The organism is Streptomyces sp. NPDC004647 (assembly GCF_040609575.1).
GTDB lineage: Bacteria > Actinomycetota > Actinomycetes > Streptomycetales > Streptomycetaceae > Streptomyces.
This window is the reverse complement of record NZ_JBEXKU010000021.1, coordinates 57672-98659: the sequence shown is the minus strand read 5'-3', so window position 1 is coordinate 98659 and position 40988 is coordinate 57672. Positions and strand designations below refer to the sequence as shown.

Annotated in this window: 33 protein-coding genes, 3 tRNA genes and 1 pseudogene; 26 read left to right on the top strand and 11 right to left on the bottom strand. The window is 71.7% G+C overall.

The features are described 5' to 3' along the window. Positions 1 to 425 precede the first annotated feature (425 nt). The 14 genes from ABZW18_RS12345 (at position 426) to ABZW18_RS12280 (ending at position 16185) form a co-directional block, all read left to right on the top strand. The gene (locus ABZW18_RS12345) at positions 426 to 983 is read left to right on the top strand and encodes a DUF2617 family protein (RefSeq protein ID WP_356185824.1); all 558 of its coding nucleotides are present in this window, start codon (positions 426 to 428) and stop codon (positions 981 to 983) included. Between the two features lie 78 nt (positions 984 to 1061). Continuing rightward, complete coding sequence (locus tag ABZW18_RS12340) at positions 1062 to 2795, top strand: spermidine synthase (RefSeq protein WP_356185822.1); 1734 nt, start codon at positions 1062 to 1064, stop codon at positions 2793 to 2795. A gap of 127 nt (positions 2796 to 2922) precedes the next feature. After that, positions 2923 to 3858, top strand: coding sequence for an SRPBCC domain-containing protein (locus ABZW18_RS12335; RefSeq protein ID WP_356185819.1), 936 nt, complete (start codon positions 2923 to 2925; stop codon positions 3856 to 3858). Between the two features lie 91 nt (positions 3859 to 3949). Further along, the gene (locus tag ABZW18_RS12330) at positions 3950 to 4780 is read left to right on the top strand and encodes an aldose 1-epimerase (protein WP_356185816.1); all 831 of its coding nucleotides are present in this window, start codon (positions 3950 to 3952) and stop codon (positions 4778 to 4780) included. Positions 4781 to 4924: 144 nt separating this feature from the next. Continuing rightward, positions 4925 to 5497, top strand: coding sequence for an orotate phosphoribosyltransferase (gene pyrE, locus ABZW18_RS12325; RefSeq protein WP_356185813.1), 573 nt, complete (start codon positions 4925 to 4927; stop codon positions 5495 to 5497). 207 nt (positions 5498 to 5704) lie between these two features. Beyond that, entirely contained in the window at positions 5705 to 6727 is a 1023-nt protein-coding gene (gene fbaA, locus ABZW18_RS12320) for a class II fructose-bisphosphate aldolase (RefSeq protein ID WP_356185811.1), read from the top strand. A gap of 212 nt (positions 6728 to 6939) precedes the next feature. Next, positions 6940 to 8547, top strand: a complete 1608-nt coding sequence (locus ABZW18_RS12315; RefSeq protein ID WP_356185808.1) for an MFS transporter — start codon at positions 6940 to 6942, stop codon at positions 8545 to 8547. A 37-nt stretch (positions 8548 to 8584) separates the two neighbouring features. Continuing rightward, positions 8585 to 8998 carry a DUF3151 domain-containing protein gene (locus tag ABZW18_RS12310; protein ID WP_356185805.1) on the top strand — a complete coding sequence of 138 codons (414 nt, stop codon included), beginning with the start codon at positions 8585 to 8587 and terminating at the stop codon, positions 8996 to 8998. 235 nt (positions 8999 to 9233) lie between these two features. Further along, positions 9234 to 10094, top strand: a complete 861-nt coding sequence (locus ABZW18_RS12305) for a tryptophan 2,3-dioxygenase family protein (RefSeq protein ID WP_356185802.1) — start codon at positions 9234 to 9236, stop codon at positions 10092 to 10094. A gap of 142 nt (positions 10095 to 10236) precedes the next feature. Beyond that, positions 10237 to 11571 carry an aminotransferase class V-fold PLP-dependent enzyme gene (locus tag ABZW18_RS12300; RefSeq protein ID WP_356185847.1) on the top strand — a complete coding sequence of 445 codons (1335 nt, stop codon included), beginning with the start codon at positions 10237 to 10239 and terminating at the stop codon, positions 11569 to 11571. Positions 11572 to 11820: 249 nt separating this feature from the next. Further along, entirely contained in the window at positions 11821 to 12705 is an 885-nt protein-coding gene (locus tag ABZW18_RS12295) for an alpha/beta hydrolase (protein WP_356185800.1), read from the top strand. A gap of 190 nt (positions 12706 to 12895) precedes the next feature. After that, the gene (locus ABZW18_RS12290) at positions 12896 to 14296 is read left to right on the top strand and encodes a histidine kinase (protein ID WP_356185797.1); all 1401 of its coding nucleotides are present in this window, start codon (positions 12896 to 12898) and stop codon (positions 14294 to 14296) included. After that, the gene (locus ABZW18_RS12285) at positions 14293 to 14961 is read left to right on the top strand and encodes a response regulator transcription factor (RefSeq protein ID WP_356185795.1); all 669 of its coding nucleotides are present in this window, start codon (positions 14293 to 14295) and stop codon (positions 14959 to 14961) included. Before ABZW18_RS12290 ends, ABZW18_RS12285 begins: the two co-directional genes overlap by 4 nt. Positions 14962 to 14970: 9 nt before the next feature. Continuing rightward, positions 14971 to 16185, top strand: a complete 1215-nt coding sequence (locus ABZW18_RS12280; protein WP_356185792.1) for a cytochrome P450 — start codon at positions 14971 to 14973, stop codon at positions 16183 to 16185. 337 nt (positions 16186 to 16522) lie between these two features. On the opposite strand, the pseudogene ABZW18_RS12275 reads toward ABZW18_RS12280, so the two are convergent. Beyond that, positions 16523 to 16876 (bottom strand): annotated as a pseudogene (locus tag ABZW18_RS12275) (ABC transporter permease); the annotation flags it as partial. A gap of 191 nt (positions 16877 to 17067) precedes the next feature. Then, complete coding sequence (locus ABZW18_RS12270; RefSeq protein ID WP_356185790.1) at positions 17068 to 18060, bottom strand: diacylglycerol kinase; 993 nt, start codon at positions 18058 to 18060, stop codon at positions 17068 to 17070. Between the two features lie 175 nt (positions 18061 to 18235). On the opposite strand from ABZW18_RS12270, the gene ABZW18_RS12265 reads away from it, so the two are divergent. Next, positions 18236 to 19519 (top strand): adenylosuccinate synthase, encoded by a 1284-nt coding sequence (locus ABZW18_RS12265; RefSeq protein ID WP_356185788.1) that lies wholly within the window; start codon positions 18236 to 18238, stop codon positions 19517 to 19519. A gap of 529 nt (positions 19520 to 20048) precedes the next feature. Here the strand turns inward: ABZW18_RS12265 and ABZW18_RS12260 are convergent. Genes ABZW18_RS12260 through ABZW18_RS12250 form a run of 3 tightly spaced genes read right to left on the bottom strand, consistent with a single transcriptional unit; the run spans position 20049 to position 22225 of the window. Continuing rightward, positions 20049 to 21254 (bottom strand): DUF6545 domain-containing protein, encoded by a 1206-nt coding sequence (locus ABZW18_RS12260; protein WP_356185786.1) that lies wholly within the window; start codon positions 21252 to 21254, stop codon positions 20049 to 20051. After that, positions 21247 to 21777: a hypothetical protein gene (locus ABZW18_RS12255; protein WP_356185783.1), complete on the bottom strand. Its 531-nt coding sequence runs from the start codon at positions 21775 to 21777 to the stop codon at positions 21247 to 21249. Before ABZW18_RS12255 ends, ABZW18_RS12260 begins: the two co-directional genes overlap by 8 nt. Before the next feature lie 40 nt (positions 21778 to 21817). Beyond that, complete coding sequence (locus ABZW18_RS12250) at positions 21818 to 22225, bottom strand: hypothetical protein (RefSeq protein WP_356185781.1); 408 nt, start codon at positions 22223 to 22225, stop codon at positions 21818 to 21820. A 231-nt stretch (positions 22226 to 22456) separates the two neighbouring features. On the opposite strand from ABZW18_RS12250, the gene ABZW18_RS12245 reads away from it, so the two are divergent. Together ABZW18_RS12245 and ABZW18_RS12240 are read left to right on the top strand one after the other, a co-directional pair. Next, positions 22457 to 23290 carry a PIG-L family deacetylase gene (locus tag ABZW18_RS12245; protein WP_356185780.1) on the top strand — a complete coding sequence of 278 codons (834 nt, stop codon included), beginning with the start codon at positions 22457 to 22459 and terminating at the stop codon, positions 23288 to 23290. 43 nt (positions 23291 to 23333) lie between these two features. Then, complete coding sequence (locus ABZW18_RS12240) at positions 23334 to 24536, top strand: amidohydrolase family protein (protein WP_356185779.1); 1203 nt, start codon at positions 23334 to 23336, stop codon at positions 24534 to 24536. A gap of 89 nt (positions 24537 to 24625) precedes the next feature. Here ABZW18_RS12240 and ABZW18_RS12235 read toward each other — a convergent pair whose 3' ends face one another. Further along, entirely contained in the window at positions 24626 to 25066 is a 441-nt protein-coding gene (locus tag ABZW18_RS12235; protein ID WP_356185845.1) for a MarR family winged helix-turn-helix transcriptional regulator, read from the bottom strand. A gap of 56 nt (positions 25067 to 25122) precedes the next feature. Further along, positions 25123 to 25758: a DJ-1/PfpI family protein gene (locus ABZW18_RS12230; RefSeq protein WP_356185777.1), complete on the bottom strand. Its 636-nt coding sequence runs from the start codon at positions 25756 to 25758 to the stop codon at positions 25123 to 25125. A gap of 193 nt (positions 25759 to 25951) precedes the next feature. Between ABZW18_RS12230 and ABZW18_RS12225 the strand changes: the two genes are divergently transcribed. From ABZW18_RS12225 to ABZW18_RS12205, 5 genes are all read left to right on the top strand, one after another. After that, the gene (locus ABZW18_RS12225) at positions 25952 to 27307 is read left to right on the top strand and encodes an aspartate aminotransferase family protein (RefSeq protein ID WP_356185775.1); all 1356 of its coding nucleotides are present in this window, start codon (positions 25952 to 25954) and stop codon (positions 27305 to 27307) included. A gap of 209 nt (positions 27308 to 27516) precedes the next feature. After that, the gene (locus tag ABZW18_RS12220) at positions 27517 to 28332 is read left to right on the top strand and encodes a GntR family transcriptional regulator (protein ID WP_356185773.1); all 816 of its coding nucleotides are present in this window, start codon (positions 27517 to 27519) and stop codon (positions 28330 to 28332) included. Between the two features lie 186 nt (positions 28333 to 28518). Next, positions 28519 to 29346 carry a dolichyl-phosphate beta-glucosyltransferase gene (locus ABZW18_RS12215; RefSeq protein ID WP_356185770.1) on the top strand — a complete coding sequence of 276 codons (828 nt, stop codon included), beginning with the start codon at positions 28519 to 28521 and terminating at the stop codon, positions 29344 to 29346. Next, a complete protein-coding gene (locus ABZW18_RS12210) occupies positions 29343 to 31304 on the top strand; it encodes a glycosyltransferase family 2 protein (RefSeq protein WP_356185767.1) in 1962 nt (653 codons plus the stop codon). The genes ABZW18_RS12215 and ABZW18_RS12210 overlap by 4 nt, the downstream gene beginning before the upstream one ends. A gap of 101 nt (positions 31305 to 31405) precedes the next feature. Beyond that, positions 31406 to 32056, top strand: a complete 651-nt coding sequence (locus ABZW18_RS12205) for a hypothetical protein (protein ID WP_356185764.1) — start codon at positions 31406 to 31408, stop codon at positions 32054 to 32056. A gap of 249 nt (positions 32057 to 32305) precedes the next feature. Here the strand turns inward: ABZW18_RS12205 and ABZW18_RS12200 are convergent, their stop codons facing one another. Next, positions 32306 to 33040, bottom strand: a complete 735-nt coding sequence (locus ABZW18_RS12200) for an SLATT domain-containing protein (protein ID WP_356185762.1) — start codon at positions 33038 to 33040, stop codon at positions 32306 to 32308. A 478-nt stretch (positions 33041 to 33518) separates the two neighbouring features. Here ABZW18_RS12200 and purD point away from each other — a divergent pair, with 478 nt between their 5' ends. From purD to ABZW18_RS12180, 4 genes are all read left to right on the top strand, one after another. Continuing rightward, positions 33519 to 34769: a phosphoribosylamine--glycine ligase gene (gene purD / locus ABZW18_RS12195; protein WP_356185759.1), complete on the top strand. Its 1251-nt coding sequence runs from the start codon at positions 33519 to 33521 to the stop codon at positions 34767 to 34769. A 604-nt stretch (positions 34770 to 35373) separates the two neighbouring features. Continuing rightward, entirely contained in the window at positions 35374 to 37125 is a 1752-nt protein-coding gene (locus tag ABZW18_RS12190) for a hypothetical protein (protein ID WP_356185842.1), read from the top strand. Positions 37126 to 37293: 168 nt separating this feature from the next. After that, the gene (locus ABZW18_RS12185; RefSeq protein ID WP_356185756.1) at positions 37294 to 38787 is read left to right on the top strand and encodes a N,N-dimethylformamidase beta subunit family domain-containing protein; all 1494 of its coding nucleotides are present in this window, start codon (positions 37294 to 37296) and stop codon (positions 38785 to 38787) included. Positions 38788 to 38961: 174 nt separating this feature from the next. Beyond that, on the top strand, positions 38962 to 39861 hold the full coding sequence (locus ABZW18_RS12180; RefSeq protein ID WP_356185753.1) for a phosphoribosylaminoimidazolesuccinocarboxamide synthase: 900 nt from the start codon (positions 38962 to 38964) through the stop codon (positions 39859 to 39861). 102 nt (positions 39862 to 39963) lie between these two features. Here the strand turns inward: ABZW18_RS12180 and ABZW18_RS12175 are convergent. From ABZW18_RS12175 to ABZW18_RS12165, 3 genes are all read right to left on the bottom strand, one after another. Continuing rightward, positions 39964 to 40039 (bottom strand) — tRNA-Gly (locus ABZW18_RS12175). A 636-nt stretch (positions 40040 to 40675) separates the two neighbouring features. Continuing rightward, positions 40676 to 40748: transfer RNA gene (locus ABZW18_RS12170), tRNA-Gly, on the bottom strand. A gap of 94 nt (positions 40749 to 40842) precedes the next feature. After that, positions 40843 to 40914, bottom strand: a tRNA-Gly gene (locus ABZW18_RS12165). Between the last annotated feature and the right edge of the window lie 74 nt (positions 40915 to 40988).

Below are 40988 nucleotides of genomic sequence, written 5' to 3'. Positions count from 1 at the left end.
CTCGCCACCCTCTTCCCCCACCCCCCCCTCTCCCTATCCCTCCCCCCCCGGCGCCCGGCCCCCCGCCCCCCCCCCCCCCGGCGCCCCCGCCCCCGGCGGCAGCGGGCCGAACGCCCGCTGCCGCCGAGCCAGCCGATCGCATCTGACCAGCGGTTGTGCATCTGTCCCATGCTTGAGTGCATATGCGCCCGGCGGGCTCCGACGCCCGCCGGGCGTTTCGTCATTGAACAGTTGAACCGTGAGGCCCTCTACGGGATGGAAACCCGGCGAAGTTGGGTAAAAAGGCTGTGAGCCCCGCTCATTTCATGATTCCGTATCCCCGGACCGACCCACGTGGGCACGAGCCGGCGAGCGTAACTCTTCCCTGGTCCTCCTCCGGGGCGGGCCGGCCCACCAATCCACTCGCGTGTTTGCGGAGCCGACCCATGCTCAAATCTCTCAAGACGGCGTATACCGATACCCGTGCGACCGACCTCGCCTGGGCCCTGGGCAGGGAGCCGCAGCCGGCCCTCGCGGTGATGGACCTCCGACTCGGTGGCGCCGAGGTGCAGTTGAGGCTGCTCGGCGCCTCGCACCAAGTGCTCGTCGAGGACGAGCGGGGCAACTGCTCGGAAACGGTGGCCTGTATGCCCGGGAGCAGCACTCCCCTCCCGCTGGGGGTGGCCAAGAGCATAGGGAACTGGGACTACGAGTTCGGCGCGCGCGTCGAGGTGCTCTCGCAGAGCTCCTTCGCCCGACGTGCCCAGGAGTTGCTCGAGCTGGTGTCCGACCACCCGCACGGTCTGGCCGGGACCTTTCCGGGCAGCCCGCATGCCTTCACCGCGATGCTCGCGCAGCGCCACGAAGGGCAGTTGCGGTGGCGGACCTGGCACGCGTACCCGCAGGAGGGCCGACTCGTGGCGACCCGTACGCAGGTCGGCCTGCGCCGGCCCCCCGCAGGTTTCGGGGGCGGCGGCGCGAGGCCCCCGCTGGCCCGAACGTGAACCGAACGCCCACCGAAATCCCTGTGCGTTCAGGTGTGCTGACGAAACCGCAGATATGTCTGACGTAGCGTGCCCAGCATGATCGAGCCTCCGGTGTCCAGCGTCTCGCGTGCGGCTCCGCCGCGAGAGCCGCACGGCCCGGCGCTGCTGCCGGTACCGGCCGGCATCGGCCGCTTCCTCGTCCTCGGCGCCGTTTTCGTCTGCGCCGCCTGCGGGCTGGTCTATGAGCTGGAACTGGTCGCTCTCGCCTCGTACTTGGTCGGTGACTCGGTCACCCAGGCGTCCGTCGTGCTGTCCGTGATGGTCTTCGCGATGGGCATCGGATCGCTCCTCGCCAAGCGGCTGCGCCGGCGCCCCGTGGTCGGCTTCGGGTTCATCGAGGCGGCGCTCGCGATAGTGGGCGGCTCCTCGGCGATGGGGCTGTACGCGGGCTTCGCCTGGTTCGGGCAGTCGCGCACCGTGCTGGTCGCCTTCTCGCTGGCGATCGGTGTGCTGATCGGCGCCGAAGTGCCGCTGCTGATGACGCTGATCCAGCGCATCCGGCAGCAGGACGCGGGCGGCGCGGTGGCCGATCTCTTCGCCGCGGACTATGTGGGCGCACTCGTCGGCGGGCTGGCCTTCCCCTTCCTTCTGCTGCCGGCGCTCGGGCAGTTGAGGGGTGCGCTGCTGACCGGTGCGGTGAACGTGGTGGCGGGCGGGGCGATGGTGCTGTGGCTGTTCCGCCGCGATCTGACCCGTCGGGCGAGGTGGCTGCTGCTCGGGGTGAACGTTTTGGTGCTGGCCCTCCTCGCGGCCGGCACGGTCCTCGTCGATCCGTTCGAGCGTGCGGCGCGGCGGGCGGTGTACGGGGCGGACGTGCGGGTGGCGGAGAAGACGGAGGTGCAGGAGATCGTCCTGACGGGCGGGACCGAGGAAAACGGTGACAGGGAGGGCGGAGCCGGTGGGGACGGCGGGGACAGGGGGAATGCCGGCGACGACCGGAACGCCGACAGCCTGCCCGGCCGGGGCCCCAGCTCGCTGTCCCTCTTCCTCGACGGGCGGTTGCGGGTCAGTGGCCGCGACGAATTCCGCTACCACGAAGCCCTCGTCCACCCCGCCATGGCCGGACCGCACCGCCGCGTCCTGGTGCTTGGCGGTGGCGACGGTCTCGCCCTCCGCGAAGTGCTGCGCCACCGCGACGTGGAGTCGGTGACGCTGGTCGAACTCGACCCGGGAGTGGTGCGGTTGGCCCGTACGGACCCGGGGCTGTCCCGGCTGAACCGGGACGCCTTCGGCGACCGCCGGGCGCACGTGGTCTCCGCCGACGCCTTCGACTGGCTGCGGACCGCGGCCCGCGAGCGTCACCGTCCGTACGACGTCGTGCTCGCCGATCTGCCCGACCCGGGGATCACTCCGAGCACGAAGCTCTATTCGCAGGAGTTCTACGGGCTCGCGCGGCGCGTCCTGGCGCCGGGAGGCCGCCTCGCCGTTCACGCGGGCTCGCTGTCCGTGCGGCCGAAGGGCTTCTGGACGGTGGACGCGACGATCCGTTCGGTGGGTCTGCGGACGGCGCCGTACCGGGTGGGCGGCCGGCTCTCGGGCTTTTCCGGCGGCCCGGACCGCTCCTCGGACGCGGCGGTCGCTCCGCGGGACTGGGGGTTCGTCCTCGCCGCCCGCCAGCGGCAGCCGCTGCCGCTGGTTCTGCCGGCGGACACGCCGCGGCTGCGCTCGCTGACCCCGTCGTCGCTGCGCACGGCGGGGCGTGCGGCCGAGCGCCGGCGGATCAGGGACCTGCCCCCGTCGACCCTGATGCATCCGCGCTATCTGAACTGACGGCCCCCGGCGCGAGGAGCGGCAGGGGCGAGGGCGCGAGGAGCGGCAGGGGCGAGGAGCGTCGGATGTCGGGATTCACGTGCTGGAACGGAATGGCTGGGTAGGCTCGGTACCCATGGAGCATGAGGTGTTCGTTCCGTTTTCCGCCGACACCGTGCGGCAGGCTCTCGCCGACCCCGTGCGCATCGCCCGCTGCGTCCCGGGGTTCCAGAGGGACGCCGACGCGGCGCCGGATGCGCTCGTCGGCCGGATGCGGCTGCGCATCGGCCACTCGACCATCACGTACCGCGGTCGTCTGCGCATCACCGAGCAGGACGGCGGCGACCTCGCCGTCGAAGGGGAGGGGACGGAGGCACGCGGCAGCGGCTGGGTGAAGCTCACGCTGAACGTGCGGCTGTCCGCCGCGGACGGCGGGTCGGTGCTGTCGTGCACCGGGACCGTACGCAGCGAGGGCCGGCTTCCCGAGGCGGGGGAGGCGGCGTCCGCCGCGGCGGGCCGCCGCCTGCTGGACCGGTTCGCCGCGGAGCTGACCACGGGCCTGGAGTCCTCCCCCATCGGTACGGACGACGGGGACGACAACCAGCGCGTCATTCCCGGCATCCCGTCGCCGGAGAGCGGGGACCGCAAACGGCCCGCGGAGGCATCCGGGAAAGCCGAGACCCCGAAGAACGGCGAGGCCCCGTCAGCCGGGTCCGAGGAGGAAGCGGCCTCCGCCCCGGGGGCCGAGCAACCGCAACCGCCGCCCGCGCCGGGCGAGCGCGCCGAGGCCGACCACTCGGAGGCCGATCTGTCCGAAGCCGATCTGTCCGAAGCCGACCTCGCCGCCGGCGACGAGGAGGAGCTCGAGTCCGAGCCGCCCGCCGAAGCCGCGCACGCGCGCCGCACGATGATCGGCCGCAGCGCCGAGGAGGTGGACCACGCGCCGCCGCGCGGCCGGTACGCCCCCTTCCCCGCACCCGATACGGCGTCCACCACCGCCACCCTCCGCTGGGCCGCCCCCGCCGCGGCAGCGGTCGTCGCCTCGGCCGTGGTCATCGGCCGCATGCTGCGCCGCCGCCGGTGAAGCCGTCCGGCGGGCCTGGCCTCGGCCGGGCCCGTACGGCACCAGTGCGGCCGGCGCGGCGCCCGGCCGGAGCCAGGGCTAGGGTCGAGGGGTGAGTACCCCTGACACCCCTGAGGTCACGGAACCGGAGCGCGGCGACATCGTGCGACTCGGCGCCGGAGACGCCGAGTTGACTGTCCTGCCCGCCCTCGGCTGTCGCATCGGTTCGCTGCGGATCGGCGGTACGGAGCTGCTGCGGCAGGGCGCGAAGTACGGTGCTTTCCCGATGGTTCCCTGGTGCGGCCGGGTCGAGAACGGTAAGTTCCGCAACGGCGGCGTACGGCACCAGCTGCCGCGGAACAACCCGCCGCACGCGATCCACGGCACCGGACGCGACACACCGTGGCGCACGGTCCGTACCGAGAAGACCTCCGCCGTCTTCACCTACGACCTCGCCGAGCCGTGGCCGTACCCCGGTCGCGTCACTCAGCTCGTCGAGCTCACCGAGGACTCCCTCACCCTCACCATGGGCGTCGAGACGATCGACGACTCCTTCCCCGCGCAGGCGGGCTGGCACCCCTGGTTCCTGCGGAACCTCGGCACCGGCGGCGCCGACGCCGAGATCGGCTTCGCGCCCGCGTGGCAGGAGGAGCGCGGGGAGAACCATCTGCCGACGGGCCGCCGCATCGAGCCGCGGCCCGGCCCGTGGGACGACTGCTTCGGTATGCCGGACGGTGTGGACGTCACGCTCACCTGGCCGGATCAGCTGGAGCTGAAGGTCACCAGCCGTGCCGAATGGGTCGTCGTCTACGACGAGCAGGCCGAGGCGGTCTGCGTCGAGCCGCAGTCCGGGCCGCCGAACGGCCTCAATACGCTCCCCCGGCTGGTCACCCCCGTCGAGCCGCTGGAGATGGCCACGACCTGGACGTGGCGTCGGCTCTAGAGCAGAACAGCCGCAGAGCCGGGCCGTCTGCCGGCGGCGGGCTGGACGGGCTGCGCGGCCCGGACAGGGGCAGGACAGGGCGTAGAGCCGGGCCGGCTGTGGGGCCGGACAGTCTGCGGGGCCGACCCGGTTAGTCTCATCCGTATGAGTGCAGCATTCTCCCGGGGCACGACCCCCGTAAACCCCGATGTCCGTGGCGCCCTGCTGCAGCAGATCAAGGACAAGGCCGTGGTCCACGGCAAGGTGACCCTGTCCTCCGGCAAGGAGGCCGACTACTACGTCGACCTGCGCCGCATCACCCTCGACGGGGAGGCTGCACCGCTGGTCGGCCAGGTCATGCTCGATCTGACCGCCGACCTCGACTACGACGCCGTCGGCGGGCTGACGCTGGGCGCCGACCCCGTTGCCGCCTCGATGCTGCACGCCGCCGCCGCGCGGGGCCGCAACCTCGACGCCTTCGTCGTACGGAAGGCGGGCAAGGCGCACGGCCTGCAGCGCCGCATCGAGGGTCCGGACGTCAAGGGCCGCCGGGTGCTCGCGGTCGAGGACACCTCCACCACCGGCGGGTCCGTGCTGACCGCGGTCGAGGCGCTGCGCGAGGAGGGCGCCGAGGTCGTCGGTGTCGCCGTGATCGTCGAGCGGGGCGCGGCGCCCCGGATCGCGGAGGCCGGACTTCCGTACCACCAGGCCTACAGCGCGGCTGATCTAGGCCTCTGACCTGCGAATTCAACAAGGGGCGGGCGGTTTCACGTGAAACCGCCCGCCCCTTCTTCACGTATGGGGTATAGGCCGGGTGGACCAAACGTCCGCGTCTGGGAAGATGGGGGCGACGATGACGTCGCCCCCTAGGTCAGGGCCACTGCGTTTCACCGGGGGATCCCCCGGAACTCCAGCCCACACCCGCACATCACAAGGAGCGGACAGATGCCCATCGCAACCCCCGAGGTCTACGGCGAGATGCTCGACCGGGCGAAGGCCGGCAAGTTCGCCTACCCGGCCATCAACGTGACCTCGACCCAGACGCTCCACGCGGCCCTCCGTGGATTCGCCGAGGCGGAGAGCGACGGCATCGTCCAGATCTCCACCGGCGGCGCGGAGTTCCTGGGCGGCCAGTACAGCAAGGACATGGTCTCCGGCGCGGTCGCGCTGGCCGAGTTCGCGCACATCGTCGCCAAGAAGTACCCGGTCAATATCGCGCTGCACACCGACCACTGCCCGAAGGACAAGCTCGACGGGTACGTACGGCCGCTGCTCGCGATCTCGCAGGAGCGCGTGGCCGCCGGCCAGAACCCGCTCTTCCAGTCCCACATGTGGGACGGATCGGCCGAGAAGCTCGACGAGAATCTGGCCATCGCGCAGGAGCTGCTCGCCGAGGCCGTGAAGGCGAAGATCATCCTCGAGGTCGAGATCACCCCGACCGGCGGCGAGGAGGACGGCGTCACCCACGAGATCAACGACGAGCTCTACACCACGGTCGCGGACGTCGAGCGGACCGCCGAGGCGCTCGGCCTGGGAGAGAAGGGCCGCTACCTGCTGGCCGCGTCCTTCGGCAACGTCCACGGCGTCTACAAGCCGGGCAATGTCGTCCTCCGCCCCGACCTGCTGCGCGACCTCCAGGACGGCATCGCCGCCAAGGCCGGTCGGAAGGACCCGTTCGACTTCGTCTTCCACGGCGGCTCGGGCTCCACGGAGGAGGAGATCCTCACCGCGCTGGAGAACGGCGTCGTGAAGATGAACCTCGACACCGACACCCAGTACGCCTTCACCCGCCCGGTCGCGGACCACATGTTCCGTAACTACGACGGCGTGCTGAAGGTCGACGGCGATGTCGGCAACAAGAAGACCTACGACCCGCGCAGCTGGGGCAAGCTGGCCGAGGCGGGCATGGCCGAGCGCGTCACGCAGGCCTGCGCGAACCTGCGCGCGACGGGCACGAAGCTGAAGTAGGCGGATCGCGCGCTCCGTACCCTCCGGGCCTCGAGGTCCGGCCGTACGGACCGCACCGGTACCGCGGCGGGACCGCACCAGGACCGCACCGGGCCCGGCACCTCACCCGAGGTGCCGGGCCCGGTCGCTGTTCTTGGCGGTCGCCGGCCCGCTGCGTCCGACGTCGTCGCCGGACTGGCCGCGGCCGGCCGACGCGAGGATGATTTTCGGGTATGAGCGATTCCTCGCGCAGGCCTGCCGCAGGGCAGGCCCCCGCGGCCGGGACGCCACCGCCGACGGACGGGCGGGCCGCGGGCACGATCCGGGTGTCGGAGGCCACCGGGCGGTGGATTCTGCTGACCACCGTGCTCGGGTCGGGGATGGCTCTGCTCGACGGAACCGTCGTCAATGTCGCCCTGCCCCGTATCGGCGCCGATCTCAACGCGGACCTGGCCGTTCTGCAGTGGACCATCAACGCCTACATGCTGACGCTCGCCTCGCTCATCCTGATGGGAGGGGCGCTCGGGGACCGGTTCGGGCGGAGGCGGGTCTTCCTGATCGGCATCGTGTGGTTCGCGGTGGCGTCGGCGGCCTGCGGACTCGCACCCAACGCGGGGGTGCTGATCGTGGCGCGGGCCCTGCAGGGCATCGGCGGGGCGCTTCTCACACCCGGCTCACTCGCGCTCATCCAGGCCAGTTTCCATCCGGACGAACGGGCGCGGGCCGTGGGTGCCTGGTCCGGGCTGGGCGGGGTCGCCGCGGCCGTCGGACCGTTTCTCGGCGGCTGGCTGGTCGACGGGCCGGGCTGGCGCTGGGTATTCCTGATCAACGTGCCGCTGGCGGCCCTGTGCGTGCCGGTGGCCCTGCGGCACGTACCGGAGACCCGGGACCCCGGCGCGCACGGGCGCTTCGATGTCGCGGGCGCGGCACTGGGCGCGCTGTCGCTCGGCGCGGTGACGTACGCACTCATCGGTGCACCCGAACAGGGCGCATCCCCGGCCGTGGTGATCGCGGGCCTCGGCGGCGTGCTGCTCGGGGTCGCTTTCGTCCACCTGGAGCGGCGGCGCGACAACCCGATGCTGCCACCGCGGATCTTCGCCTCCCGCCAGTTCACCGCCGTCAACGCCGTGACCCTGTGCGTGTACGCGGCATTCAGCGGTTTCTTCTTCCTGACCGTGCTGCAGCTCCAGGTCGTCCTCGGCTACTCGGCGCTCGCCGCCGGGACCGCTTTGCTGCCCACCACCCTGATGATGCTGCTGCTGTCCGCGCGCTCCGGTGAGCTGGGACAGCGCATCGGGCCGCGCATCCCGCTCACCGTGGGGCCGCTGTTCTGCGCGACAGCGATGTTGCTGATGACGCGGGTGGGGCCAGGGGCGTCGTACTGGGCGGATGTGCTCCCAGCGCTGCTTGTCATGGGTGCGGGCATGGTGCTGCTGGTCGCTCCGCTCACGGCGACCGTGCTCGCGTCGGTCGAGGTGGGGCGCGCGGGCCTGGCCAGCGGGGTCAACAACGCGGTGGCGCGTGCGGCCGGACTGCTCGCGGTGGCCGCGCTCCCGCTGCTCGCCGGGCTGGGGCCGGAGGCCTACCGGCAGGCGGGGGAGTTCGCGGAGAGCTTCCGCCGGGCCATGCCGATGTGCGCGGGCGTGCTGGTGCTGGGCGCGCTCATCGCCTTGTCGACCGTACGGTCCAACGTGCTGGCCCCCCCGCGGCCGGCCGAGGGGGAAGAGGAGAGAGAGGCGGAGGCCGAGGCCCCCGGACCTTGCCGTGCGGAGTGCCATATGTACTGCGCGGTCAATTCACCCCCGCTCGACCCCGGCACGCCCGCTTCGAAGGCATCCTGATCGACCCATCCGGTCCGGTGCAGGCAGACTGGAACCCATGGCCATTCACGAGAACCTTTTCGGGGGACCGCCCCCGACCCATCTGCCCGACGATCCGGAACCGCTGGAGTTGCTCGCCGCAGGCGCGCCTCCGGCCGAGGTCGCCGCCAAGTACCCGTCCTCCTCCCTGGCCTGGGCGCAGCTCGCCGATGATGCCTTCGAGGGTGGGCGGGTCGTCGAGTCGTACGCGTACGCCCGTACCGGCTATCACCGCGGGCTCGACGCGTTGCGCCGCGCCGGCTGGAAGGGGCACGGACCGGTGCCGTTCGAGCACGAGCCGAACCGCGGCTTCCTGCGCGCACTGCACGCCCTGGCGCGTGCGGCGCAGGCCATCGGCGAGCAGGAGGAGTACGAGCGCTGCTCGACCTTCCTGCGCGAGTCGTCCCCGACGGCCGCGGACACCCTCACCTGATCAGTACGGAACGCACCCGGGCCGGCCGGTTCACCGCCGCCGGCCCGCCGGGCCCGCCCGCGGCTTGTCGCCCGGGCGGGCCCTTGCAGTACGGCGCGCGCAGCACGGATGATGCGCTGAGGGCCCACTATCCCGATCGCGGGAGAGGATGGGCCCCACGAGGGGACCGGGGCTCCGATGCCGAGAGGAAGGGGCGGACCGCTACCCGGTAGCACGTAGTACCGAGGAGACAGTGATGTCGCAACAGCCCGACGCGTCCGTATCCGGACCGGGGACCCCGGAGCTCGCCCCGAATTTCAACATCGGCGACGGGGGCACGACGCCGTACGAGGACTACGTCCAGGCGGACGTCCTCACCCACCTCCAGCACCCGCTCTCCGACGACCCCGGAGAGATGGTCTTCCTGGTCACCACCCAGGTCATGGAGTTGTGGTTCACCGTGATCGTGCACGAGTGGCAGACCGCCGCCGAGGGCCTGCGCCAGGACGACCTTCCCGTCGCGATGGCCGCTCTCCAGCGCTCCACCTACGAGCTGGAGTCGCTCAACGCCTCCTGGAAGCCGCTCGCGCATCTCACCCCGGGGCAGTTCAACTCCTACCGGAGCGCGCTCGGTGAGGGGTCGGGGTTCCAGTCCGCGATGTACCGGCGGATGGAGTTCCTGCTCGGCGAGAAGTCCGCCTCGATGCTCGTACCGCACCGGGGCGCGCCACGGGTGCACTCGGAGCTGGAGAAGGCGCTCACGGAACCCAGCCTGTACGACGAGGTGGTGCGGCTGCTCGCCCGCCGGGGGCATGCCATCCCGGCCGAGGTGCTGGACCGCGACCCGGCCGAGCGGTACGAGCCCGCCCCGGCCGTCGAGAGGGCCTGGCAGGAGATCTACTCCGGCCCGCAGGACAGCGAACTGGTCCGGCTGGGCGAGGCGCTGACCGAGGTCGCCGAGCTGGTGTGGCGCTGGCGCAACGACCATCTCGTCGCGACCCGGCGGGCGATGGGCGCCAAGACGGGTACGGCCGGCTCGGCGGGTGTGGCCTGGCTGGAGAAGCGGGCGCAGAAGAACGTCTTCCCCGAGCTGTGGACGGCGCGCAGCCATGTCTGAGGTGCGCACCGGCGCCGACGGCCGACTCGGCTCCGACGGCGGAAACGAAGCCGGAAACGGACTCGGAAACGGAGCCGCCGCGGAGGAGAGGCGCGGTGACGGAGCCGCCGCGGCGGGGGCTCTCGCTGTCCGGGCGGGCCGGATGGACGCCGAGGACCCGCTTGCCGGAATCCGTGACCGCTTCGCGGTCGACGACAGCGTGACCTACCTCGACGGCAACTCGCTCGGTGCGCTGCCGCGCAGCGTCCCCGGCCGGATGGCCGAGGTCATCGAGCGCGAGTGGGGCGAGCTGCGCATCCGGTCCTGGGAGGAGAGCGGCTGGTGGACGGCGCCCGAGCGGATCGGTGACCGGATCGCGCCGCTCATCGGGGCGGGGCCGGGGCAGGTCGTCGTGGGGGACTCCACGAGCGTCAATGTCTTCAAGGCGGTCGTCGCGGCGGTGCGGATCGCTCAGGCGCGGGGCGGTGCGGAAGCGGAAGCGGAAGCGAGTGCGGAAGCGACGGAGGCGAATGCGGCCGCGGGGAGCGGGCGCATGGCTCCTCCTCGGCGCAGCGACCGCAGCGACCGTGGTGACCGTGGTGACGGGGACGACCCACAGGACGGCGTACGGAACGGCGTGCGGGACGAAGTGCTGGTCGACGCCTCGACTTTCCCCACCGACGGGTACATCGCCGAGTCCGCCGCCCGGCTCACCGGCTGCCGCATCCGGGCGGTCGCGCCCGGGGACATGCCCGCCGAGATCGGCCCGCGCACGGCCGTCGTGCTGGTCAACCATGTCGACTACCGCACCGGGCGGCTCCACGACTTGCCCGTCACGACGGCCGCGGCCCACACGGCGGGCGCTCTGGTGGTGTGGGACCTCTGCCACAGCGCGGGCGCGCTGCCGGTCGGGCTCGACGCCCATGAGGTCGACTTCGCGGTCGGCTGCACGTACAAGTACCTCAACGGAGGGCCGGGCGCCCCGGCCTATCTGTACGTGCGCCGCGACCACCAGCCGCGCTTCGACTCCCCGCTCCCCGGCTGGAATTCGCACGCCGACCCGTTCGGCATGGCGCCCTCGTACGCCCCGGCCGACGGCTCCGTCCGGGGCAGGGTCGGCACGCCGGACATCCTCTCCATGCTCGCCCTCGAGGCGGCGCTGGAGGTCTGGGAGGGGGTCTCGATCGAGGCGGTACGGGAGAAGAGCCTCGCGCTGACGGACTTCTTCCTGGACTGCGTGGCGCGCTACGCGCCGTCCGGGCGGGTCGAGTCCATCACGCCCGCCGCGCACGCGGAGCGCGGCAGCCAGGTCGCCCTCCGATGTTCCGGCGCGGACGAGGTGATGCGCGAGCTGACGGCCCGCGGCGTCGTCGGCGACTTCCGTCGCCCGGACGTCCTCCGCTTCGGATTCACCCCGCTCTACACGTCGTTCGCCGACGCGGAGCGCGCTGCCCGCGTGCTGGGAGCGATCCTCGGCTCCGCCGAGAGAGGTGCCTGACGGGTGCGGACTCCGGAGCCGGACCGGGCGTACGGCATCGGCTCCTCCTTCCGGCCGGGAGCGTCCGGCCGGAAGGAGGAGCCGGAGGCTGGTTCGGGTGGGTCTGCTGTTTCGTCTGGGGCTGGTTCGGGTGGGTCTGCTGTTTCGTTCGGCGCTGGTTCGGGTGGGTCTGCTGTTTCGTCCGGGGCCGGTTCGCGTGGATCCGCGGTTCCGTCCGAGGCCGGTGTGATCGCTGCCGGGGACGCCGAGATGGCGTCCGCGCTCGGGCACGCGCCCGTACCGTGCGACGCCGTCGTCGCGTACGGCGAGCATCCGGACCAGGTCGTCGACCTCTACGCACCACGCGGCGGCGAAGGGCCGGCGCCGCTCGTGGTTCTGCTGCACGGCGGGGCCTGGCGCGCGCCGTACGACCGCGGGCACGTCTCGCCGTTCGCGGCACACCTTGCCGGGTACGGCTTCGCCGTCGCCTCCGTGGAATACCGCCGTGGCCAGGCGCGCAGCCGTCCGGAGCCGTCCGGGTCCGTACCCCGGGCGGGCCGCTGGCCCGAGACGCTCGACGATGTCGCGCTGGCGCTCGACCGTATTCCGGAGCTCGTCGGCTCCGGGCCGTGCGGGCGCGTCGATCCCGCGCGCGTTGTGATCACCGGACACTCCGCAGGCGGCCAGCTCGCCCTGTGGGCCGCCGCCCGGCACCGGCTGCCCGCCGACTCCCCCTGGTACCGAGCGTCGCCTCCACCCGTCCTCGGTGTCGTCGCCCTCGCCCCCATCGCGGACTTCGCCGCCGCCCGGCGGCTGCGCGTGTGCTCCGACGCCGTCGTGCAGTTCCTCGGCGGACCGCGGCACTACGCGGCGCGCCGGCCGTACGCCGACCCCGCCGCCCTGCTCCCCACCGGCATCGCCACCACCATCGTGCAGGGCGCCACCGACGCCGACGTTCCGCCGGAGGTCGCGCTCGCCTTCGCCGAGGCCGCCGGGAAGACCGGTGCGCAGGGGGAGCAGGGTGGGCAGGGTGGGCAGACCAGGCTGGTCCTGCTCGACGGGGTCGGGCACTTCCCGCTCATCGACCCGGTCGCCCCCGCCGCCCGTACCGTCGCGGAGGAGATCGGACGGCTCACTCGTCGAGCCACACCGTGATACCCCGCTCGAAGCACCGCCCCGGCTGTGCTGAAGCCCGCCCGCCCGTAGCCCCCGCCTGTAGCCCCGTACGTGAAACCGTCTGCGTGGCACCGCCCTTGCAGGCACCCCCGTCATCCTTGAGACGGACGCGAGGACGTCAGCTGCACCGGTGACGACGTGGGGCCCCGAACTGCGTAGCGTGCTCAGCGTGAACGAGACGACGACATCCGCGTGGACCGAGTCCCGCATAGCCCGCGCGGTCTGGCAGACCCTGCGCGAGGACCTGTTCCGGCCCGCCTGGGCCTTCCGCCCGCTGCTGCCGCTGCGCCCCGAACGCGTCGCCCGCCACCCCAGGCTCGACCGGATCGGTGTGCGCTGGCTGCCGCACGCCACGGTCGTGGCCTTCGCCCTCTTCGTGGCCCTGCTCGACGCCTCGACGTATCAGAGCTGGTCGTCCAGTGGCCTCGTCACGTTGGGCATGGCGCTGGTTCAGACGGCCCCGCTCCTCGTGGCTCTCCTCCGCCCCGTGGGCGCCTGGTGGCTGTCCCTGGCCATCACCGCTCTCATCTCCCTCTCCTGGACGTGGCCGGGGCCGGGAGTCCTCGCCCACCTCGGGGTGATGGTGCTGGTGGTGCTGCGGTCCAGGCCCCTCGTGGCCTTCGAGATGTGGCTGATCTCGGTGGTCGTCCTGGGTGGCCTGCACAGCTTGTCTCCTGACGCCTTCGACGGCAGCGGGGTCCCGATGGCCGTCTTCGCCGCGTTCACTCTCGCCATCGCCGTCGCCGCACGGGGCTGGTCGGTGGCCCGTGGCGAGGTCGCCGAGCAGGAGACGCTGGTCGCCGACGTCCGCGGCCAGCACACCCTCCTCGAGGAGCGCGCCCGTATCGCCCGCGAACTGCACGATGTCGTCGCCCACCACATGTCCGTGATCGCCATCCAGGCCGAGGCCGCGCCGTACCGGGTCTCCGACCCGCCCGAGGAGCTGACCAAGAGCTTCTCCACCATCCGGCAGAGCGCGGTCGAGGCGCTGGCCGAACTGCGTCGCGTACTGGGCGTGCTGCGCTTCGAGAGCCCGGACGACACCGGTATGCCCGACGCCCCGCAGCCCGACCTCTCCCGGCTGGACGAACTCGTCGACGGTGTACGGGCCGTGGGCCTTTCCGTCGAGATCGCCAGGACCGGCGCCCAGCGGCCACTGCCCCAGGGGGTGGAGCTGTCGGCCTTCCGGATCATCCAGGAGGCGTTGAGCAACGCCCTGCGCCACGCGCCCGGTTCGCAGGTCCGCGTCGAGGTCGCCTACGTCCTCACCGGGGTCGGTCTGCGGATCGTCAACACCCCGCCGACCGGGAAGGTCCAGCCGTCCCCCGGGATGGGCCACGGCGTCATGGGCATGCGGGAGCGCGCCTCGATGCTCGGCGGCGAAGTGACCGCCGAGCCCACGCCCGACGGCGGCTTCGAGGTCGCGGCGTTTCTTCCGGCCGAGCAACTGACGGACCAGCGCGCGAACCCGGCAGTGGACCGGACAGCCGACCGGGCAGCCCACCCGGCTGCGGATCAGTCGGCGGGCCAGCCGGCCGGCCGGCGGGGCGCCGAGGGGGACCTCGTATGACGATCCGGGTGCTCATCGCCGACGACCAGCTGATGGTCCGCGAGGGCTTCTCCGTCCTGCTGGGCGCCCAGTCCGACATCGAGGTGGTGGGCGAGGCGGCGGACGGCCGCGAGGCGGTCGGCCAGGTCGCCTCGCTCCGTCCCGACGTGGTCCTGATGGACATCCGGATGCCCGGTATGAACGGTCTGGAGGCCACCCGCAGGATCGTCCAGGAGCGGCCCGACGACGACGGTGCGAGGGTCCTGATCCTCACCACCTTCGACCTGGACGAGTACGTCTTCGAGGCCCTGCGCGCGGGCGCGTCCGGCTTCCTCCTCAAGGACGCCTCGGCGCGCCAGCTCGCCGACGCCGTACGGGTCGTGGCCGCGGGCGAAGCGCTGCTCGCCCCGACCGTCACCAAGCGGCTGCTGGCCGAGTTCACCCGCCTCGGAGCCCCGCGCGCACCCCGTATGGACCGGATCGAGGTGCTGACGGAGCGCGAGACGGAGGTGCTGGCGCTCATCGCCCAGGGCCTGTCGAACGGGGAGATCGCCACCCGGCTCATGGTCACCGAAGCGACGGTCAAGACCCATGTGAGCCGGATCCTGGTGAAGCTGGGGCTGCGCGACCGCACCCAGGCGGCCGTTTTCGCCTACGAGATCGGACTGGTGACCCCTGGCGGGTAGCGTCTGGCCATGAGTGCAGCAGAGCCCGCCTTCGACCCGTGGTCCCCCGCCTTCGTCGCGGATCCGTACCCCGCCTACGCGGCGCTGCGGGAGAGCGGCCGCGCGCACTTCTTCGAGCCCACCGGCCAGTGGCTGATCCCGCGGTACGCCGATGTCAGCGCGCTGCTGCGGGACCGCAGGCTGGGGCGGACGTATCTGCACCGCTTCACGCACGAGGAGTTCGGGCAGCCCGTGCCGCCGCCCGAGCACGAGCCGTTCCATGTCCTCGTCGGACACGGCCTGCTGGACCTGGAGCCCCCGGACCACACCCGTATCCGGCGTCTGATCTCCAAGGCCTTCACACCGCGCAGGGTCCAACGGCTGGTCCCGAGCGTGGAACTGCTGGCCCGGCAACTGGTCGACGAGATGCGCGCGGAGGGCGGCGGAGACCTCGTCGAGCGTCTGGCGGAGCCGCTCCCGGTGGCGGTGATCGCCGAGATGCTCGGCGTACCGCGCGAGGACCGGGGGCTGCTCCGGCCGTGGTCGGCGGACATCATCGGGATGTTCGAGCTGAACCCTGCGGAGGAGACAGCGCGGAAGGCCGTACGGGCCTCGCTCGAATTCTCCGCCTACCTCCGCGAGTTGATCGCCGTCCGCCGGAAGTCGCCCGGGGAGGACCTGATCAGCGCGCTGATCGCCGCCCACGAGTCGGGTGACCGGCTCAGCGAGCAGGAGATGGTCTCCACCTGTGTGCTGCTGCTGAACGCGGGCCACGAGGCGACGGTCAACACCACCGCCAACGGCTGGCTGGCGCTCTTCCGCCACCCCGGCCGACTGGCCGCTCTGCGCGCCGACCCCGCGCTGCTGCCGACCGCTGTCGAGGAGCTGATGCGGTACGACACCCCGCTCCAGATGTTCGAGCGGTGGGTGCTGGACGACATCGAGGTGGGCGGGGTGGCCGTGCCGCGCGGTGCGGAGGTCGCGCTGCTCTTCGGCTCCGCGAACCGTGACCCGGCCCGCTTCGCCGACCCCGACCGTCTGGACCTCGCCCGCACCGACAATCCGCATCTCACGTTCGGCGGGGGCATCCACTTCTGCCTGGGCGCGCCGCTGGCCCGTATCGAACTCGCGGCCTCCTTCGGAGCGTTGCTGGAACGCGCGCCGGGCCTGCGGCTCGTGGCGGAGCCGAGGTGGAAGCCGGGCTATGTGATCCGCGGTCCGGAGGAACTCCTCGTCGAGTTCTGACTCGCAGGCGAGCCGCGCAGGGAGAGGCCGGTGTGGTGCCCGGCTCGCCAGGAGCCGGGCGCCGCACGTGTACCGGACGCGTCTCAGCCGATGTCACGGCGGCGGAAGGCGGCCGGACCGGCCGTGGTGGCCACGGCGTCAGCAGGAGCAGCCAGAGGAACGGAGTCGCGCCGAACTCCCCGCCCGGGAGTTTCGGCAGATGACCGAAGGGCGAGAGATTCCTGGCCCACTGCGGGAGCTGGAGCGCGGGCCGACCCAGCCGATCCCCAGGCTCGCGCCGACCACGCCCCAGGCTCGCGCCGACCACGCCCCAGGCCGCGGGCGCCGCCGGCACGGCACCGAAGAGCGTGCCGCGCTGGAGCCGCCAGGCGAGACCGTACGCGCTGCCGAGCCGGCCGGCCGCGGGTCCCGGCCGGGACGTCAGGAAGCTCGCGCCCAGGTCGCGGCGGCCCGCGAGGGCGTACGCCGTACAGACCGCCACCGCCGTGAGGGCGGCGATCAGCAGCAGGGCCCACCAGGGGTGACCGGCGAACGGGCGGACGTTCTGGGCCCAGCCGAGCGGGGAGAGCCACACCAGCGGCGAGGAGCCGTCGTCGGTGGACGCGTCCCCGGCGGCGCGCAGTACGAAGGCCAGGCCGAGCGCCGCGCCCGCCGGCCCCCTGGCGAGCCGTGCGCTCTCGGTGGGCTGTGCGGCGCCGCCGCGACGCCCGCGAACGGATGCCCGTGCAGCCGATGGCGAGGCCCAGCGCGAGCGCACTGCCGGTCTCCCGGTCCGACCGCGGCGCCGCGTCCCGGCTCTCCCCGCACCGCGTCCAGGCTCTCCCCGCGCCGCGCCCCGGCTTCCCGCACCCCGCGTGGGTCCGCCGGGGCGGTCGCCGGGGGTCATCGGGGGAGGGTCAGCCGCCAGGCGCCCGGGTGGACGGTCCAGGTACGGGTCCGGACGGGGCCGCCCACCAGCGCGTCGGCGCGGTAGCGGAAATCCGCGCCCGACACGGTGATCGTCCGCGCCCGCGCGGTCAGCGGCACGCTCCCGGCGCCGTCCGCGCTCGGCTCCACGACGACCCGGGCGTACCCGTCGTCCTCCGCATCCGGTCCCGAGGTCGTCACCGACACCCGCTCGACCGGCTGGTCCAGATCGACGAGCAGCACTCCATCGGCTTCCACCCGGAGCCGGTGGGGGCCGCGGTCACGGGAGAGACGCCCGCCGAGCGGAGCCTGCGGCCCTTCGACGGGCACAGTCTCGTCGGCGAAGGGCGAGGAGCCCGGGTCGGCCGGGTCGGCGGGAGAGCTTGCACCGGCGCGCTCCGCGTGGCCCGGCCCCGCCAGGCTCCGTACGAGCGAGCGGCACGTCCGCAGTCCCGGTGCCCACCACGGCCGGTGCCCGTCCTTGCCTGCGCCGGGCGCGAGCGCCGGGATGCGCAGCCCGCCGAGCACCACTCCGTCACTGTCGTCCAGCAGCAGATCCAGCCGCCGGTCCACCCCGTCGAGTACGGCCCGCGCCGCCGCCACCGGCCCGGTCGGCACCCCCAGCGTCCGGGCGAGCGCGACCGCCGCAGACGACGCACCCACCGGGACCATCGCCAGCGCCGCGTCGGTCAGCGTCCGCTCCCGGTGCAGCATCGAGACGGCCCGCAGCAGCGCCGAGTCGTCGCCCACCAGCACCGGCCGGCGGCTGCCCCGCCGGGACAGCGCCCGCGCGACTTCCTCCGGCCCGTCCGGCAGGCAGATTTTCGCGGTCGCGCCCGCGCACAGAACATCTTTCGCGATCCGTACGGCTTCGCCGTCGATGCGACGGGCGACCGGATCGATGACGATGAGCAGGGGGTGCCCCCGGACGGAGTCTGGGGGAGGGTGCCCATGACGCTGTGCCGACACCTCGGTCCTTCCTCAGGTAATCTCTCGGTGCAAGAGCCCCTGTCGCTGTTGCGCCAGGGGCTTCGTCTATCCGGGGCACCGGTTCGACGGCTCTGGTGACGGCGCGCGCTGAAAAACGCCGTGCGATCGCCGCCGTGCACGTTGGACATGCCCCGCCCGGAAGGGGTGTACGCCTGTGCCCGCACTTGTGCTGCTCGGCGCTCAGTGGGGTGATGAGGGCAAGGGGAAGGCCACCGATCTGCTCGGTGGCTCCGTGGACTATGTGGTGCGCTACCAGGGCGGCAACAACGCCGGCCACACGGTCGTCGTCGGCGATCAGAAATACGCGCTGCATCTCCTCCCCTCCGGGATTCTCTCCCCGGGATGCACCCCGGTGATCGGCAACGGCGTTGTCGTCGACCCGGCGGTCCTGCTCTCCGAGCTGAGCGGGCTGAACGAGCGTGGGGTCGATACCTCCAAGCTGCTGATCAGCGGCAACGCTCATCTGATCACGCCGTACCACACGACCGTCGACAAGGTGACGGAACGGTTCCTCGGTAAGCGGAAGATCGGTACGACCGGGCGCGGCATCGGCCCGGCGTACGCCGACAAGATCAACCGTGTCGGCATCCGGGTCCAGGACCTCTTCGATGAGTCGATCCTCCAGCAAAAGGTCGAGGCGGCCCTCGACTTCAAGAACCAGATCCTGGCCAAGCTCTACAACCGCCGTGCCATTGCCGCCGACCAGGTCGTCGAGGAACTCCTCGGCTACGCGGACCGGATCCAGGGCTATGTCGCCGACACCACGCTGATCCTGAACAACGCCATCGACGAGGGCAAGGTCGTCCTCTTCGAAGGCGGCCAGGGCACCCTGCTCGATGTCGACCACGGCACGTACCCCTTCGTCACTTCGTCGAACCCGACCGCGGGCGGCGCCTGCACCGGCGCCGGCGTGGGTCCGACGAAGATCACTCGGGTGATCGGGATTCTGAAGGCGTACACGACGCGCGTCGGCGCCGGCCCCTTCCCGACCGAGCTGTTCGACGACGACGGTGAGGCGCTGCGCCGCATCGGTGGCGAGCGCGGTGTGACCACCGGCCGTGACCGCCGCTGCGGCTGGTTCGATGCGGTTATCGCACGCTACGCGACCCGCGTCAACGGCCTGACGGACTTCTTCCTGACCAAGCTCGACGTGCTGACCGGCTGGGAGCAGATCCCGGTCTGCGTGGCGTACGAGATCGACGGTGAGCGGGTCGAGGAACTGCCGTACAGCCAGACCGACTTCCACCACGCGAAGCCGATCTACGAGATGCTGCCGGGCTGGTCCGAGGACATCTCGAAGGCCAAGACCTTCGCCGACCTGCCGAAGAACGCCCAGGCGTACGTCAGGGCGCTCGAGGAGATGTCCGGCGCCCCGGTCTCCGCGATCGGGGTCGGCCCGGGCCGTACCGAGACGATCGAGATCAACTCCTTCCTCTAGGGTCGGGAGTTGTCAGTCGCGAGGGCCGGGGGCGGATCACCGCCCCCGGCCCTGGTGCGTGATGGGGTTCCGTCCCGGCGGGCCCGGCCGACGCCGCGCAGGAGATGACCTCGCCGACGGGCGATACGGATAACCGGGGTGAGCGGTTGAGCGGGGACTCCCTGCCTGCGACGGCTCTGATCGGCGGGGTGCACCGGTCCATTGGACGACCGGCTCCGCGGGGGGCGGTGGGCCCCCGAGCAACCCCCGTGTGCTCGGGGAACCAACAGCCCTGGTCGGGGCCTCAGCGACCACTCATGGGGTGAAGGAGTCATGGAGATATGGCCCATTGCACCTCTTGCGAGATGCCGAACTCCACACTTTTCCCTTGGGGTTCAAGGTCGCGCCCGCAGCGTCAACGCTAGGGAGTGACCCCTCTGCCGTCAAGTCCATTGGACAGTCAATGGACAGCGCTGCGCTCGCGGACCCGGCGGGAGCCTCGCTGAGCGGGAACGGCGGAGTCCCCACGTGGCGAGGCCCGGGATGCGGCTTACGGAGTGGTGTCCGCCGATGTCCCCTGCCGGACCCCCTCGGCGAACGCGTCCACGGTGCGGGACCGGAGCACCCGGTGGAGCCGTAGGAGGTGACGCGTCTCCCGGTGCACCGTCGATTCGCTGGCATGCACTTCAGGGAGGAGGTCCTTGTCGAGTTCGTGGTGGAGCTTCGGTGCGCCCGCCGCCGCGTCCCGTCGCGTGGCCTCGATCCAGCAGGCTGTCGCGACGAGGCGCTCCCGTCCACGGGGTCCGGCCTCGGCCGCGTACTCCGAGGCCTGCCGCGAGAGCTGGGGCGATGCCCAGCCGTCGTGCAGAAGGGCGATGCTGTCGCGTATGTCGATCACCCTCTGGTGGAGCTGCTCCCAGGCGTTCTCGAACGTCAGCAGGTCCGATACGCGCGACCGCGGCGGCGTCACCACGAGTTCGGGCGTCGCTTGACGAAGCAGCAGCCACAGACCGCGGAGGCGCTGTCTGCGGTACCAGTACAGGAACGCTCTTCTCAGCGGTTCGACCGCGGCCAGCGAGCACCCGAGGGCGACGAGCACGAAGCGCGCGAAGGAGCACCAGAAGCCCACCAGAGCGAGCGCCGGCGGAGCCTCGGGGGTGAACCACCGTACGGCGCGGACCGCCAGGTACGGCAGTTCCGCGCTGGTGCCGATGGCGAGCGCCAGCACGCTGATGCGCAGGACAGGGCTCCGCATGGTGATGCCGTGCCGCCAGAGGATGGCGGCCGCTCCCACCGCCGTGATCGCGCCGTAGAGGATCCAGACGGCCGCGTAGCCGAGCCACCATCCGTGGGCCTGCTCCCCGAAGCGGTCAGGGGCGGGAGTGACGATGAAGAAGGCAACGGCGAGAACGGCCATGGCCGCCGCACACACCACCGGTGCACGGCGCAGCCACGCGGGGGCGGAGTGGCCTGCCATGTGCAGCACCACCGCGAACCACCAGACGGCTGCGAAATCGGTCAGCGCCACCAGGGCAACGGCGAGTTCGCTCGCCTTGGCGACCCCGGTCACGCCATCGATCCACTCCGCCACCGGGGCTTGAATCATCACCGAACCCGTCACCAGGGCCAACAGCACGATCCAGACCGGTCGTTGGCGCGGACGCCAGAGGGCCGGGACGCGCAGGACCAGTACGGCCCACACGACGAGGAGAATGACCCCGCGCAGGGTCTCGACCCAGTGCGGAACGTCATGCACCAGCGGCTCCCAACAGTTCCTCTGCCCGACGCTCCACCGCGCTGACTCCCTTGGGCTTCATCTGGCCTGCGAGCTTCAACACCATGGAAGCGAACGTCTCCGCGAGTGCTTCCTCGGAGTTGTTGCACGCCTTGCTCTTCGCCCTGTGTCCACCGACGGCAGGATTCGCCGGACTCGGGTCCTGTGCCAGGTCTTGAGGTGCTATTCCATGACCGGCGAGCATATGGCAGATCTCGTGCAGAATGATGTGGTCCCGGTAGTACCCGGCCGCCGACGAGCGGTAGAAGATGTGGTCACCCGCCCCGTCGGCGTACCACATCCCGAAGGGCAGGGCCGGCAGGTCCACGGGGTGCAACGTCAGCGGGCGGCCCCGGGTGCGTTCCAACGCGCGGCACAGCGTTTCGACATCCCATGGCTGGGGAAGTTCGGGGAGCCGCGCGATGAGCTTCTCCGTAATGGCCCGCACATGCTTATGAGTGACGATCTTCCCCTTTCCTTGTGTCTGCGGACACCGTCGGCTCATCTCTCCCCGATCGGAATGTGCGACACGTCTTCGCCGGCACCTATCCTCCGCCGCCCTTCTCTTGCTCCTTGACCATCCGGAGGGCTTTTTCGATCGCCGCAAGTTCCTCTGGCTGCAAGGACGAAAAACGAAAAGCCAGTGATTCTTCCAGTTGCTGCCCGCCCCCGGCGGAGGCAGTGTCGTTGGCGGGAACGAAGCGCGAGGGAGGCAGCCCGAAGAATCTCGCGAGCATCTCTCTTGTTCTGTCCGTGATATTGGTCGCGTCGCCGCTCAGAATGTTGTGGACGTGGCCGTGCGAGATCGTGGCACCGCTATTGGCTTCGCGAATGTGCTGGGTGAGTTTTCTGACGGAAGGTACGTTCCCCTGACCGTATTTCTCTTCCAGAAGATTCCACACCGTGCTGGCAAGCCAGACCCCGGAAGTATCGCCCGACGCGGTGGTGTTCATACTCGGTGACCTCCCCTCAAGCCCCTGCTTGTCCACTCGAGTGTACAGGCCGGTGGATACCTGAGAAATGGCCGGAAACCCGCGGATGCGGGTGCCGGAAGCCTCGCCGGACAGCGTCTGTGCGGGATAGCCGGACCTCCTGAACCCGCAGTGGGCGCCCCGCCGTTCACCTGACGGGACCGTAGACTCGGTGACGCCGTAGACACGCCTCGAACGAAGGATCCCAGGGTGATGACAACCCCGCAGGACCTGGTACTCATGGCTGTGCATGCCCATCCTGGCCCGGAATCCACCAACACCGGAGGAGTTCTCGCCCACTACGCCCGTCAGGGCGTCCGCACGGTCCTTGTCACCTGCACCAATGGGGAGTTCGGCAAGGGAGCCGGTGGTGTGGAACCCGGCGAGGCCGGCCACGACCCGGCTGCGGTGGCCGTCACTCGCGTCGCGGAACTGAAAACCGCCTGCGGGCATCTGGGTGTGAATGACCTCGAACTCCTCGGCTATCACGATTCGGGCATGCCTGAATGGGAGCTGCGTCATGAGCCCGATGTGTTCTGCAACATCCCCACCGACACCGCCGCGAGCCGCCTCGCCGAGCTCATCGACCACTTTCGGCCACAGGTCATGGTGACCTACGATCCCGACGCCCCCTACCGGCACCCCGACCAACTGCACACAGCCCGAGTCACCCACCGTGCCATCGACATCGCAGGTATTCCCGTGCGTCGCTACAACGTCGCCATGGGGACCACGTACTGGCGGCACATCCGCAACGCGGTGCTGCGTGCAGGTCTCCCCGATCCCTTTCCGGACCCCGAACTCTCGGCCGAACTCGCGCACATCGAAGGACGCATCACCACGACCATCGACGTCAGCGAAGTGCTGGCGCGCAAACAGGCCGCTGTCCTCTCCCACGCCGGCCAGGTCGGAGGAACGTGGATCGAGAAGCTCTACGCAGCCGAACTTCCGGCAGAACTCGGGAAGGAGACCTATATCCGCACCCACGGCGCGACGGCCGCCCCCGCCGCTGAACGCGACCTTTTCGCCGGAATCCGCGCCGTCTAGAGTGGCGGCGAACCATCCCCTGACAGGACCTGGAGTGACGGTCGTGGACGATTCCCGTCTGGCCATCCGCGCGACGCGTTTATTCGACGGGAACAGCGCGCATACGGGCCCGGTCATGGTCCTGGTCGACGACGGGCGGATCACCGCCGTCGATTTCACCGGCGCCGACCCGCCGGAGGGTGTGGCTCTGACGGACCTGGGGGATGCCACCCTCCTGCCGGGACTGGTGGACGCGCACAGCCACCTGGTCTTCGATCCGGACGGCGCCGCCGAGCAGCAGATGCTCCATGACGACGACGCCACCGTCCTGGCACGGATGCGCCGTCACGCCGCCCGCGCCCTGCGCGCCGGGATCACCACCATGCGTGACCTCGGTGACCGCGGATATCTCGCGCTGAGGCTCCGGGAGGAATACGCCGACGGGACGACGGGGCCGCAGATCGTCGCGGCCGGCCCGCCCATTACCCGCCGCCGCGGACATTGCTGGTATCTCGGCGGAGAGAGCGACGGAAGGGACGAGGCGGTCGCCGCCGTCGCCTCCCGCGCCCGCCACGGGACGGACCTCGTCAAGATCATGGCCACCGGAGGCATGTCCACCACCGGCTCCGATCCCGGAGGATCGCAGTACGACCTGGCGGAGCTGCGGGCCGTCACGGAAGCCGCCCACCAACTGGGGCTGCCTGTCAGCGCGCACGCGCATGCGGCGGCCGGTATCGCCGACGCCGTCACCGCCGGGGTCGACGGCATCGAGCACTGCACCTTCATGACCCCGACCGGAGTACGACTCGACCCCAGGACGGTCGATGCCATAGCCGCGGCCGGCACGTTCATCGGCTGCACCGTGGTCAAGCCGCGCGACGGCATGCCCGGTGAAGTCCTGCGGACCATCGAGCCCTACTGGGAGAACCACGCCCATATGCAGCGCCGCGGCGTGCGCGTCATCTGCTGTACCGACGCCGGGATCAACCCGCACAAACCCCACGACGTACTCCCCAGCGACCTCGTCTACTTCGCCGCCCAAGTGGCGACCAACACCGAGGCGCTCACCTCGGTCACCTCGCTCGCCGCCGAAGCCTGCGGTCTCCGCCACCGCAAGGGCCGCATCGCCCCCGGCTACGACGCCGACCTGCTCGCCGTAACCGGCAACCCCCTGCACGACATCGGCGCGGTACGGCAGGTCCGCGCCGTCTACCGCGCGGGACGACCGGCGGTCCCGGACCGTCAGGAAGATCGTGTGAGCCGGTGAGCCGGTGAGCCGGTGAGCCCGTGATCCGGTGCTCCGGGAGAGGTGACGGGAGGCGGCCGAGGCCCCAGCCCTTCGGCGCGGGGCCCGGCTCAGGACTCCTCGATGGCGTCCATCGCGCGGGAGAGCCGCTCCAGAACCCGTACGGTCTCGGCGAATTCGTCAGGACCGAGCTGGTCCGTCAGCCGCTGGGCGAGATCCGCGTGGCCCGGTCCGATGCGCCCTACGGCCTCCCGGCCCCGATCGGTGGGCCGGAGCAGCTTGGCCCGGCGGTGCGCCGGATTCGGTACGTACTCCGCGAGGCCCTTCTCCACGAGCAGGTCCGCGATGCGCTGCACGCTCTGCCGGGTGATGCCCATGGCGCGCGCGATGCCGGACACCGGCAGCGGCTCGTGGAGTACGGCGCCGAGCACCTGCCACCAGGCGGCGGTCAGGCCTGCGGGCTTCGCCAGCCGCTCGGCGGCCGAGATGAACTGGCCGCCCAGCCGGAACACCGCCAGCGCCGTACCGGACAGCATCTCCGGCTCGGTCATGCCCCGCCCGGTGACGTCCCGCCCCGTCCTCTCCTGCTGGGTGGTGCCGGGCCCGGTCACGCGCTCGCGCCCATCAGGACTGGAAAGGCGGTCGGGTCCGAGTGCTTGAACAGCCGGTACCAGGCGTCGAGGACCTTCGGCTCCATCACATCCAGCTCGGCCAGGATCTCGCGGGCGAAGGCGACCGGCTGGGTCGGGCCCGCCGAGATCAGCCCGCGGTCGTTCACCGCCTCAGCATCCGTCCGGTAGCGGTCCGCGCCCCCGTACCCGGGCTGTCCTGCCAGGTACTCGGGCGCCGCGCTGGTGTGGTCCCGGTCGTCGAAAAGACCCTCCCGCGCCAGACCCGCCGTTGCCCCGCAGATGGCCGCGACCGGTACCCCGGCGTCCAGGAACTCCCGCGCCTTCCGTGCGAAGGGCGCGTTCTCCTCGCCGGTGAGCCAGAGCCACGCGCCGGGGAGGATCAGCATCGCGCTGTCCTCCGGCCGCAGCGCGTCCAGCGCCAGGTCGGGCAGGATGCGCAGCCCGCCGGAGGTGGTCACGGGCCCGTCGCCGGTGGCCGAGACGTACACGACGTCGATCTCCGCGCGGGGAGCGCGGTGGTAGGTGGTGTCGTGGAGGTGCGCGGTCGCGTGGCCGATCTCCCAGTCGGCGAGGGTGTCGTAGACGGCCACGTGCACGGTCCTGCGGTTCATGGCTCCTCCTCGGTTCCGGGGCGAGTCCCCGTAGGCAGCATACTGTCAAAAAGGCAGCATGCTGTCAATCGTCTGTGCGGCCGGAGCCGGCGCGGCCGGAGCCGGCGGACCCGACAGGGTGCCGGGCGACGTGGTCGAAGCCATACACCTTGGCGGTGTCAGCAGATGGCGGCTGATCCCTACGCTGGGGCGCATGACCCCTCATGCAGATCCCCGGGCGGGGAAGGCCGTCAAGGCCGCCGACCGCGCGCACGTCTTCCACTCCTGGTCCGCGCAGGGGCTGATCGACCCCCTGGCCGTCGCGGGCGCGGAAGGCTCGTACTTCTGGGACTACGACGGCAACCGCTACCTCGACTTCTCCTCCCAACTGGTGAACACCAACATCGGTCACCAGCACCCGAAGGTCGTCGCGGCCATCCAGGAGCAGGCCGCCAAGCTGTGCACCATCGCGCCGGGCTTCGCCGTGGACGTACGGTCCGAGGCCGCCCGGCTGATAGCCGAGCGGACCCCCGGCGACCTCGACAAGATCTTCTTCACCAACGGTGGCGCCGAGGCCGTGGAGAACGCGGTCCGGATGGCCCGGCTGCACACCGGACGGCCGAAGGTGCTGTCGGCCTACCGCTCGTACCACGGAGCCACCGCCGCCGCGATCAATCTGACCGGTGACCCGCGCCGCTGGCCCTCCGATACGGGAGCGGCCGGTGTCGTGCACTTCTGGGGCCCCTTCCTCTACCGCTCCAACTTCCACGCCACCACCGAGGCAGAGGAGTGCGAACGCGCGCTGGCCCACCTCGAGCAGCTCATCGTCTTCGAGGGGCCGCAGTCCATCGCCGCGATCATTCTCGAGACGGTGGTCGGCACCGCCGGCGTCCTCGTGCCGCCGCCCGGATACCTCGCCGGGGTCCGCGAGATCTGCGACCGCCACGGGATCGTCTTCGTCCTCGACGAGGTCATGGCGGGCTTCGGCCGTTCGGGCCGCTGGTTCGCGGCCGACCACTTCGACGTGGTGCCCGACCTGCTGACCTTCGCCAAGGGCGTCAACTCCGGCTACGTCCCGCTGGGCGGCGTCGCGATCTCCGCCGAGATCGCCGCGAACTTCGACCGGCGGCCGTACCCGGGCGGCCTGACCTACTCCGGCCACCCGCTGGCCTGCGCCTCCGCCGTCGCGACCATCAACGCCATGGCGGAGGAGCGGATCGTCGAGAACGCCGCCGCGATCGGCGAGACGGTCCTCGGCCCCGGTCTGCGCGCCCTCGCCGAACGTCACCCGAGCGTCGGGGAGGTCCGCGGCATGGGCGCCTTCTGGGCGCTGGAGCTGGTCAGGGACCGTACGACCCGCGAGCCGCTGGTTCCGTACAACGCGTCCGGCGAGGCCAACGCCCCGATGGCCGAATTCGCGGCGGCGTGCAAGCAGCGCGGTCTGTGGCCGTTCGTGAACATGAACCGTACGCATGTGGTGCCGCCGTGCACGATCACCGAGGCGGAGGCCAAGGAGGGCCTGTCGGCTCTCGACGAGGCCCTGTCGGTCGCGGACGCGCACACCGTCTGACCGCGACAATCCGGTAAGTCTCCGGACGGCACGGAAGCTACGGCGACGGGGCGCTTCCGGTAGGCGTACGCCCTGCCGGAAGCGCGCCGTCCGCGTGCTGTCCGCGTGTTGTCCGGGCGCAGCCGACGGTGAACGGTCCCGCGGCGGGCGGACCGCATATCGTGAGCCCGGGCCGCCCCACCTGCGGGCCCGCGGAAGGAGACGGACGGATGCCGGGGAGTGGGCACAGCCGCGGTGACAGCGGCGACGACAGTCGTAGTGACAGCCGCGGCGACGGCCGTAGTGACAGCCGTACCGGCTCCGGTGGCAACACCCGCGGTGACAGCCGCCGTGGCGGCGCAGGCCACTCCGGCGTCACCCGCAGCACCCTGCGGCAGCAGATCGCGGACGCGCTGCGCGACGAGGTGCTCGCCGGGCGGCTGCCCGCCGGGCGCCATGTCGCCGTGAAGGAGATCGCCGAGCAGTACGGCGTGTCCGCAACTCCCGTCCGCGAGGCGCTCGTCGATCTCTCGGCCCAGGGCCTGGTGGACCTGGAGCACCACCGCGGCTTCGCGGTGCACCGCTTCACCCCGGACGACTTCCGCAGCATGATCGAGGCCCGGGTCCTGATCGTCGACGGCATCTTCCGGTGTGCCACTGACCGCCTGCTGAGCGCGGTCACCCCCAGGGCCCTCGCCTCCGTACGGCGCCGGGCGGAGGAGGCGGAGCGGGCCTCCCGTGCGGGGGACCTGGACATCCTCATCGGCTACGACCTGAGGTTCTGGCGTGAGTTGGGTCACCTCGTCGGAAATCCATATATCTCGGACCTGTTGGACCGGGTGCGGGTGCAGAGCTGGGCCTTCGCCGTGCCGTATCTGCGGCGGGCGGGGGACCTCAGAGGGCGGCTCTGGAGCGGCCACAGCGAGCTCGTCGAGACCGTCGAAAGCCGTGACCCCGCCGCCGCGCAGCGCATCATCGCGGAGTGCAACGACCATGCCCTGCGCCTTCTCGACGAGCTGATGCGGGCAGATGCCGCCGGGGACTGACCCGATTCCCGACGGCTTCCCTCCCGCGACCGGTCCACCGGGAATTCCTGCCGCTTCAGCCGCAACCCGCGTGGCCCTGACAGGGTCTTGTCATCGACCGTCGTCCGCACGGACCCGTCCGGCTTCCACAGGGCCGGTACCGTTCACACGGTCGACCGCGGTAAGCACGAGGCAGGAGGGGAAGGCATGGACGCCGTAGACCGGGCGGCAGATTGGGCTGCTCTGCCCGCTCCCCGGCCGCAGCCCCCCGGCGAGAGCGGTTCCGCCGAGACGGCCGCCGTCATCGACCTCTCGGTGGTCATCCCCGCCTACAACGAGCAGCACCGCCTGCTGCCGGGCATCGACGAGGTCTGCCGCTACCTCAGCGCGATCGGCTGCCGCTGGGAGATGATCGTCGTCGACGACGGCTCGACCGACCGCACGGCCGCCGTCGCCGCCGAGGCCGCGGCCGCCGAGTCCCGCATCCGGGTGCTGCGCGCGCCGGTCAACCGCGGCAAGGGCCATGCCGTACGGATCGGGATACGGGCCTCCCGCGGCAGCCGTGTGCTGTTCTGCGACGCCGACGCCGCGACACCCATCGAGGAACTGGCCCGGCTGCACGACCGGCTGGACGAGGGCTACGCCGCCGCGATCGGCTCGCGCGCCCGCCCCGGGGCCCGGATAGAGACCCGCCAGCATGTGCTGCGCGAGCTGCTGGGCAAGGCCGGCAACCGGCTCATCCAGGCCATGGCGGTGCCCGGGATACTCGACACCCAGTGCGGTTTCAAGCTCTTCGACGGCGACAAGGCGCGTAGGGCCTTCGGCCGGGCCCGTACGGACGGCTGGGGCTTCGACGTCGAGATACTGCGCTTCTTCCACGCCAACGGCTGGCGGATAGCGGAGGTGCCGGTGCGCTGGGCGCACCGGCCGGGTTCCAAGGTCGGGCCCTTCGACTACGCCAAGGTGCTGGCCGAGATCCTCCGGGTCCGGCTGCAGCGCGACGGGGACGACGACGTGACGGGGACGGCGACGTGACGGGGACGGACACGGGGACCGGTCACGCCCGGGACAGCAGGGCGGACGCGGTGGGCGGCGCCGAAGCGGTGGGCGACCCCGAAGCCGGGCGCGAGACGGACGCTGCGGGTGGGACGGACCCCGTGAGCGTGGCCGATGCTGTCGGTGAGGCTGTCGGTGAGACGGACGCGGTGCGCGAGGAGGAGAGCGCCACCCCGGCCCGGCGCTCCCTGGGCGACCGCATACGCCCGGCCGCCCTCGCCGTGCCCCTCGGCTACCTGCTGGCCTCGCTCCTCCTCTACGTCCACCTCTGGGCGGACCTCGACCGGCGCTACCTCGTCGACAGCATGCGCGACCAGAACCAATGGGAGTGGTTCTTCGCGGTCACCGCCCACAACGTGCTGAACTTCGACAACCCGCTCTTCTCCACCCAGCAGAACTTCCCGCTGGGCGTGAACCTGATGGCGAACACCGTCATGCTCGGGCTGTCCGTACCCCTCGCCCCGGTCACCGCCCTCATCGGCGCGACAGCGACCTGGGCGACCGTACTGACGGGCGGTCTCGCCGCGACCGCCACCGCCTGGTACTGGCTGATCCGCAAGCACCTCACCCGCAGCCGCGCCGCGGCCGTCCTCGGTGGTGCCTTCAGCGCCTTCGCGCCGCCGATGATCTCGCACGCCAATGCCCACCCCAATCTGGTGGCGCTCTTCGCGATCCCGCTGATCATCGACCGGGTGCTGCGGCTCTGCGAGGGCCGGCGAACCGTACGGGACGGGATCGTGCTCGGGCTGCTGCTCACCTGGCAGATCTTCCTCGGCGAGGAGTCGCTGCTGCTCGCCGCGACCGGGCTGCTGTTCTTCGGAGTCGCCTACGGGTGCCTGCGCCCGGCCTGGGCGCGTACTGCCGTACTGCCGCTGATCCGCGGACTCATGGTCGGCGCCGCGGTCTGTCTGCCGCTGGTCGCCTACCCCTTGTACTGGCAGTTCTTCGGCGATCAGAGCTATCACAGCATCCTGCACGGCCCGACCGGCAATCCGCCGCTCTCGCTGGTGGAGTTCTCCGGCCGTGCCCTCGCGGGTGACAAGGAGACGGCCGCGGCATTGTCGATCAACCCGACGGAGCAGAACGCTTTCTACGGCTGGCCGCTGGTCTCGCTGCTGATGGGCATCGCGGTGGTGCTCTGGGGCAAGGCGACCGTACGGGCCCTGACGGCGACCGCGGCCTTCGCCGCCCTGCTGTCGCTCGGCGCCTGGATCCCGCTGCCGTTCACCGATACGGAGGCGCCCGGCCCCTGGTGGGTCTTCGACAAGCTGCCGCTCTTCGAGTCGGTGATCGAGTCGCGCTACGCGATGGTGTGCGCCCCGGCGATCGGCATGCTGCTGGCACTGGCCTGGACGTCGGTCGCCGAGTCGGCGGCGGCCGTACCGGAGATGGACTCCGAACAGGACCGCCGCAGCCGGGCCCTGGTGATCCGCGTGGCCTGCGGGCTCGCCCTGGCCGCCGCTCTGCTGCCGATCACACCCAAGCCGCTGGAGACCGTCGACCGGCCGGACGTCCCCACGCTCGTCGCAGGCGGCAACTGGCGCTCGTACGTCCAACCCGGCCAGTCCCTCGTCCCCGTACCACTGCCCTCGCCGGGCGAGGCGAGCGCGCTGAAGTGGCAGATCGACGCGGACTTCGGCTTCCCGCTGCCCGGCGGCTACTTCAACGGGCCGGCCGGGCCCGACCGGGTCGGCACCTACGGCGCCGTGCCCCGCCCCACCAACGACCTGCTCACCGGCGTCCGTTACAGCGGCCGCATCCCGGTCATCGGGCCGGACCAGCGGCGGGCGGCCCGCGAGGATCTGAGATTCTGGCGGGCGGGCGCCCTGGTCCTCGCGTCGCAACCGAACGACGAGGCGCTGCGGATCACTGTGCAGCGGCTGCTCGGCAGTCCGGGCGAGCGGGTGGGGGACTCCTGGGTGTGGAACGTCGGCTGACGCAGCGTTGCCGGCGCATTACGCTGTCCCGACCATCGCTGTCCCACCATCTCTGAACTACCGTCCGAACCGATGCCCGCCCCGAAAGAGAGCGAGCCCCCGTGGCGTGTGACCTGTGGCTGGTCCCCCTTGTCGACGTGCTGTGCCACAGCCCCGACAACCCCTTCGCCGAAGAGATCGCGACCTACGACAAGGCCCTGAACGAAGCCGGGCTCCCACCCGTACCCGTCTTCGGCTACATGCCGGGCCTCTCGGGGGACGTCGCCCCGATCGCGGGGTTCGACTACGACGCGCTGCACTTTCTGCGCCGCGCCTATCTGCTGCAGATCTGCGGACTGCCGGTGACCCCGGTGGATGAACTGGGCGGCGACTACGAGCAGTTGCTGGAAATGTTCGAGGCCACGGCCCAGCAGTCCCACCTGGTCTGGCACTACGACCACGCGGGCGCGTACGTACCGGTGGACTTCGCACACCCGCTCGCGAACGAGGAACTGCTCGCGGGGGGCGGCCCCCTGGGGTCGAGCAACGGCATGCTCCGCGAACTGGAAGCGGTCGCCCCGGCGATCGGCATCGACCCGGCGATCCCGCCCCCGGCGCCCGCCGCGCCCGGTCGTCCCACCTCACTGGAGGAGCCCGCGGCCACGGCTCCGTACGACGACAGCCCGTACGCCCGCGAGCGGCACGTCTGGCTGGGCCTGCACGCGGCGGCGACCCGGAGCCTGGGCCAGGGCTCGATGATCGTGTTCAGCTGAACCACCGCGTGGACGCGGGGAGTCGGTTTCCGGCCGGAAGGTGCGCGGGCCCGGCCCTGTCGTCTGCCGGCCCTGGAGCGGGATTGCCCCGCTGCCGCGGCCGGACGGCGGGGCCGGTCCCGGTGCGGGACCGGACGGCTGCGTGGCGTCCCGGGCACGTGACGGCCTCTTCTCCTGATCCTTCTGATCCTCCTGATCGGGGCGAGTCTCCCCCGGTCCCCGGAGCGGGCTCTTCAGCGGGGCGAGCGGTCAGCGAGGCGGTTCGGGGGGCCGCTGCCGCGGCATGTTCGGGCGGGCGCCGGGGGGCAGCGGCAGACGGCCTGTGGGCTGCCCGTTCTGTTCCGACCGCGTGCCCCACGGCACCAGCGTCTGGGTGAGCAGCGGCGCGGGACCGGTCCGGAACTCCAGCATCCAGTCCGCGGTCTCCGACCGTACGAGCTCCGAGACGTCCTCGGAGAAGCGCCGCAGGACCGTCAGACAGCGCTCGGCGGCCTCGCTCGCGGTGCCCTCGGTCGGCCCGAGCACTTCGCGCACGCTCTCCGACGCCCAGTCGAACTGCAGGGCTTCCAGCCTGCGCTGCACGGCCTGGGCGGTGCCCACATCCCGCATCCAGCCGGACGTCAGGCCGAAGAACCGGTCGCTGCCGACGCACGCCGCGGCGAGCAGCAGGCCCAGACAGCCCCAGCCGGCGCCGTCGCCGAGCACGCCGGTGAGGTCCAGCAGCGGCAGCGAGGATCCGACGGAGGCCGCGGTGACCGCGCCCAGCCGAAGCGCTCGGGCGCCGCGCCGCTTCCACAGCCGTTCCGCGAGGTACCAGTCGACAGTGCGGAGCGCGCGGCTCTCGACCCAGGCGTACAACTCCTCGAGGCGCTCTGCGGGCTCCCCCCAGTCGCCGAGCGGGGCGGGCCGGCCGAGCAGGTCGGCCTGCTTCCTCCTGCCCTCCTCCCGAGTGGGTCCCTCGGGATGCATGTCCGGCTGGCTCACCCGTGCGCTCCCTCTGCGATGGCAATGCGGTCATGTGCGATGCGCGCGTGATGAATGATGCGCTGCCTGCACGGCCCTCTTTCCTACCGCCGAAAGGCTGGCCACGCGGGCAAGATCGCAGGAATTCCGCTCGGAAGTGGTGTGTGATCAGGTATAGGCGCGGGCGCCGACTCACCCGAAAGAGTGCCGGCCTCTGCCGGTGCCGGATGCCGGCCGGCGCGGCCACCTTGATCGTCGAGGTGCCTGCCGTCTCCCGCCTGCCGAACCAGCGGGCCGCAGCGGTGCGCCTGCCTCCGCGGCATACGGCGGCTCGTGCAGCGGCTCGTACGGTCGTGCCCCACCGTGCCACGCGTCGGCCCACTGCCGGGCGGGCGGACGAGGGCAGGCCCGTCGCACCGGGGGCGGATCGGCAAGGGGGACCCCCGTCCACGAGGGGCGGCGCGCCTGGCCCGGGCCCAGGGCAACTACTCTGAACCGCGTGAAGGTCCTTGTCATCGGCGGCGGCGCCCGCGAACACGCCCTGTGCCGCTCTCTCTCCCTCGACCCCGACGTCTCCGCGCTGCACTGCGCCCCCGGCAACGCCGGCATCGCCGAGGTCGCCGAGCCGCACCCGGTGGACGCCCTGGACGGTCCGGCGGTGGCCGGCCTGGCGGCGGAGCTCGCCGCCGACCTGGTGATCGTCGGCCCCGAGGCGCCGCTGGTCGCCGGTGTCGCGGACGCGGTCCGCGCCCGCGGCATCCCGGTCTTCGGCCCGTCCGCGGAGGCGGCCCGGCTTGAGGGCTCCAAGGCCTTCGCCAAGGACGTGATGGCCGCGGCCAACGTACCCACCGCCCGGGCGTACGTCTGCACCACCCCGGACGAGGTCGACGCGGCCCTCGATGCCTTCGGCCCCCCGTACGTCGTCAAGGACGACGGCCTCGCGGCCGGCAAGGGCGTCGTCGTCACCGACGACCTCGAGGCCGCCCGCCGGCACGCGCTGTCCTGTGACCGCGTGGTCATCGAGGAGTTCCTGGACGGGCCCGAGGTCTCCCTCTTCGCGGTGACGGACGGCGTGACGGTCCTGCCGCTCCAGCCCGCCCAGGACTTCAAGCGCGCGCTGGACGCGGACCAGGGCCCGAACACCGGCGGCATGGGGGCGTACTCCCCGCTGCCGTGGGCGGACCCGAAGCTCGTCGACGAGGTCATGGAGACGGTTCTCCAGCCGACGGTGGACGAGCTCCGCCGGCGCGGCACCCCCTTCTCGGGTCTGCTCTACGCCGGGTTGGCGATCACCTCGCGCGGTGTGCGGGTCATCGAGTTCAACGCCCGCTTCGGCGACCCGGAGACCCAGGTCGTCCTGGCCCGTCTGAAGACGCCCCTCTCGGGGCTGCTGCACGCGGCCGCGACGGGCTCCCTGGCCGAGTTCCCGCCGCTGCGCTGGAGTGACGGCGCGGCCGTCACGGTCGTCATCGCCTCGCACAACTACCCGGGGACGCCGCGCACCGGTGACCCCATCGAGGGGCTCCAGGAGGTCGCGCGGCAGGACGAGCACGCGTACGTGCTGCACGCGGGCACGGCGCGGAACGCCTCGGGGGAGGTCCTGAGCGCCGGCGGCCGGGTTCTCTCGGTGACGGCGACCGGTGCGGACCTGACCGAGGCACGTACGCGTGCGTACCGCGCGGTCTCCCGAATCCGCCTGGACGGCTCGCACCACCGCACGGACATCGCCGCGGCGGCGGCCGAGGGCTGACCGAGCGACGGGCGTACGGTCGTACGGACACGGCGGTCGTACAGGTCACGGCGGTCGTACGGCTCGAGCTGTGCGTCGGCCGTCACAGCGGTGCATACCAGCGTGACCGTGCAACCGAAGCGCGTTGGCAGCGGAGGGCCTGAGCCGAGCCGCCGCCGTACCGGCACACGGGCCGGGGACACGGGTGGTTCCACCGCCGTACGGGGCACGGCTCGCGGCGCGGAGCCAACCCCAAAGCCGTACGCAGCGGAACGGGCTTTGACCAAAGCCATTCCATCGAGTGACCGCTCCGTCATACGGCTGACGCACGCCCACCCCCCAACTAGTGTTCCGCGAAAGTGGAACCGCGTGGCAAATGCCCCGCGTCCGGCGAGCAGTCCGGCAACTGGACCACTGGCATTGCGATGCCGGTGCCCGGTGCCACAGTGGGGGAGTGGGCAAGCCGCAACAGGCAGCGGCGCCGCCACAAGGCGGTGGCGCAGCAGCCAGTAGGGGGTGACCTTCGATCGTGTCCGAACCGTCCGGTACGGAGCCATGCACGCACTTCGCGCGCTCAGGGGCGCTTGCGGTGCTGCGGGTCCGCAGTACCGCGCTGGCCGTCGCCATGCTGCCCGCGGCCGTTGCCGTGGTGCTGCTCGTCGCGGCGGGCACGGGCAGGATCGGTGGCGCGGGCTGGGACGCGGTCCGCTGGTCCTTCGTGGCGGCGGCGGTCGTCGCGCTGCTGCTGGCGGCCTGGGTCGCGACCGTGGTCGTACGGGCCCGCCCCGCCGTCAGCCCCACGGTGCCGATCGCCGAGGAGATGGCGCCCGACCTCTACCGGCTCGTGCGCGACCTGGCGGACCGCCTCGACGTCCCCGCCCCGTCGGCCATAGCGCTCACCCCCGACTGCGACAGCTGGCTGGAGGACCGCACCCATCTCGCCGTCCGCGGTACCCGCCGTGGCCACGGTCCGCCGGTGCTGGTCATCGGCTCGCCGTTCCTGTGGTGGATGCGGGTGGCGGAGCTGCGCGCCGTGCTCGCGCCGGTGGTCGCCGGGACCGGACCCTCGGCGCACCCGGATATAGCGGCCGCACGCCGGTTCGTACGGGGCCTGGACGCGGCCGTGGCCGTCTCGGCGCGCCGCCCGGCCCTGGCGTTCGTCGGCTGGACCGCGCGGCTGTTGCTCCGCGGCTGCTGTGACCATGCCGCGGAGATGGAGCGCGGCGTGGCCGCCGCCGCGTCCGCCCGTGCACAGACGGTGGACTACGGCCTGCGGATCGTCGCCCAGGAACAGGTCGGGCTGGCCTACGCGGGCTGGGACCGGCTGCTGACGCGGGTGGCCCTGCCCGCCTGGCGGATGGGCCGCTGGCCGTCCCGGCTCGATGCGGGGGTCGTCTCCGCGCTGACCGAGCTGTCCCGCCGCGACCGCCTGGCCGAGGGGTTCGCCTCCCGCCTCGGGGAGCGCCCCGCCTGCGACCTGCTGGAGGAACCGGGCTCGGTGGACGAGGCGGCGTCACTGCTCGCCGCGCGGCTCTTCCACGGCGGTCCTGCGACGCCGGGCCCGGACTGGTCCCCGGTCGACTGGGCCACGTACCCGGAGGAGGTGGTCGACCGCAAGTGGCGCCTGGAGGCCGCCCGCCTGCACCGCATCCTCGACGAGCTGCCGCCGCCCGACGGAGCATCGGCCGCCGTCACCGTCAGGGCCGTCCCAGCAGTCGCCGGTCCGCCCCCGGAGCAGCCCCTGGAGGGATCCGGCGCGCCGGCCGACGACCTGAACACCGCCGCCCCGACCACGCGCACAGACCCGGCCACGCGCACCGCCCAGCGGGCCGGTGGTGGTGCGGGCGTCGGCGCGAGCGGTTCAGCTCCCCATGGCGGGCCCACCCTCGCACGGGTCGTGGACCGCCTCGCGGCCGCGGGAGGCGTCGGCCTGGGCGAGAAGCTGGCCGAACTGCTCAGCCAGGAGATGGCCCGGGAGGAGGAGGCGGCCGCCCGGCGAGCGGCCCGTACGGCGGCGGCACAGCACGCGGACGGCACCGGGAACGAAGCGCCGGCCGCGCTCGCCCCGGACCTGCCGGCCGTTGCCTGGACCGACGCGGCCGTCGCGCCGGTCTTCCCGATCCAGGCACCCCGGACGGGCCGGGAGCTGCTCGCCGACCACATCACCGCCATGGTCTGCTGCGCCGCCGTGGACACCGCGGGTGCCAGGCCCGGTCTGGACTGGCTGGACGGGCCCGTGCTGCTTCTGGCGGGCAAGCGCGGAGCCGATCTCGGCACCCCCGTCCTGAACCTCGTCGAGGACGGCGACCCCGTCCCGCTACAGGATTGGCTCGCCACCGCCGGCGTCCGGCCCGAGAAGCCGGTTCGCCTGGTCTAGACGAGTGAGGACCAGACGGGTGCGGTCGCTCTGTGTGTGTTTGTGTCACTTGATCACCCTGCGACAAGCATCGCCGCACATCGAATCGCCACGAACAGTTACAGACATGGCGCTGAGTGTGATCTGCTGTAACCGGTCAGGGGAGCAGCAGGTCGGGAGGGATCGTTCGTGAGCACGGACAAGATCCGCCGCTGGGAGTCGGGGGCGCTCGCCCACGCCGTCTCGGACCCCTTCGGCCAAGGCCCGCTGCCCTGGCTGCGCGGCAGCGAGAACTACTTCGACGACACCGGCCATGTCGTCCCCTGGTACGTCGACCCGGCCGTCGCAGCCGCCGAGCCCGGCATCCCCGCCCCCCGCCGCGGGAGCTCCCGGCCGGGTCCCCGCACCGCCGACGACGTCCGCCGCCAGATCAAGGGCTTCGCCTCCACCGGAGCCGTCGCTCCGGGCGAGGCCATCGACTTCCGCATCACCGTCGATCCGCCCCAGCAGTTCTCCGTGGACATCTACCGCATCGGCCACTACGGGGGCGACGGCGCCTCGAAGATCACCAACAGCCCGCGGCTCTCCGGCATCGTCCAGCCCGCCCCGCTCACCGCCGACCGGACCGTCTCCTGCCACCACTGGTGGCTGTCCTGGCGCCTCCAGGTCCCGAGTTTCTGGAGCACCGGCGCGTACGTCGCGGTGCTGACCACCACCGACGGCTACCGGAGCCACATCCCCTTCACGGTCCGCGACGACCACCCCGCCGACCTGCTCCTGCTGCTCCCCGACGTCACCTGGCAGGCGTACAACCTCTACCCGGAGGACGGCCACACCGGCGCCAGCCTCTACCACGCCTGGGACGAGCAGGGCCGGCTCCTCGGCGAAGAGGACGCCGCCGTCACGGTGTCCTTCGACCGCCCCTACGCGGGCGCGGGCCTGCCCCTGCACGTGGGCCACGCCTACGACTTCATCCGCTGGGCCGAGCGCTACGGCTACGACGTCGCCTACGCCGACACCCGCGATCTGCACGCCGGCCGCGTCGATCCGACCCGCTACCGAGGTCTGGTCTTCCCCGGCCACGACGAGTACTGGTCGGTACCCATGCGCCGGACCACCGAGCTGGCCCGCGACACCGGCACCTCCCTGGTGTTCCTCTCCGCCAACACGATGTACTGGCAGGTCGAGCTGGCCCCCTCCCCGTCCGGCACCCCCGACAGCCTGCTCAGCTGCCGTAAGCGCCGTGGCCCGGGCCGCCCCGCTCTCTGGCGCGAGCTCGACCGCCCCGAGCAGCAGTTGCTGGGCATCCAGTACGCGGGCCGCGTCCCGGAGCCGTGCCCGATGGTGGTGCGCAACGCCGACCACTGGCTGTGGGACTCGACGGGTGCGGGAGAGGGAGACGAGCTGCCCGGTCTGGTCGCGGGCGAAGCAGACCGCTATTTCCCGCGCACGTCCCTGCCCGAGCACACCCGGCGAATCCTGCTCGCCCACTCCCCTTACGAGGACACCGAGGGTGCCACCCGCTACCAGGAGACCTCGCTCTACCGGGCCACCAGCGGCGCCCTGGTCTTCGCCTCCGGCACCTTCGCCTGGTCCCCGGCCCTGGACCGCCCGGGCCATGTCGACTCGCGCATTCAGCGGGCCACGATCAACCTCCTCGACCGCATCTGCAAGCGTGCCTGACCCCGCAGGACCGGACTCCTGGCGCTGACTTGCCCGTCTCGGGGCTCCCGACCAGGCCGCTCCTGCCACCCTCCAGGACCGTGCCCGGACGGGCTCCCGGACCCTGACGGGAGAAAGCGCGGCGGGTACGGGAGAATCGGGACCGACTCCTGGATCAACCTACGCGGAGGCAGCGTGTCCGGTTTCGTCGAAAAGCCCGAGCCCGCTCAGGTGCAGGGGCTGGTGCATCTGCACACCGGCAAGGTGCGCGATCTCTACCAGAACGCCGCGGGCGACCTCGTGATGGTCGCCAGCGACCGCATCTCCGCCTTCGACTGGGTACTGCCCACCGAGATCCCCGGCAAGGGCCGGGTCCTCGCACAGCTGTCCCTGTGGTGGTTCGACCTGCTCGCCGACCTGGTCCCGCACCACGTCCTGAGCACCGATCTGCCCGAGGGCGCGCCCGCCGACTGGGAGGGGCGCACCCTGGTCTGCAAGTCCCTGCGCATGGTCCCGGTCGAGTGCGTGGCCCGCGGCTACCTCACCGGCTCCGGCCTGGCCGAGTACGAGGCGACCCGTACGGTGTGCGGGCTCGCCCTCCCCGAAGGCCTGGTCGACGGCTCAGAGCTGCCCGCCCCGATCTTCACCCCGGCGACGAAAGCCGCGGTCGGCGACCACGACGAGAACGTCAGTTACGAGGAGGTCGCCCGCCAGGTCGGCGCCGAAACGGCCGCCCAGCTGCGCCAGACCACCCTCGCAGTCTACGGCCGGGCCCGCGACATCGCCCGCGAACGCGGGATCATCCTCGCCGACACCAAGTTCGAGTTCGGTTACGACGACGACCAGCTGGTCATCGCGGACGAGGTGCTGACCCCGGACTCCTCGCGTTTCTGGCCGGCCGACACCTGGGAGCCGGGCCGTGCCCAGCCGTCCTTCGACAAGCAGTACGTCCGCGACTGGCTGACCTCGCCCGCCTCGGGCTGGGACCGCCACAGCGAGCAGCCGCCGCCCGCGCTCCCGGCGGACGTCGTCGAGCGGACCCGGGCGAAGTACGTGGAGGCGTATGAGCGGCTGACCGGCATGGTCTGGTCCTAGGCCTGCCCGCGGTTCCCGGTGGCCCGGCCCGGCACGCCGAGCAAGCGGCCGCCACGACCGCACGACGAAGGCCCCGGTCGGATGACCGGGGCCTTCGTCAGATGGAGCGGACGACGAGATTCGAACTCGCGACCCTCACCTTGGCAAGGTGATGCTCTACCAACTGAGCTACGTCCGCAGTACGCCACGCGGTGTTCTCGTGGTGCGCGCGGCCCACTATAGCCAACCGCACCGGCGAGCGACGCGCACAGCCGTATGACCCTTCTCCGGTGGGAGCTCCGCCGCGTCCGAGGAGAGGTGGTCGCGGAGGGTGCCCGGGGGAGCGCGCCATCCTGGGTGATCTCGGCCCGCGCACCCGGTCGCCGTGGGCTCCGGTACCCCAGCCTCCCCGAACGCCGCGCGAGCAGTCCCCAGCATGATCGCTCCGACTGCCAACTCGGGTTCCAGGTAATGGTTTCCGCTGCTCCCCAGCCAGTGCATCTGCCCGGCGGGTCGGATCGTCCCGGAGAACGCCGACGAGGTCTTCCCGGCGCTGTGCGTCCCAGCGGGCCAACAGTTCGCCGAGCCGCGAAGACGTCTCACCGGCAGCCCGCACCGCAGGCCCGTGAGGTCGGTCACATATCCGCTCGAGTCGGATATCCCTGGTTTCGGCATTGCGCTGCCCCGCGGCCGCGGGGCAGCGCAACGGTGACCGCAGCCGATGACGACTGAGGTCGCCGGCCCTGCGGCAACGGCAGAACACGAACTGGGCGGCGGGGGAAGTCACCGGCACACGAAGAAGACCCCCGGTCGATGACCGAGGGTCTTCATTCTGAGCGGACGACGAGATTCGAACTCGCGACCCTCACCTTGGCAAGGTGATGCTCTACCAACTGAGCCACGTCCGCACGACTCCGAACACAACTCCCTCAATCAAGGGAGGAGCTGTTCGGTGCGACCACCACTGTACCCGATCCACCGGAGTGGTCGGAAAGTGGTCAGAGCGGGTGACAGGGATTGCACACTGCGCCTCCCCCTTGGAAAGGGGGCGCTCTACTACTGAGCTACACCCGCGCGACTCCGTGGGGTTCGGCCCTGCGGCCCTGCCCTGCGGCGTGCTGCAGACTTTAGCTGATCACCCCGGGTGC

Coding starts and splice junctions, on each gene's coding strand:
- ABZW18_RS12225 (WP_356185775.1), top strand. CDS start 25,952: ATGACCCCTCATGCAGATCCCCGGGCGGGGAAGGCCGTCAAGGCCGCC.
- ABZW18_RS12305 (WP_356185802.1), top strand. CDS start 9,234: ATGTCGCAACAGCCCGACGCGTCCGTATCCGGACCGGGGACCCCGGAG.
- ABZW18_RS12190 (WP_356185842.1), top strand. CDS start 35,374: ATGCTGCCCGCGGCCGTTGCCGTGGTGCTGCTCGTCGCGGCGGGCACG.
- ABZW18_RS12280 (WP_356185792.1), top strand. CDS start 14,971: ATGAGTGCAGCAGAGCCCGCCTTCGACCCGTGGTCCCCCGCCTTCGTC.
- fbaA (WP_356185811.1), top strand. CDS start 5,705: ATGCCCATCGCAACCCCCGAGGTCTACGGCGAGATGCTCGACCGGGCG.
- ABZW18_RS12285 (WP_356185795.1), top strand. CDS start 14,293: ATGACGATCCGGGTGCTCATCGCCGACGACCAGCTGATGGTCCGCGAG.
- ABZW18_RS12345 (WP_356185824.1), top strand. CDS start 426: ATGCTCAAATCTCTCAAGACGGCGTATACCGATACCCGTGCGACCGAC.
- ABZW18_RS12220 (WP_356185773.1), top strand. CDS start 27,517: ATGCCGGGGAGTGGGCACAGCCGCGGTGACAGCGGCGACGACAGTCGT.
- ABZW18_RS12250 (WP_356185781.1), bottom strand. CDS start 22,225: ATGAACACCACCGCGTCGGGCGATACTTCCGGGGTCTGGCTTGCCAGC.
- ABZW18_RS12310 (WP_356185805.1), top strand. CDS start 8,585: ATGGCCATTCACGAGAACCTTTTCGGGGGACCGCCCCCGACCCATCTG.
- ABZW18_RS12300 (WP_356185847.1), top strand. CDS start 10,237: ATGGACGCCGAGGACCCGCTTGCCGGAATCCGTGACCGCTTCGCGGTC.
- ABZW18_RS12215 (WP_356185770.1), top strand. CDS start 28,519: ATGGACGCCGTAGACCGGGCGGCAGATTGGGCTGCTCTGCCCGCTCCC.
- ABZW18_RS12340 (WP_356185822.1), top strand. CDS start 1,062: ATGATCGAGCCTCCGGTGTCCAGCGTCTCGCGTGCGGCTCCGCCGCGA.
- ABZW18_RS12230 (WP_356185777.1), bottom strand. CDS start 25,758: ATGAACCGCAGGACCGTGCACGTGGCCGTCTACGACACCCTCGCCGAC.
- ABZW18_RS12315 (WP_356185808.1), top strand. CDS start 6,940: ATGAGCGATTCCTCGCGCAGGCCTGCCGCAGGGCAGGCCCCCGCGGCC.
- ABZW18_RS12255 (WP_356185783.1), bottom strand. CDS start 21,777: ATGAGCCGACGGTGTCCGCAGACACAAGGAAAGGGGAAGATCGTCACT.
- ABZW18_RS12235 (WP_356185845.1), bottom strand. CDS start 25,066: ATGACCGAGCCGGAGATGCTGTCCGGTACGGCGCTGGCGGTGTTCCGG.
- pyrE (WP_356185813.1), top strand. CDS start 4,925: ATGAGTGCAGCATTCTCCCGGGGCACGACCCCCGTAAACCCCGATGTC.
- ABZW18_RS12295 (WP_356185800.1), top strand. CDS start 11,821: ATGGCGTCCGCGCTCGGGCACGCGCCCGTACCGTGCGACGCCGTCGTC.
- ABZW18_RS12245 (WP_356185780.1), top strand. CDS start 22,457: ATGACAACCCCGCAGGACCTGGTACTCATGGCTGTGCATGCCCATCCT.